This window comes from Microbacterium marmarense, from assembly GCF_037204165.1.
In the GTDB taxonomy this organism is placed as follows: domain Bacteria; phylum Actinomycetota; class Actinomycetes; order Actinomycetales; family Microbacteriaceae; genus Microbacterium; species Microbacterium marmarense.
Genome location: NZ_JBBDGL010000003.1, coordinates 115,344 through 172,340, shown reverse-complemented (window position 1 = coordinate 172,340; position 56,997 = coordinate 115,344). Strand labels below are relative to the sequence as shown.

Annotated in this window: 51 protein-coding genes and 1 tRNA gene (2 of these 52 running past the window's edge); 22 read left to right on the top strand and 30 right to left on the bottom strand. The window is 64.4% G+C overall.

Annotated features, from left to right (window positions below; all coding sequences use genetic code 11):
- Window positions 1–282: the 3' portion of a dihydrolipoyl dehydrogenase family protein gene (locus tag WDU96_RS11115; RefSeq protein WP_337338581.1), read on the top strand. Its footprint begins 1,137 nt before the window's first position; the window shows 282 of its 1,419 coding nt (coding positions 1,138–1,419); its start codon lies off the left edge, out of view; it ends in the stop codon at window positions 280–282.
- Here the strand turns inward: WDU96_RS11115 and WDU96_RS11110 are convergent.
- From WDU96_RS11110 to WDU96_RS11090, 5 genes are all read right to left on the bottom strand, one after another.
- Window positions 279–788 (bottom strand): methylated-DNA--[protein]-cysteine S-methyltransferase, encoded by a 510-nt coding sequence (locus WDU96_RS11110; protein WP_337338580.1) that lies wholly within the window; start codon window positions 786–788, stop codon window positions 279–281. The genes WDU96_RS11115 and WDU96_RS11110 overlap by 4 nt on opposite strands.
- The gene (locus tag WDU96_RS11105; RefSeq protein ID WP_337338682.1) at window positions 785–2,290 is read right to left on the bottom strand and encodes a DNA-3-methyladenine glycosylase 2 family protein; all 1,506 of its coding nucleotides are present in this window, start codon (window positions 2,288–2,290) and stop codon (window positions 785–787) included. Before WDU96_RS11105 ends, WDU96_RS11110 begins: the two co-directional genes overlap by 4 nt.
- A 114-nt stretch (window positions 2,291–2,404) precedes the next feature.
- Complete coding sequence (purH, locus tag WDU96_RS11100; protein ID WP_337338579.1) at window positions 2,405–4,009, bottom strand: bifunctional phosphoribosylaminoimidazolecarboxamide formyltransferase/IMP cyclohydrolase; 1,605 nt, start codon at window positions 4,007–4,009, stop codon at window positions 2,405–2,407.
- A 30-nt stretch (window positions 4,010–4,039) separates the two neighbouring features.
- Window positions 4,040–4,639: a phosphoribosylglycinamide formyltransferase gene (gene purN / locus WDU96_RS11095; RefSeq protein WP_337338578.1), complete on the bottom strand. Its 600-nt coding sequence runs from the start codon at window positions 4,637–4,639 to the stop codon at window positions 4,040–4,042.
- Between the two features lie 4 nt (window positions 4,640–4,643).
- Window positions 4,644–5,921: a cell division protein PerM gene (locus WDU96_RS11090; protein ID WP_337338577.1), complete on the bottom strand. Its 1,278-nt coding sequence runs from the start codon at window positions 5,919–5,921 to the stop codon at window positions 4,644–4,646.
- A gap of 51 nt (window positions 5,922–5,972) precedes the next feature.
- On the opposite strand from WDU96_RS11090, the gene WDU96_RS11085 reads away from it, so the two are divergent.
- Window positions 5,973–7,448: an NCS2 family permease gene (locus WDU96_RS11085; RefSeq protein WP_337338576.1), complete on the top strand. Its 1,476-nt coding sequence runs from the start codon at window positions 5,973–5,975 to the stop codon at window positions 7,446–7,448.
- A 5-nt stretch (window positions 7,449–7,453) separates the two neighbouring features.
- On the opposite strand, the gene WDU96_RS11080 is transcribed toward WDU96_RS11085, so the two are convergent.
- The 3 genes from WDU96_RS11080 to sucC form a co-directional block, all read right to left on the bottom strand.
- A complete protein-coding gene (locus tag WDU96_RS11080; protein ID WP_337338575.1) occupies window positions 7,454–7,894 on the bottom strand; it encodes a nitroreductase family deazaflavin-dependent oxidoreductase in 441 nt (146 codons plus the stop codon).
- 93 nt (window positions 7,895–7,987) lie between these two features.
- Window positions 7,988–8,890 (bottom strand): succinate--CoA ligase subunit alpha, encoded by a 903-nt coding sequence (gene sucD, locus WDU96_RS11075; protein WP_337338574.1) that lies wholly within the window; start codon window positions 8,888–8,890, stop codon window positions 7,988–7,990.
- A 30-nt stretch (window positions 8,891–8,920) separates the two neighbouring features.
- A complete protein-coding gene (sucC, locus tag WDU96_RS11070; RefSeq protein ID WP_337338573.1) occupies window positions 8,921–10,084 on the bottom strand; it encodes an ADP-forming succinate--CoA ligase subunit beta in 1,164 nt (387 codons plus the stop codon).
- Between the two features lie 163 nt (window positions 10,085–10,247).
- Here sucC and WDU96_RS11065 point away from each other — a divergent pair, with 163 nt between their 5' ends.
- The 3 genes from WDU96_RS11065 (at window position 10,248) to WDU96_RS11055 (ending at window position 13,315) form a co-directional block, all read left to right on the top strand.
- Complete coding sequence (locus WDU96_RS11065; RefSeq protein WP_337338572.1) at window positions 10,248–10,922, top strand: TetR family transcriptional regulator; 675 nt, start codon at window positions 10,248–10,250, stop codon at window positions 10,920–10,922.
- Between the two features lie 144 nt (window positions 10,923–11,066).
- A complete protein-coding gene (locus tag WDU96_RS11060; protein ID WP_337338571.1) occupies window positions 11,067–12,101 on the top strand; it encodes a phosphotransferase family protein in 1,035 nt (344 codons plus the stop codon).
- Window positions 12,101–13,315, top strand: a complete 1,215-nt coding sequence (locus tag WDU96_RS11055; RefSeq protein ID WP_337338570.1) for an acyl-CoA dehydrogenase family protein — start codon at window positions 12,101–12,103, stop codon at window positions 13,313–13,315. The genes WDU96_RS11060 and WDU96_RS11055 overlap by 1 nt, the downstream gene beginning before the upstream one ends.
- 44 nt (window positions 13,316–13,359) lie before the next feature.
- Here the strand turns inward: WDU96_RS11055 and WDU96_RS11050 are convergent, their stop codons facing one another.
- Complete coding sequence (locus tag WDU96_RS11050; RefSeq protein ID WP_337338569.1) at window positions 13,360–13,944, bottom strand: TetR/AcrR family transcriptional regulator; 585 nt, start codon at window positions 13,942–13,944, stop codon at window positions 13,360–13,362.
- A 27-nt stretch (window positions 13,945–13,971) separates the two neighbouring features.
- The gene (locus tag WDU96_RS11045) at window positions 13,972–14,742 is read right to left on the bottom strand and encodes an SDR family oxidoreductase (protein ID WP_337338568.1); all 771 of its coding nucleotides are present in this window, start codon (window positions 14,740–14,742) and stop codon (window positions 13,972–13,974) included.
- A gap of 157 nt (window positions 14,743–14,899) precedes the next feature.
- Here WDU96_RS11045 and WDU96_RS11040 point away from each other — a divergent pair, with 157 nt between their 5' ends.
- Both WDU96_RS11040 and WDU96_RS11035 read left to right on the top strand, forming a co-directional pair.
- Entirely contained in the window at window positions 14,900–16,075 is a 1,176-nt protein-coding gene (locus WDU96_RS11040) for an AI-2E family transporter (RefSeq protein ID WP_337338567.1), read from the top strand.
- A gap of 51 nt (window positions 16,076–16,126) precedes the next feature.
- The gene (locus WDU96_RS11035) at window positions 16,127–17,170 is read left to right on the top strand and encodes an ATP-dependent DNA ligase (protein ID WP_337338566.1); all 1,044 of its coding nucleotides are present in this window, start codon (window positions 16,127–16,129) and stop codon (window positions 17,168–17,170) included.
- A 17-nt stretch (window positions 17,171–17,187) separates the two neighbouring features.
- Here the strand turns inward: WDU96_RS11035 and ligD are convergent, their stop codons facing one another.
- The 3 genes from ligD to WDU96_RS11020 all read right to left on the bottom strand — a co-directional run bounded on the left by ligD (window position 17,188) and on the right by WDU96_RS11020 (window position 21,961).
- Window positions 17,188–18,213: a non-homologous end-joining DNA ligase gene (gene ligD / locus WDU96_RS11030; protein ID WP_337338565.1), complete on the bottom strand. Its 1,026-nt coding sequence runs from the start codon at window positions 18,211–18,213 to the stop codon at window positions 17,188–17,190.
- Between the two features lie 47 nt (window positions 18,214–18,260).
- The gene (locus WDU96_RS11025) at window positions 18,261–19,388 is read right to left on the bottom strand and encodes an SseB family protein (protein ID WP_337338564.1); all 1,128 of its coding nucleotides are present in this window, start codon (window positions 19,386–19,388) and stop codon (window positions 18,261–18,263) included.
- Window positions 19,389–19,477: 89 nt separating this feature from the next.
- Window positions 19,478–21,961, bottom strand: coding sequence for an ATP-dependent helicase (locus WDU96_RS11020; protein WP_337338563.1), 2,484 nt, complete (start codon window positions 21,959–21,961; stop codon window positions 19,478–19,480).
- 111 nt (window positions 21,962–22,072) lie between these two features.
- On the opposite strand from WDU96_RS11020, the gene WDU96_RS11015 reads away from it, so the two are divergent.
- Window positions 22,073–22,465: a YccF domain-containing protein gene (locus WDU96_RS11015; protein ID WP_337338562.1), complete on the top strand. Its 393-nt coding sequence runs from the start codon at window positions 22,073–22,075 to the stop codon at window positions 22,463–22,465.
- Here WDU96_RS11015 and WDU96_RS11010 read toward each other — a convergent pair.
- From WDU96_RS11010 to WDU96_RS10990, 5 genes are read right to left on the bottom strand one after another with little or no spacing between them, the layout of a single operon-like run.
- Window positions 22,462–23,532: a peptidase C39 family protein gene (locus WDU96_RS11010; protein ID WP_337338561.1), complete on the bottom strand. Its 1,071-nt coding sequence runs from the start codon at window positions 23,530–23,532 to the stop codon at window positions 22,462–22,464. The genes WDU96_RS11015 and WDU96_RS11010 overlap by 4 nt on opposite strands.
- Entirely contained in the window at window positions 23,525–25,111 is a 1,587-nt protein-coding gene (locus tag WDU96_RS11005; RefSeq protein WP_337338560.1) for an ABC transporter ATP-binding protein, read from the bottom strand. The genes WDU96_RS11010 and WDU96_RS11005 overlap by 8 nt, the downstream gene beginning before the upstream one ends.
- A complete protein-coding gene (locus tag WDU96_RS11000; RefSeq protein WP_337338559.1) occupies window positions 25,108–25,968 on the bottom strand; it encodes an ABC transporter permease in 861 nt (286 codons plus the stop codon). The genes WDU96_RS11005 and WDU96_RS11000 overlap by 4 nt, the downstream gene beginning before the upstream one ends.
- Window positions 25,965–26,957 (bottom strand): ABC transporter permease, encoded by a 993-nt coding sequence (locus tag WDU96_RS10995; RefSeq protein ID WP_337338558.1) that lies wholly within the window; start codon window positions 26,955–26,957, stop codon window positions 25,965–25,967. The genes WDU96_RS11000 and WDU96_RS10995 overlap by 4 nt, the downstream gene beginning before the upstream one ends.
- Entirely contained in the window at window positions 26,957–29,635 is a 2,679-nt protein-coding gene (locus WDU96_RS10990) for an ABC transporter substrate-binding protein (protein ID WP_337338557.1), read from the bottom strand. The genes WDU96_RS10995 and WDU96_RS10990 overlap by 1 nt, the downstream gene beginning before the upstream one ends.
- 248 nt (window positions 29,636–29,883) lie before the next feature.
- Between WDU96_RS10990 and WDU96_RS10985 the strand changes: the two genes are divergently transcribed.
- Window positions 29,884–32,436: a LamG-like jellyroll fold domain-containing protein gene (locus WDU96_RS10985; protein WP_337338556.1), complete on the top strand. Its 2,553-nt coding sequence runs from the start codon at window positions 29,884–29,886 to the stop codon at window positions 32,434–32,436.
- 108 nt (window positions 32,437–32,544) lie between these two features.
- Here WDU96_RS10985 and WDU96_RS10980 read toward each other — a convergent pair whose 3' ends face one another.
- Window positions 32,545–35,568: an MFS transporter gene (locus tag WDU96_RS10980; RefSeq protein ID WP_337338555.1), complete on the bottom strand. Its 3,024-nt coding sequence runs from the start codon at window positions 35,566–35,568 to the stop codon at window positions 32,545–32,547.
- A 137-nt stretch (window positions 35,569–35,705) separates the two neighbouring features.
- Here WDU96_RS10980 and WDU96_RS10975 point away from each other — a divergent pair.
- Window positions 35,706–35,781 (top strand) — tRNA-Met (locus tag WDU96_RS10975).
- A 211-nt stretch (window positions 35,782–35,992) separates the two neighbouring features.
- Here WDU96_RS10975 and WDU96_RS10970 read toward each other — a convergent pair.
- Window positions 35,993–36,904 carry a helix-turn-helix transcriptional regulator gene (locus WDU96_RS10970; protein WP_337338554.1) on the bottom strand — a complete coding sequence of 304 codons (912 nt, stop codon included), beginning with the start codon at window positions 36,902–36,904 and terminating at the stop codon, window positions 35,993–35,995.
- 135 nt (window positions 36,905–37,039) lie between these two features.
- Between WDU96_RS10970 and WDU96_RS10965 the strand changes: the two genes are divergently transcribed.
- From WDU96_RS10965 to WDU96_RS10950, 4 genes are read left to right on the top strand one after another with little or no spacing between them, the layout of a single operon-like run.
- The gene (locus tag WDU96_RS10965) at window positions 37,040–37,921 is read left to right on the top strand and encodes an aldo/keto reductase (RefSeq protein ID WP_337338553.1); all 882 of its coding nucleotides are present in this window, start codon (window positions 37,040–37,042) and stop codon (window positions 37,919–37,921) included.
- A gap of 58 nt (window positions 37,922–37,979) precedes the next feature.
- Window positions 37,980–38,645 carry a flavodoxin gene (locus tag WDU96_RS10960; protein ID WP_337338552.1) on the top strand — a complete coding sequence of 222 codons (666 nt, stop codon included), beginning with the start codon at window positions 37,980–37,982 and terminating at the stop codon, window positions 38,643–38,645.
- Between the two features lie 41 nt (window positions 38,646–38,686).
- Window positions 38,687–39,067: a DUF2255 family protein gene (locus WDU96_RS10955; RefSeq protein ID WP_337338551.1), complete on the top strand. Its 381-nt coding sequence runs from the start codon at window positions 38,687–38,689 to the stop codon at window positions 39,065–39,067.
- 36 nt (window positions 39,068–39,103) lie between these two features.
- On the top strand, window positions 39,104–40,078 hold the full coding sequence (locus tag WDU96_RS10950; protein WP_337338550.1) for an aldo/keto reductase: 975 nt from the start codon (window positions 39,104–39,106) through the stop codon (window positions 40,076–40,078).
- A 75-nt stretch (window positions 40,079–40,153) separates the two neighbouring features.
- On the opposite strand, the gene WDU96_RS10945 is transcribed toward WDU96_RS10950, so the two are convergent.
- Together WDU96_RS10945 and WDU96_RS10940 are read right to left on the bottom strand one after the other, a co-directional pair.
- Window positions 40,154–41,302, bottom strand: a complete 1,149-nt coding sequence (locus WDU96_RS10945; RefSeq protein WP_337338549.1) for a tyrosine-type recombinase/integrase — start codon at window positions 41,300–41,302, stop codon at window positions 40,154–40,156.
- Window positions 41,289–42,035: a hypothetical protein gene (locus tag WDU96_RS10940; protein ID WP_337338548.1), complete on the bottom strand. Its 747-nt coding sequence runs from the start codon at window positions 42,033–42,035 to the stop codon at window positions 41,289–41,291. The genes WDU96_RS10945 and WDU96_RS10940 overlap by 14 nt, the downstream gene beginning before the upstream one ends.
- 95 nt (window positions 42,036–42,130) lie before the next feature.
- Between WDU96_RS10940 and WDU96_RS10935 the strand changes: the two genes are divergently transcribed.
- Window positions 42,131–42,346, top strand: coding sequence for a helix-turn-helix transcriptional regulator (locus WDU96_RS10935; protein ID WP_337338547.1), 216 nt, complete (start codon window positions 42,131–42,133; stop codon window positions 42,344–42,346).
- A 26-nt stretch (window positions 42,347–42,372) separates the two neighbouring features.
- Here WDU96_RS10935 and WDU96_RS10930 read toward each other — a convergent pair whose 3' ends face one another.
- From WDU96_RS10930 to WDU96_RS10915, 4 genes are all read right to left on the bottom strand, one after another.
- Entirely contained in the window at window positions 42,373–43,209 is an 837-nt protein-coding gene (locus tag WDU96_RS10930; RefSeq protein ID WP_337338546.1) for a GSU2403 family nucleotidyltransferase fold protein, read from the bottom strand.
- Window positions 43,206–44,264: a hypothetical protein gene (locus WDU96_RS10925; protein WP_337338545.1), complete on the bottom strand. Its 1,059-nt coding sequence runs from the start codon at window positions 44,262–44,264 to the stop codon at window positions 43,206–43,208. Before WDU96_RS10925 ends, WDU96_RS10930 begins: the two co-directional genes overlap by 4 nt.
- A gap of 52 nt (window positions 44,265–44,316) precedes the next feature.
- Window positions 44,317–47,064 carry an AAA family ATPase gene (locus WDU96_RS10920; protein ID WP_337338544.1) on the bottom strand — a complete coding sequence of 916 codons (2,748 nt, stop codon included), beginning with the start codon at window positions 47,062–47,064 and terminating at the stop codon, window positions 44,317–44,319.
- Between the two features lie 862 nt (window positions 47,065–47,926).
- Entirely contained in the window at window positions 47,927–48,178 is a 252-nt protein-coding gene (locus WDU96_RS10915) for a hypothetical protein (RefSeq protein ID WP_337338543.1), read from the bottom strand.
- A gap of 413 nt (window positions 48,179–48,591) precedes the next feature.
- Here WDU96_RS10915 and cmtR point away from each other — a divergent pair, with 413 nt between their 5' ends.
- Genes cmtR through WDU96_RS10895 form a run of 4 tightly spaced genes read left to right on the top strand, consistent with a single transcriptional unit; the run spans window position 48,592 to window position 52,014 of the window.
- Window positions 48,592–48,951, top strand: coding sequence for a Cd(II)/Pb(II)-sensing metalloregulatory transcriptional regulator CmtR (gene cmtR / locus WDU96_RS10910; protein ID WP_029153952.1), 360 nt, complete (start codon window positions 48,592–48,594; stop codon window positions 48,949–48,951).
- Window positions 48,948–50,873 (top strand): heavy metal translocating P-type ATPase, encoded by a 1,926-nt coding sequence (locus tag WDU96_RS10905; RefSeq protein WP_337338681.1) that lies wholly within the window; start codon window positions 48,948–48,950, stop codon window positions 50,871–50,873. The genes cmtR and WDU96_RS10905 overlap by 4 nt, the downstream gene beginning before the upstream one ends.
- Complete coding sequence (locus WDU96_RS10900) at window positions 50,873–51,484, top strand: cadmium resistance transporter (protein ID WP_337338542.1); 612 nt, start codon at window positions 50,873–50,875, stop codon at window positions 51,482–51,484. The genes WDU96_RS10905 and WDU96_RS10900 overlap by 1 nt, the downstream gene beginning before the upstream one ends.
- Window positions 51,481–52,014 carry a signal peptidase II gene (locus WDU96_RS10895; RefSeq protein WP_029153955.1) on the top strand — a complete coding sequence of 178 codons (534 nt, stop codon included), beginning with the start codon at window positions 51,481–51,483 and terminating at the stop codon, window positions 52,012–52,014. Before WDU96_RS10900 ends, WDU96_RS10895 begins: the two co-directional genes overlap by 4 nt.
- 228 nt (window positions 52,015–52,242) lie before the next feature.
- Here the strand turns inward: WDU96_RS10895 and WDU96_RS10890 are convergent, their stop codons facing one another.
- A complete protein-coding gene (locus tag WDU96_RS10890) occupies window positions 52,243–52,554 on the bottom strand; it encodes a hypothetical protein (protein ID WP_029153956.1) in 312 nt (103 codons plus the stop codon).
- Between the two features lie 275 nt (window positions 52,555–52,829).
- On the opposite strand from WDU96_RS10890, the gene WDU96_RS10885 reads away from it, so the two are divergent.
- Window positions 52,830–53,036 (top strand): hypothetical protein, encoded by a 207-nt coding sequence (locus WDU96_RS10885; RefSeq protein ID WP_337338541.1) that lies wholly within the window; start codon window positions 52,830–52,832, stop codon window positions 53,034–53,036.
- Window positions 53,037–53,137: 101 nt separating this feature from the next.
- On the opposite strand, the gene WDU96_RS10880 is transcribed toward WDU96_RS10885, so the two are convergent.
- From WDU96_RS10880 to WDU96_RS10870, 3 genes are all read right to left on the bottom strand, one after another.
- A complete protein-coding gene (locus WDU96_RS10880) occupies window positions 53,138–53,458 on the bottom strand; it encodes a metal-sensitive transcriptional regulator (RefSeq protein WP_029153943.1) in 321 nt (106 codons plus the stop codon).
- Between the two features lie 21 nt (window positions 53,459–53,479).
- Entirely contained in the window at window positions 53,480–55,690 is a 2,211-nt protein-coding gene (locus WDU96_RS10875; RefSeq protein WP_337338540.1) for a heavy metal translocating P-type ATPase, read from the bottom strand.
- Window positions 55,691–55,761: 71 nt separating this feature from the next.
- The gene (locus tag WDU96_RS10870; protein WP_029153945.1) at window positions 55,762–56,022 is read right to left on the bottom strand and encodes a YHS domain-containing protein; all 261 of its coding nucleotides are present in this window, start codon (window positions 56,020–56,022) and stop codon (window positions 55,762–55,764) included.
- A gap of 168 nt (window positions 56,023–56,190) precedes the next feature.
- Here WDU96_RS10870 and WDU96_RS10865 point away from each other — a divergent pair, with 168 nt between their 5' ends.
- Window positions 56,191–56,634 carry a DUF6153 family protein gene (locus WDU96_RS10865; RefSeq protein ID WP_029153946.1) on the top strand — a complete coding sequence of 148 codons (444 nt, stop codon included), beginning with the start codon at window positions 56,191–56,193 and terminating at the stop codon, window positions 56,632–56,634.
- Window positions 56,635–56,878: 244 nt separating this feature from the next.
- A protein-coding gene (locus WDU96_RS10860; RefSeq protein WP_337338539.1) for a DUF305 domain-containing protein crosses the window boundary here: on the top strand, window positions 56,879–56,997 show its 5' end (the start). The gene runs 337 nt beyond the window's last position; 119 of the gene's 456 nt are visible here — the first part of the coding sequence; it begins with the start codon at window positions 56,879–56,881; the stop codon falls past the right edge of the window.

Here is a 56,997-nt window from a genome sequence, read left to right as displayed (position 1 = left end):
GGGCGCAGCATTCGTGTTCTCGACTACAACCTGGCGTGGGTGGCCGGCGCCAGCACGTACTCCGACAACTACGAGGGGATGGCGCGAGCGATCGTTGACGAAGACCGCGGCGTGATCATCGGCGCAACGTTCGTCGGTGCCGACGTCGCCGAGTTGCTGCACTCCGCAACGGTCGCCATCGTGGGCGAGGTTCCCATCTCTCGCCTGTGGCACGCGGTGCCCGCATATCCGACGATCAGCGAAGTCTGGCTGCGCTGGCTCGAGGCATACGGTCGCCCCTAGCCGACCAGCGAGCGGCCGCTTTCACGATCGAGAAGGGCCTGCTTGACCTGCACACCCCACGCGAACCCGCCGAGCGCTCCCCCGGCGCGAAGCACACGGTGACAGGGCACAAACAGGGCGGGAGCATTCTTGGCACAGATGGATGCTGCCGCTCGCACCGCGCTCGGGCTGCCGAGCGCGGCGGCGAACTCCGCATAGGTCAACGGCTGCCCCGGGGTGATCTCGCGAAGCGCCGCCCAGCCAGCGCGCTGCATATCGGTGCCGGTCTGCGACACCGCAACGGATTCGATGGCAGTGAGGTCACCGCCGTAGTACGCGGCGACGGCCGATGCAGCATCCGTTTCTCCCTCGACCAGCTCCGTTGGTCGAGCCGATGGCGCGAGCCGCGCGAGAAGAGCTTCGATGTCAGCGGTCCAGCCCGAAGCGATGACCGCCGCGTCAGCGTCCGCGATGATCGTGAACGGTCCGTCTGGAGTGTCGATCGTCTGCCGGGTTGCGGTAGTCATGCGGACTCCTTGATCAATTGCGGTTGAAGGTTCAGCTTTTTGCGTGTGGGACGCAGCGGGGCGTTGCGCCAGAGATGCGCGGTCAGATAGCTGCGCCAGGGCGCCGTTCGCGCAGCCCAGGCCTCGAACGGCTTTGGCTCGGCAGGAATGCCACACGCGGCAGCGCCCGCTCGAACAGCAACGTCTCCGGGTAGCGTCACATCGGGATCGCCCAATACGCGCATGCGCACGTAGTCGGCTGTCCACGGTCCGATGCCCGGCATCGCGAGCAACGCTGCGCGCTGGTCAGCGCCGTCATCACCCGTGGTGAGCGTGAGCGTGCCATCGGCGAGTGCCGCCGCCGCCCCGGTGACGGCACGAATCCGGGCCGCCGGCCCGCGCAGCACCTCGTGCCCGTGTTCGGCGATCGCCGCCATCGTGGGAAACAGCCGGGTGTTCTCAAACCCGTCATCGATGCGTTCTCCCAACGCGTCGGTGAGTGCTGTCAACGCGGTGGTTGCGGCAGCCACCGTGATCTGTTGCCCGATCATCGCGCGGATCAGCATCTCGTGCGGATCCGCCGCTCCGGGAACACGAATGCCAGGCACTCGCGAGACCGCGGTAGTGAGTTCGGGATGCTGCGCCAATGCGGCATCAATCGCGATCGGGTCGGCATCCAGGTCGCACAGGCGACGGGCACGCGTGACGATCACCGGCAGATCCTTGAGCTGCGTGACTCTCGCGCGCAGGCGCACTCGCTGCTCTGAATCGACGCGAATCTCAAACCACGCGGGCCCTGACGCAAGCCGCAGCGTGCGTGAGAAGGAAGTGGCCGTTGATGTCTCAACGCCACGCACCGCGCGCGCCGACATCCACGCGAAGATTCCGCTTGAATCGAGCGGCCCCCGGTATGCCAGCGCAAGATCAATGGTGCCGGGCGCCATCTCTTGTGCGGCAGTCTGCCGACGCGAGCGCCGAGCGCGCAACTCGCTGGGCGTCATGCCGAACACCTCACGCACGGTGTCGTTGAACTGGCGCACGCTCGCAAACCCGGCTGAAAATGCCACGTCGGCGGTGGGCAGATCAGTGCCGACCAGCAGCAACCGGGCCGTGTGAGCGCGGTGCGCGCGGGCAAGAGCAAGCGGGCCGGCGCCGAGCTCTGTCGTCAGCAGCCGGGTGAGGTGGCGTGACGAATAGCCGAGGCGGTTTGCGAGACCGGGCACCCCCTCACGCTCCACCACCCCGTCCGCGATGAGCCGCATCGCACGCCCCGCAGTATCGCCTCGCAGATTCCACTGTGGCGAGCCCGGCGCTGCTTCGGGGAGGCAGCGCTTGCAAGCCCGATATCCGGCCTCATGGGCCGCCGCGCTGGTGGGAAAGAACGACACGTTTGACGGCTTCGGCGTGCGCGCCGGACAACTCGGGCGGCAGTAGATGCCGGTCGAACTCACCGCCGTGACGAACTGCCCGTCGAAGCGAGTATCGCGCGCGTCAATCGCGCGGTACCGCTCGTCAAACGTCATGCTCGGGATGCTCACGTGTCTAGCCTGACACGAGCACGCCGCATCCACTAGCGGAAATCGGACATTGCGGTTGCGCGAGTCTGGCGCGCGGCCGCGCAACCGCGCCGTGATGGATCAGTGGAAGAAGTGACGCTCTCCGGTGAAGAACATCGTCACACCGGCTGCCTTCGCGGCGTCCACTACCTCTGCGTCACGAACGGACCCGCCGGGCTGAATGATCGTCTTGATGCCGGCGTCGATGAGCACCTGGGGGCCATCGGCGAAGGGGAAGAAAGCGTCGGATGCTGCGACCGAGCCCGCCGCACGCTCACCCGCTCGCTCGACGGCGAGGCGACACGAGTCGACACGATTCACCTGACCCATGCCGATTCCGACGGTGGCCGAACCGTGGGCGAGCACGATGGCGTTCGACTTGACCGCACGGCACGACTTCCACGCGAAGATGAGGTTGGTCATGTCTTCTTCGGATGGCCGTTCGCCCGAGACGAGCTCCCAGTCTTTGGCAACCGATTCGATGTCGTCGGGAAAGCGGTCTGCGTCTTGCAGCAGCAGGCCACCAGAAACCAGGCGCACATCCATGCGCTCCTGCTGCCAGTCCGTGGGCAGCTGCAACACGCGCAGGTTCTTTTTGAGCTTGAACACCTCGAGCGCTTCAGGCGCGAAGTCGGGCGCGACAATCACCTCGGTGAAGATGTCACGCAGATTCTCTGCCATTTTCAACGTCACCGTTCGGTTCGCCGCGATGACGCCGCCGAAAGCCGATACCGGGTCGCACTCGTGGGCGCGAAGGTGCGCGCTGGCAATCGGGTCGAGAGCGTTCGGGGCCGATACCGCGATGCCACAGGGGTTTGCGTGCTTGATGATCGCGACGGCGGGCTTGACCATGTCGAATGCGGCGCGAAGGGCGGCATCTGCATCGACGTAGTTGTTGTACGACATGCTCTTGCCCTGCAACTGCGTGGCCTGGGCGATGCCGTGGCCACCCACGCGCGAGTAGATCGCGGCGCGCTGGTGAGAGTTTTCGCCGTAGCGAAGGGTCTCGAGACGTTCGGCCTTGATGGTGAGGTGCTGGGGAAGACCTTCGCCTTCGAGCGTCTCTTCTGCGAACCACGTTGAAACGGCACTGTCGTATTCGGCCGTGTGCGAGAAAGCACGCGCTGCAAGGTCGCGGCGCTGAGTGAGCGTGGTGCCACCCGCCGACACGGCGTCGATGATCGCGGGGTACGACTCGGGCGAGACCACGATGGCCACGTTCGCGAAGTTCTTGGCCGAGGCACGCACCATCGCGGGCCCGCCGATGTCAATCTGCTCAACAACGTCGTCGCCCTGCGCGCCCGAGCGCACGGTCTCAACGAACGGGTACAGATTGACGACCACCAGCTCGAACGGCGCGATGCCCAGCTCGTTCAGCTGCGCTTCATGGTCTTCGAGGCGCAGGTCTGCCAGCAGCCCCGCGTGCACAGCCGGGTGCAGTGTCTTCACCCTTCCGCCCAGCGACTCCGGAAAGCCCGTGACACTCGCGACGTCGGTCACGTCGTAGCCAGCCTCGCGAATGGTCGCGGCGGTCGAGCCGGTCGAGACGATCTCTACCCCCGCCTCAGCGAGCGCCTTTGCGAGGGGAAGAAGGTTCGTCTTGTCACTGACCGAGACCAGTGCGCGAGAGATACGCACGGCATCACGGTGGCGGTAAAGGGCTGGGTCGTGGCTCGGGCCGGCCATATAGGTCTCCTCAGGGTTGACGAGTGGAAATCAGGAGTGGTTGGTCGAAGCGGTGGCGAGATCTAGGTCACCGGTGGCCACACGACGAACAACATCAATCAGCAGTCGGCGCTCAACAGGCTTGATGCGTTCGTGCAGCGCGTGCTCATCATCGCCACGAAGAACGGGAACACGTTCCTGCGCGAGAATCGGTCCCGAATCGACGCCGTTGTCAACGACGATCACGCTGGCTCCGGTCTGCGATACTTCCGCTGCCAAGGCATCGCGCACGCCGTGGGCACCGGGAAACTCGGGAAGGTATGCCGGGTGGGTGTTGATGATGCGTGGCGACCACTCATCCACCAACGAAGACGGCAGCAAGCGCATGAGCCCGCTCAGCACAACAAGATCAGGCTGCCAGACCTTGAGCTGCTCACCGAGCTCTCTTCCCCACGCTTCGCGTGAGTCAAACTGCACCCACGGTACGAAGAACGTCGGAATGCCGTACGCCTCGGCATGTGCGAAACCTGGCGCCTCGCGGTCGGCGCCGACAGCAACCACTCTTGCGGGAAAATCGGGGTCGGCGGCTTCATCGAGCAGGGCGCGAAGGTTCGACCCTGTGCCCGAGATAAGAACGGCGACCGTGAGCACGGCTTCAGTCTAGCGGCGCGGTGAGTTGCGCTTCATTCCAGGGCAGGTCATCGGTGGCTTCGCGGCGAGGTGACAACAGCAGAATGCTCACACCCAGCGCGACCTCCAGTCCGATCGCAAGGGCAACGGGCCCGACTTCGGGACCAAGCTGAGCCAGACCGCCCGGCCCGAATGATCCCGACGCCGCCGCCGCCAGTGCTGCGCAGCTAGCCGCCGACAGCACCGCAATACCGCCAGCGATCGCCAACCGCGGGCCCATCTGCTCACGCGAAGATTCCCCCGCATGATTGAAGCTGTCGTGCGCCACGACCAGCCGAGACCGCGCGAGCCATCCGGCAAAGACACCGAACCCGACCGGGATCAGAGCCAGTAGCAGCAGCCAGCCCGAGACCTCGTCGGGCAGCACCCCGAAGAGCGGGACCCCGGGCACGATTCCCGACGTCACTCCCGCTGGCGCGACGACAAAGCCCACGCCGAGGGTGATGCCGGGCCCCGCGATGAAGGCGATCGCCCAGACGATCAGCGTCGGCAGATACGCGAACTGCGCGAGAGTCAGCATGACTGCGCCCAGAGCGTCGACGTTGCTTGACTGGTAAAGGGCGACGATCTCGCCCGCTCGAAGAGTCAGAGCGACTGCGGTCAGCACCGCTCCGGCGCCGACCAAACCCACGATAACGACCGCGGTGCCGCGCACGATCAGGCCGGGAACCTGCGCCCACTCTTCGCCGCCGCGCGCACACGATTCGCGCACTGATGCAATCGCACCGTTGCCGGCGTCGCGCCACTCTGTCGCGATCGCGCCAGCAACAGCGGGCAGCGCGAACAACAGCGTAGGAAAGAGCACTGCCTGCCATACCTCGACACCGGCAGTGTCATTCACCGACGTCAGTGCGATCACGCTGGCGAGCGCGGCGACGGCAACGCTGCCACTGCTGACACCGGTGATCCACGCTTCTGCGTTCGATGCGCGCACTCCCGAGCGGGCAGCGAAGACCACAACGAAGGCGGCAAAGGCGAGCGGTGCAAGCGACAGGGTGAACGAGGCTGCTGCAGCATCGATGCCGGTGGCAGTCAAGTACTCAGCAGGCAGTTGGATGCTGAGCGGTACCAGCATCGCGAACTGCCAGATCGACGCGGTCGCAGGCCAAAGCGCTGCCCAGTCGGCACCCGGTAGGGCCACGACCCACAGCACCGTGAGCGGTGCCAGTATCGCCGCAATGCCAACGGCCACCGCGATGGTGGCATCAACGGCGGCGAGGAGGAGGACGATCAGTCGATTCATGCCTCAACGACCCTACCTCTGCCGCTATGGTCATCTTCGGAGGTCCACACAATGAGCAACACCGCGTCGCCCGTCCCCGTCGAAGAAGTCACACCTGCAAAGGGTGGTCTGGATCGATTCTTTGAGATCAGTGCGCGTGGCTCGCGCGTCTCAAACGAGATGCGCGGCGGGCTGGTCACCTTCGTCGCGATGGCGTACATCGTCGTGCTCAACCCGATAATTCTCTCGGGCAGCCCCGACGTCGACGGCAACAGCCTTGAATTCACCCAGGTGGCCGCAGTCACCGCGTTCACTGCCGGAGCAATGACCATTCTGTTCAGCCTGGTCGCTCGGCTGCCGTTCGCGTTCGCTGCGGGGCTCGGCATCAACTCGTTTCTGGCGGTGTCGGTCGTCGGGCAAGTGACGTGGCCCGAGGCCATGGGGCTGGTTGTCGTCAACGGACTGCTGATCGTGCTCCTCGCGGCTACCGGCCTTCGAACCCTGATCTTCAACGCGGTGCCTATGCAGCTGAAGACAGCCATCACCGTGGGCATTGGCCTGTTCATCGCCTTCATCGGGTTCGTCGATGCGGGCTTCGTGACATCAACCGGCGTGGCCTCTCCCCCGGTCGGACTGGGGATCGACGGGTCGGTCGCTACCATCCCCACCCTGTTGTTCATTGTGACTCTGCTGCTATCCGGGGTGCTCCTTGCCCTCAAGGTGCGAGGAGCGCTGCTAATCGGTCTCGCTACCGGCACCGTGTTGTCGGTGATTGTCGAAGCAATCTGGAACATCGGGCCCAAGTTCGGTGCCGACGGTTCCGTCAACCCCGGCGGCTGGGGTCTCACCGTTCCCGAACTGCCGTCACAGTTGATCGCGCTGCCCGACCTGAGCCTGATCGGTCAGTTCGACATCGTGGGGGCGTTCAGCCGTATCGGCGCGCTCGCGGCGGTCATGCTCGTCTTCACCCTGCTGTTCACGAACTTCTTCGACGCGATGGGCACTTTCACCGGACTCTCACGCGAAGCCGAACTCGCCGATGCAAAGGGCAACTTTCCCCGCCTGCGGGCAGCCCTCATCGTCGAGGGAGTCGGCGCCGTCGCCGGTGGCGCCACCTCATCGAGTTCGAACACCGTGTTCATCGAGTCTGGAGCGGGAATCGGTGAAGGAGCACGTACCGGGCTTGCCAGTCTTGTAACGGGCGGGCTTTTCCTGCTTGCCATGTTCTTCACCCCGTTGACCGCCATGGTGCCCTCAGAGATCGCGGCCGCAGCTCTCGTGCTGGTCGGGGCGATGATGATGAGTCAGATTCGTCACGTCGATCTCACCGACATGACGGTGACCATTCCCGTCTTTCTCACGATTTCTGTGATGCCATTCACCTATTCGATTGCGAACGGCATCGGCGCCGGATTCATCGCCTGGGTGGTCCTGCAGACCTTCGCCGGCAAGGCCAAGCGCGTGCACCCCTTGCTATGGATCGTGGCGGCCGGTTTTGTGGTCTACTTCGCCCGCGGCCCGATCGAATCCGCGATGGGGATCATCTAGACCGACTACGCGTCGCGCGGCTCGAGCACGAAGACAGCAATCTGTCGATCCGTCTTCGCCTGGTACTCGTCGTAGTCAGGCCAGACTGCAGTAGCGCGCTGCCACCACAGCGAACGCTCGTCGCCCTCGAGCTCTCGCGCTGTGTAGTCCCGGCGATCAGCGCCGTCTTGCAGTTCTACATGCGGCTGCTTGCGCATGTTTCCGCCCCATGCCGGCTCTTTGGGCGCCCCGCCCATCGAGGCGACCACGGCGTACTGGCCCTCATGCTCAACGCGCATCAGCGCGGTCTTACGCAGTGCACCGCTCTTGGCACCGACGGTGGTCAGAACGATGATGGGCACACCACGCATGGTGTTGGCTTCTGTGCCACCCGATGCTTCGAATTTCTCGGCCTGGGTGCGAGCCCATTCAGATGTGGACGGCTTGTATTCTCCGGTCAGCGGCATGTCTTCATGTTAGTTGCGACGAGGGTCGCAGCGGCTGCCTCAACGAAAAAGAGGGGCGGATGCCGCAGCATCCACCCCTCTTTCTGTTTGCGGCTAGAGACCCGCGATGATTTCTCGCATGAGGTCGGCGGTCTCAGACGGCGTCTTGCCGACCTTGACGCCCGCAGCTTCCAGCGCTTCTTTCTTCGCCTGCGCCGTTCCCGCTGAGCCAGACACGATGGCGCCAGCGTGGCCCATGGTCTTGCCCTCGGGGGCGGTGAAGCCAGCGACGTAGCCGACGACAGGCTTGGTGACGTTCGCCTTGATGAAGTCAGCGGCACGCTCTTCGGCGTCGCCACCGATCTCACCGATCATGACGATGGCCTTGGTGTCGGGGTCGGCCTCGAACGCAGCGAGTGCGTCGATGTGCGTGGTGCCGATAACCGGATCGCCGCCGATGCCGATTGCGGTCGAGAAGCCGATCTCGCGCAGTTCGTACATCATCTGGTAGGTCAGGGTGCCCGACTTCGACACGAGGCCGATCGGGCCGGTGCCGGCGATGTTGGCCGGGGTGATGCCTACGAGCGACTCACCGGGGGTGATGATGCCGGGGCAGTTCGGCCCGATGATGCGGGTCGTGTTGCCCTTGCTCTGCGCGTACGCCCATGCCTCAGCGGTGTCACCGACGGGAACGCCTTCGGTGATGACCACGAGCAGACCGATCTCGGCGTCAATAGCCTCGACCATCGCGTCTTTGGTGAAGGCCGGGGGCACGAACGCGATCGATACGTCGGCACCTGTCGCCGCCATCGCCTCGGCGACAGAGGCGAACACCGGAAGTTCGACGCTCGAGCCGTCGGCTGCGATGTGCGACACCGTGGTGCCTGCCTTGCGCGCGTTCACTCCGCCGACGACGTTGGTGCCCGCCTTCAGCATGAGTGCCGTGTGCTTGGTGCCTTCGCCGCCGGTGATGCCCTGGACGATGACCTTGGAGTCCTTGTTGAGGAAGATCGACATTTCTCTACAGTCCTTGTTTCTCGCGGGCGATCAGGCGTGGGCCAGTTCGGCGGCCTTGTCGGCACCCTCATCCATGGTCGAAGCCAGGGTGACGAGGGGGTGGTTGGCGTTGCTGAGGATCGCGCGACCCTCTTCAACCTTGTTGCCGTCGAGGCGCACAACCAGGGGCTTCGATGCGGCGTCGCCGAGCGTCTCGAGGGCGCCGACAATACCGTTGGCGACAGCGTCACATGCGGTGATGCCACCGAAGACGTTGACGAAAACGCTCTTTACCTGCGGGTCGCCGAGAATGACGTCAAGACCGGCAGCCATGACTGCCGCCGATGCGCCGCCGCCGATGTCGAGGAAGTTGGCGGGCTTCACGCCGCCGTGCTTCTCGCCGGCATATGCGACAACGTCGAGAGTCGACATCACGAGGCCTGCTCCGTTGCCGATAACTCCGACTTCGCCGTCGAGCTTGACGTAGTTGAGGTCGTTCGCCTTAGCCTTCGCCTCGAGGGGGTCAGCAGCATCTTTGTCTTCGAGGGCTTCGTGCTCGGAGTGCCGGAAGCCAGCGTTCTCGTCGATCGATACCTTGCCGTCGAGTGCGATGACTTCGCCCTCTTCGGTCAGCACGAGCGGGTTGACCTCGACGAGCGTGGCGTCTTCGCCCTTGTAGACGTTGTAGAGCTTGACGAAGACGTCGCTGACCTTGTCAACGAGGTCGCTGTCGAAGCCTGCGGCCTCGGCGATTTCGACGGCCTTCTGCTTGTCGATCCCCGCATTCGGGTTCACCTCGATGCGAGCAAGCGCCTCCGGACGCTCGACGGCGAGAACTTCGATCTCAACGCCGCCCTCGACGCTGCACAGCGACAGGTAAGAGCGGTTCGCTCGATCAAGCAACACCGAGAAGTAGTACTCCTTGGCGATGCGGGCGCCCTGAGCGACCATTACTCGCTTGACGACGTGGCCCTTGATGTCGAGGCCAAAGATCGCTTGTGCGGCTTCATAGGCTTCATCGGGGGTCTTGGCGACCTTCACGCCACCGGCCTTGCCGCGGCCGCCGGCCTTGACCTGCGCCTTGACGACGACAACTCCGCCGATCTTCTCGGCCGCTGCCCGCACCTCCTCCGGCGTATCCGCGACGATACCGGCGAGAACCGGCACCTCGTACTTCTCGAAAAGGTCTCGTGCCTGGTACTCGTACAGATCCACAGTGCATTCCTTCGCTGGGGGCGATGTGGTGGTGGGTGACGCAAAAACGTCTTGATGTCGAGAGAAATCTCAACCGACACCCAAGCCTACTACCGCTGAGGAAGTGCTCATGACGACGGGTGTTGCGCCGCGGTTCGCCACCCGATCGGTAGGCTCAACTGCCATGAGCGAACCATCCACTTCATCTGCCGCACGCACACCCGTTGTCGCGGCGGCACTGGAGTTGTTCGCAACCCAAGGCTTCGACCAGACCTCGGTCGAGCAGATCGCCGCGGCCGCTGGGGTCTCTCGGTCGACCTTCTTCAGACAGTTCGGTGGCAAAGACGACGTGATCTTCGCCGATCACGAGGTGGTTCTCGACCAGTTGCGCGCTTTTCTTGCCGGCAAGCACGACAACCCGTGGGTCGCGGTGCGAGAAGCGTCGCTGCGGGTTTACCAGCATTTCGCCGCCGACCCCGAGCTCGCGCGGCGTCGCTACACAGTAGTGCGAGAAGTGCCGGCACTTCGTGAGCGCGAGATCGTGACGATAGTGCGGTACGAACGGCTGTTCGATCAGTATCTGCGCAATGCGCTGCCGGGAATCGACCCCATTGACGCTGTGGGGTTCGCGGCGCTCGTCACTGCCATTCACAACCACGTGCTGCGCCAGCTTCTTCGCGGCGACAAACATGTGCCGGTGTCGGTGCTGCGCCGAGCACTCGACGACGCCATGCTGCGATTTGGCGTCGCCGACACAGACGCCAGCGCGCCGGATGATCTCGTCGTCGCGACGTTTCCACGCACGATGCCCACGGCCGAGGTCGCACGTCGCCTGCGGGAGCAGCTCGACGCCGAGTAGGGCGTTGCCGTCGGCTTCGCGTTGCCGTCGCGCAGCGCCTGCGCGCTCGTGCGCGACCCGGTCCTCACTCCTGGTTCGCAAACCGACCATCCGGTATGCTTGTGCGGGCACCCAGCGTCGGGATGCGAGAGAGGCAGGTCGCACATGACCGAGGTTCCTGGACTGAACGTGTCGGGGTTTGCCGCGTGGCTGGCCAAAACGCACCCCGACCTCGCGGGCGACGAACTCACCGCCACCGTCATCGCGGGCGGTCGCAGCAATCTCACGTACGCGGTTGAGGGCGCAGCCATCCCCCTGATCGTGCGACGCCCGCCGCTCGGCCACGTGCTCTCGAGCGCTCACGATATGCGCCGCGAACATCGGGTGATCTCTGCCCTCGCCGGCACCGCTGTTCCCGTCCCGACGGCGATCGACGTCGTCGACGACACCGACGAACATCTCGTGACGAGCACCACGTTCTTCGTCATGCAGCGCGCGCCTGGTCGAGTGCTCGCGCACCCCGCACAGAACGCCAACTACTCCCCCGCGGGTCTTCGCTCGCTCAGCATCGAGCTCATCGGTGATCTCGCCGACCTGCACGCTGTCGATCCGACATCTGTCGGCCTCGGCGACTTCGGCCGGCCGGATGGGTACCTTCAGCGTCAGCTTTCGACCTGGCGACGGCAGCTCGCTGCATCCCGATCACGAGGCACCGCCGAGCTCGATGCATTGCAGGCCTCGCTCGCCACCGACATCCCCGTTGCCACCCGCGCGTCGATCGTTCATGGCGACTATCGCCTCGACAACGCCCTCGTCGTCGGCGAGGGTGACGCTCCACGCATCTCAGCCATCCTCGACTGGGAGATGGCCACGCTCGGCGACCCGTTCGTCGATCTGGGCATCTTCGCGCTCTACTGGGAGATTGCCGATCTGCCCGATACCGGCGGCACTGTGCCCAGCGCAGTCGATAGCGCTGCGGGCTACCCCTCGTTCGAGGAGCTCGTCGAGGTCTACGCGGCGCGGGCCGGCATCGGCATTCCCGATCTTCGCTGGTACCGCGCTTTCGCGGCATACAAGCTCGCCGTGATTCTTGAGGGCATCCACTTTCGCTACCAAGCCGGCGACACCGTCGGCGAAGGCTTCGACCGCATCGGCGCGCTCGTGGCACCACTCGCATCCAAAGGACTGGAGGTTCGCTGATGGACTTCGCGCCCGACGCTCTTACCGAAGAGATCACCGCCAGAGCCCGCGCATTCGTCGATCAACACGTGCTCCCCGCCGAGCTGATCCTCAAAGAACAGCTCGCGGCAACCCCACAGGAATGGTCTACCCGCCCGATCGTGCGCGATCTGCAGCAGAAAGCGCGCGCTGAGGGGCTGTGGAACCTGTTCCTGCCGGGCGATCCGGCAGCGACGGGGGCTGCCGGCTTGACCAACCTGCAGTACGCACCGGTTGCAGAGGTGACCGGGTGGAGCCCGCAGCTTTCGCCCGCCGCTTTCAACTGCGCAGCTCCAGACACCGGCAACATGGAAGTGCTGAGCCAGTTCGGCACCGACGCTCAGAAGCAGCAGTGGCTCGCGCCGCTATTGCGCGCCGAGATCCGCTCGTCGTTCTGCATGACCGAGCCCGATGTCGCCTCTTCAGACGCAACGAACATCGACACCCGCATTCGCCGCGACGGCGACTCGTATGTGATCTCGGGCCGCAAATGGTGGTCGACGGGGGCGATGAACCCTGACGCTGCGATCTTCATCGTGATGGGAAAGACAGATCCGGATGCTGACCGCCACCGACAGCAGTCGATGATCCTCGTTCCCAGAGACACACCCGGGGTGCGCATCGTGAGGCCGCTCTCCGTCTTCGGCTACGACGATCGCGATCATGGTGGACACGCCGAGGTGGCGTTCGACGACGTGAGGGTGCCGGCTGGCAACATCATCGGCGAAGAGGGCGGCGGGTTCGCTATCGCACAGGCGCGGCTTGGACCCGGCCGCATCCACCACTGCATGAGGGCGCTTGGCATGGGCGAGCGAGCACTTTCGCTGATGACCCGCCGCGCCAACGAACGGCATGCGTTCGGGCGTTCTCTCGCCGAGCAGGGTGTGGTGCGCGAGTGGGCGGCCGAATCACGCATTCAACTCGAAGCGCTGCGGCTGCTTGTGCTCAAGACTGCGTGGCTCATGGACACCGTCGGCAATCGCAAAGCGATGACCGAGATTCAGTCGATCAAGATCGCTGTTCCCGTCGCTGTGCAGACGATTATCGACCGCGCCATTCAAGTGCACGGTGGAGCGGGCGTCTCTTCAGATACTCCCCTGGCCGAACTGTATGCCGGGATTCGCTCGTTGCGCATCGCTGACGGACCCGACGAGGTGCATCTCGCGAGCCTCGGCCGAAACGAACTGCGCCGCTGAATGCGGTCGCCGATTGCGGACGCCGTCGCCGGGTGTCGAGTGCGCTAGGTCGCAGCCGGACTCAGGCTGGCGAGAAATAGATCTGTCAGCTCGCGCGCGACCCGCGACTTGCTTTCTGCACCATCGGGCGAATACCACTGCGAGAGGTAGTGCACGTCGCTGAAGAAATGGGCCGCGAGCACCGCGAGCGGGATATCGGTGCGGTAGCGCCCCTCTGCCTGGCCACGCTCGATAAGACCGGCGAATTCGTCGTGATACTCGCGTCGGCGCAGCGTGACTTCACGTTGACGCTCGGTCGACAGCATGTGCACGCTGCGAAAGAAGACTGTTGCTTCAGCCAAGTGGTCGATCGAAGACTCGATCACATCGATGCAGACTGCCCGAAGCACGTCTTCAACAAGACCCTCGCGGGCGATGATCTCGTCGAGGCGAGCCTTCTGCATCGAGAGCAGTGAATCGTAGATGCCGAACAGCAGATCATCTTTCGACTCGAAGTAGTGATACATCGCGCCCTTGGTGACGCCGGCGGCCTCGACAATCTGCTGAACGCTCGTGTTCGCATACCCGCGAGTGGAAAAGAGGTCGACGGCGGCGCGCTTGACGTCAACCGCGACATGGGAATCCTTCATACCCTCATCTTTCACCCGTTACGCGGATCACAAGAACGGACGAATGCCCGCGCCGCCGTCAATCGGCAAGGTGTGACCGGTGATCCACGCCGCATCGTCAGAGAGCAGAAACGCCACCGGCCCTGCGACATCGGCGGTCTCGCCCAAGCGAGCCAACGGGTACGCGGCGGATGCCTCTGCTTCTCGACCTTCATAGAGCGCCCGAGCGAAGTCTGTCTTGATGACTGCAGGAGCCACCGCGTTCACGCGAATTGCCGGGGCGAGCTCAAATGCGAGCTGCATAGTCATATTGATGACGGCCGCCTTCGAGATTCCGTAGAACGCAATGCCGGGGCTCGCGCCGAGTCCCGCTACCGAAGCGAGGTTGACCACTGACTTCGAGAGCCCACCGGTCACTGCCGCCCGCGTCCATTCGAGCCCAGCGATGACGTTCACCTCGAGAATCTTGCGGGCAGCCGCAGCATCCACATCGACAATGGGGCCATAGACCGGGTTGATTCCCGCGTTGTTGACGAGGTGGTCGAGCCGACCGTGGTTTTGAGTCACGTGGGCGAAGACATCGGCGCGGTGTTCGGCGTCGTCGGCTCGTCCGGCAATTCCCACAGCGGCGTCGCCGAGCTGTGCGACAGCAGCGTCGAGTGAGTCCTGCTTGCGCCCGGTGATGACCACCGAGCCGCCCTCATCGACCAGCCGTTGTGCGATCGCGAGACCGATGCCACGACTTGCGCCGGTGATCACGCTGACCGTGCCTTCGAACCGGCGAACGGTTTCGAGCCCAGGCTTGGGGGAACTCTGCATAGCGGTGGCGCCTCCTTGCGACATACCGGCTGGTCGGTTTCGTCACTTTAGCATGCGACAGCGCTGGATCGGCAGCAAATGCAGCGCCAGAGTACACGGCTACCCCGACCGCTGACCACACTCTGCAGATCCTCTTCTCGCGCATTACTCTCGCTCTATGGGCCTCTTCCGCCGTACACCAAAGACCGTTCGTCTTGAGACCGACGCACCCCCGGGGGAGTTGGGGGACGTCGAGCCGAAGGCGACGCATGTTCCGTGGAGCCTCTGGACCGACGGTTTCGGTCGGCTCAGCGTTCGCGCGCTGCAGATCATCGTTGTCGTCGTCGTCGTGGCTGCGATTGTGATCGGCTTGCAGCAGGTCACTCTTGTGACCATCCCGCTCGCACTTTCACTGATTCTTGCCAGCGCGTTCGCGCCCCTCATGGCGTTTCTCACTCGACGCGGAATGCCGCGGCTTCCCGCAACGATCTTGACGATGCTGAGCATCGTGATCGTGCTCGGTCTGCTCGGCTGGTTGATCGTCTGGGCCGTGCGCGATCAGTGGGACGAACTCTCTGAGCAGGCTCAGGCGGGCTTCCAAGACGTGCTCGCCTGGGTGCAGACTCTCCCGTTCGAATTCCTCACTGCCGAACAGATCGACGAGTGGACTGCCACTGTGCTCGACTTCGTCACCAGCGCGCAGTTTGGCTCCGGTGCCATCGCGGGCGTGAGCGCGGTGGCGAGCTTCGCCACCGGCTTCATTCTGATGGTGACGATTCTGTTCTTCTTCTTGAAGGACGGCGGCATCATGTGGGAGTTCATCCTTCGTCCATTCCGCGGCACGAACTACCAGCGAGCTCGCCGCATCGGCGACAAGACCGTGACCGTGCTGGGCTCGTACGTGCGAGGCACGGCAACCGTTGCCCTGGCCGACTCCATCGGTATTCTGATCGGCTTGCTCATCTTGCAGGTTCCGCTGGCGCTCCCCCTGGCTGTCTTGGTCTTCGTGCTTGCCTTCATCCCGTTCGTCGGCGCCACACTGGCCGGCACCCTGGCAGCCCTCGTGGCCCTGGTCTCGAACGGCTGGGTCAACGCTCTCTTCGTGATCGGAGTTGTCGTGCTGGTGAACCAGCTCGAAGGCAATTTCTTGCAACCGGTGCTGATGGGCCGCACCATGAAGTTGCACGCCTTCGTGATTCTGGTGGCTCTGACGGTCGGCACCGTGGTCGGCGGCATCCTCGGCGCGATTCTCGCCGTGCCCATCACCGCGGCGGCGTGGGGCGTCGTGCAGGTGTGGGATGGCCCGCATCTTCCGGCACGCTGGGCGCGCAAGAAAGATCGATTAGCCACGTAGGTCGGCGAACCGAACCTGTTGCGCACCGGCATGGAACGACAAGATGGTCTCATGCCATACGACATCCCCGCGCCGATGCTCGCGAAGGCGGTACCGGCTATTCCTGATCCCGCGAAGACCCCCGGCGGGTTGAGCTTCGAGCCGAAGTGGGATGGGTTTCGGGCCCTCATCTCGTGGGACGGCGAGACCGTTGAGATCGCCAGCCGCGGCGCAAAGCCGCTGACGCGCTACTTTCCCGAGCTCGTGGGCGCTCTCTCGCAGATTCTGCCAGAACCGTGTCTGATCGATGGCGAGATCGTCGTGCCGATCGGTGCCGCTGGATCGCAGAAGCTCGATTGGGAGTCGCTGAGTCAGCGCATCCATCCCGCAGCGTCGCGCATCACCAGGTTGAGCGAAGAGACGCCCGCTATGTTCATCGCCTTTGACCTTCTCGCGCGGGGTGACCGCGACCTGCAGAACGAGCCCTTCACCGCGCGCCGAAGCCAGCTTGTGGATCTGCTCGGTGCCGTGCCCCACCCGCTGCATGTCACTCGCACCACCGAAAACCCCGCTATCGCGACGCAGTGGCTTGAGCAGTTCGAGGGCGCAGGCCTTGACGGAGTGATCGCGAAACCACTCACCCTGCCATACGCCCCCGGCAAGCGCACCATGCTGAAAATCAAGCACCACCGCACAGCCGACGTCGTGGCATTCGGCTACCGGGTGCACAAGTCTGGTCGGGGCGTGGGATCGCTGTTGGTGGGCCTCTACGACGAAGACGGCACGCTGGTGCCGGTGGGTGGGGTCTCTGCCTTCAGCGACAAGCGCCGGCTCGAGCTGATCGATGAGCTTGAGCCGTTGGTCGATCGGGATGCTGAGGGTGAGGCAGCGAAAGGAGCAACCGATCGTTCGCGATTCAGTGGCTCGAAAGATGTCACCTTCGTGCAGCTACGGCCGGAGCGAGTGCTCGAAGTGCGCTACGACCAGCTAGAGGGCCACCGGTTCAGGCACACCGCGCAGTTCGAGCGGTGGCGTCCAGATCGCGACGCCCGCTCGTGCACCTACGAGCAGCTGGACCGCGTTGCCGCCTACGATCTGGGCGATGTGCTCTACTGAGCACCGCGTCGCCGCGTTCAGCCGTCAGCTTTCTTTGCTCGGCTAGGTTGCACCCGCGGGGGTTCGCCGGGCATCTTCGGAAACTCCGGGGGAAAGGCCAACTCGCCCAGGCCGTCATCGAGATCGCGCTGCCACCACTCCAGCAGAGTGTCGATGCGCCCAGGGTTTGCTGGCATCGCGGCCCAAGGGTCACCGACCTCTGCGAGACGCGCCGGCACCGAGCGCACGGTGAAGCTCGCCGGGTCGATGTCGAAAAGCTCATCCCAGCTCAACGGTGTTGACACGGTTGCCCCCGCCAGCGCCCGCGGGCTGTATGCGCCCGCCATCGTGCGGTCGCGGTTGGCTTGGTTGAAGTCGACGAAGACTCGCTCGCCTCGCTCTTCTTTCCACCAGTTCATGGTGACTTTGTCGGGCATTCGGCGCTCGAGTTCGCGGCCGGCCGCGATTACCGCGTGGCGAACGTCGAGAAACTCGTGGCTGGGCTCGATGGGGCAGAAAATGTGGATGCCGCGGTTGCCGCTCGTCTTGACGAAGGCATCGAGGCCCGCCTCGGCCAGCACCTCGCGCAGCGCAGGAGCCACCGCTGCCGCATCCGAGAAGTCAGTTCCGGGTTGGGGATCAAGATCGATGCGCAATTCCACCGGGTTGTCGGTGTTCTTAGCCAGCGATGCCCAAGGATGAAAGACAATCGTGTTCATCTGCGCAGCCCAGACGACCGCCGCCGTTTCGGTGAGCACTAACTGCGGGTGCCTTCGGCCGCTGTTGTATTTGACCGTCACCGACTCGATGAAGTCTGGGGCACCCTTGGGAGGATTCTTCGAGTAGAAACGCTCGCCATCGACCCCGCCAGGAAACCGCTCCAACGACACCGGTCGGTTGCCGTTGGAACTGAGGAAGGGCTCGCTGACGACGATGAGATACTCAGCGAGCTCGTGTTTGGTGATGCCGAGTTCGGGCCACAGCACTCGATTCGGGCTCGACAACCCCACTTTGCGGTCACCGTCGGGCCCGGCGATTGTCAACGTCGTTCGCTCGGAAGCCATGTCTCGACTTTAGGGCTGATGCTCGACCGGGTGTGAGTGATATTCGGTCAGTCCTCGACGGTCAGCAACGGCGCGAGCTCATCTCGTGTCACGCGAATCCACGGCCCCGCCGGGTCCACAACGATTCCTGAGAGGCCTTGGTCACCCTGAATCGCTTTGGCCAACTGTGCTGTCGTGATCTTCGCTGACTTGTCTCCACGGCCCACGGCGGCAACCTCGAGCGGGTGCGAGTACACCTCGAGGTAGCGCGAGCCATCCTCAGAACGCCCCTCGGCAACGCCGGGCCGATCGTCTGCCGTCGTGCCGATCGCAACCCACAGCGGCGCTTCGCCGAGCGCTGCCACGACCGCCGCACCCGTCTCGTCGGTGCGCTCAGCGGCCAGCAGAGTCTTGAGTGCGAGCTTGGGGTCCATCTGCGCAGTGACCTTCTCGAGCAGCTCGCGAGGCAGGGTGACACGCGCCTGACCAGAGGCATGGTCGATGATCACACCCGCATAGGTGCCCGACAGCACGTGCCGAATGACGCCCAGCACTGGCTGGCCCATCGCCGACGTCGCGGTGTCGCCATCGGCGCGCACGCTTTCTTGGAGCGCCGCGCCGCTGCTGTATGCGAGGGCGTAGTTCTTCTCACCGATGGTGGCCATTGCGAGCGGCAGCGGCTTGCCTTCAGCGATCAGCGCGCGGGCATCGCCTTTCACACGCAGGTAGAGGTGTCCTTGAAGCATCTGCCGCACGACGTTGAGAACTTCGGTGGCTGTGGCTGGTGCACTGACCTGAGCGAGCGCGGCGCGAACGAGAACATTGTCGCGCAACCCCGGAATCGACTCGTTTGGCGGCGGTGCGGTTTCGGGCGCAGACGGGCGTGGTGCGGCCTGCGGCTGCGCGGCGGCGGCATCTTGTTCAGCAGGCGAGGCAGCCTTGGTAGCACCGAATCCACCAAACGAAGACATAGAAATGCCGACGGAGGCGGTGGGCTCACCGATGTCTGTGCTCACCTCGTCGCCGGAGGCATCGGTGCCAGCGGCGGCTGCCTCTGCACCCGCTTCGGGTGCGTCGGTCGCTGCACCCGTTGCTGGTTCTTCGGCTGAACTATTCGCGTCTTCGACGCCAGTCACTTCGGGTTCAGCATTGGTCTGGTCAGCGGAGTCCTTGGGACGGCGCGAGAAGAGTGCCATAGTTTGAGCCTACGCGCACGACAACGAGTTCGCACTGCGCTTGCGATCCTGACGTCTTCGTGTGACGAGCATGGTGGTGCGGCCGGGCGCTACAGCTTTTCGATTGGTGCGATCTTGATCAGCAGTTTCTTGGGTCCGGCCTTGTCGAATCGCACGTGCGCGACGCGCTTGGCGCCCTCACCCGTGACGGCGTCGACGCGACCCTCACCGAAGTCTTCGTGGCGAATGCGGTCACCCGAGCCGAGCACCATATCGCCGTTGTCTCGCACCTTCGCGGGAATGCGGTTGGCGAACTTCTCGATGCCCGGGCTGGGTGAACGTTTCGGCAACGGCACGAGGTCGTCGCCATAGCGGCCGCCACCGCCGCCCGAACCGCCGATGCCGCCACCGGGGCGACGGGCGTTGAGTGCGCGAGACTGCGTTCCGCCGCGCGAGTTCACGTCGCCTGGTGACTGGCGCCAGTGCAGCAGTTCGGCAGGAATCTCTTGCAGAAAACGGCTTGGCATCGCTACGGTCACTTCACCGAACTGTGCCCTCGTCATCGCGAGCGACAAATACAGACGCTTGCGCGCACGCGTGATGCCGACATAGAAGAGGCGGCGTTCCTCTTGCGGCCCGCCCGGCTCACCTGCCGAGATGCGGTGCGGAATGAGGTCTTCTTCGACCCCCGTGACGAACACGGCGTCGTATTCCAGCCCCTTGGCGGTGTGCAGCGTCATGAGCGACACCGTGCCCGACGCGTCTTCGAGGTCATCGGTGTCGGCGACGAGCGCAACCTCAGAGAGGAAGTCGATCACGGTGCCCTCGGGGTTGTTGCGTGCGAATTCACGCGCCACCGCCACGAGCTCGTCGAGGTTTTCAACACGCGCCTCGTCTTGCGCGTCTTTCGTGGCACGCAGCGCATCGGTATAGCCGCTCTTTGCGAGCAGGAGTTGCAACCCGGCGGCCACTGCCGTCGGCGGGGCAAGTTCGCCCGAGGCGGGAAGCATGAGCGCGGCGGCTTCGACCAGCACCTCGTCGAGATGTGCGATCGCCTTCTGAATCTTCGGTCCTACGCCGAGAGAGGCGGAGTTGGCGAGGGCGTCGCGGAACGTGATCTGCTGTTCTGCCGCGAACCTCGCGATGGTCTCGACCGTGACGTCGCCGATACCGCGCCGAGGTCGGTTGATGATGCGCCGCATCGCCATCTCGTCAGCGGGGTTTGCCACGGCAACCAGATACGCCATCGCGTCTTTGATCTCAGCGCGGTCGTAGAACTTCGTGCCGCCCATGATCTTGTATGGCAACGCCGAACGGATGAAGATCTCTTCAATCGCACGTGACTGCGAATTCGTGCGATAGAACACGGCAATCTCGGAATAGTCCACGCCGGCGCGGTGGATGCGATCGATCTCGTCGGCGATGAACTGCGCCTCGTCATGCTGCGAATAGCCGGTGAAGCCGATGATCTTCTCACCCTCACCGACGTCGGTCCACAGCTTCTTGTCTTTACGGTCGAAGTTGTGGCCGATGACGGCGTTCGCCGCCGAGAGAATGTTCTGGGTGGAGCGATAGTTCTGCTCGAGGAGCACGACCTTGGCGCCCGGGTAGTCACGTTCGAATTCGCTGATGTTGCGAATATCAGCGCCACGGAACGCATAGATCGACTGGTCAGAGTCGCCCACGACAGTGAGCGATGCGCCCGCCGTGTCGGGGCTCGCGGCTGGTTCTGGCTCGAAGATCATCATGCCGCTGGAGTGCTCGGTGGGCGCAGCATCAGAGCCGACCGGTCGCGTCAGCTCGTGAATCAGGGCGTACTGCGCGTGGTTGGTGTCTTGATACTCGTCAACCAGAATGTGCCGAAACCGCCGACGATAGACATCTGCCACGTGCGGAAAAGCGCGAAACAGATAGACAACCTGACCGATGAGATCGTCGAAGTCGAAGGCGTTCGCCTTCTGCAGCTCGCGCTGGTACGCGGCGAAGACCTCGATGAAGATGCGCTCGGCGGGATCGCTCATATTCGCTTGTCGCGCATAAGAATCAGCATCCGCCAATTCATTCTTGAGCTTCGAGATACGCGACTGTGTGGCTGCAGGAGTCAACCCGTAGGCGTCGGCCTCGTGTTCTTTGACCAACCGCTTGAGCAGAGCCCGCGAATCGCCCGAGTCGTAGATCGTGAAGGCCTTCGTGAAACCGAACTGCTCAGCCTCACGGCGCAGAATGCGCACGCATGCCGAGTGGAAGGTCGAAATCCACATGCCACGGGCCGAATCGCCCACCAGCTGTTCGACTCGTTCACGCATCTCGCCAGCGGCCTTATTGGTGAAGGTGATCGCCAGAATCTGGCTGGGCCAGGCCTCACGGCTGTAGAGAAGCGATGCCACCCGGCGCGTGAGCACGCTGGTCTTACCCGAACCGGCACCGGCGACGATCAGCAGGGCAGGCCCGCGATAGGTGACCGCTTCACGCTGAGGATCATTCAGCCCGGCAAGCAAATCGTCGTCTCGACGACCGCCCGAGGCGCCGGCCGAGGGGTCGACAACGACAGGAACAGATGCCGCGCGAGAGGCGGCCGCAGAGGCGTCGGTCATAACCCGACAAGTCTAGGTGCCTCCCCTGACACTGCCCACGCCCGCGGCCTGATGGTTGGCGCTTCCCGCACCGCCACTGAACACACAGGGTTTTCCTGAGAGAATCGACCCGTGCGCACACTCCTCAATGTCATCTGGCTCGTTCTGTCGGGTTTCTGGATGTTCCTCGGCTACATGCTCGCGGGCGTGGTGCTCTGCATTCTGATCCTGACCATTCCGTGGGGCATCGCATCGTTCCGCATCGGCGTGTATGCGCTCTGGCCATTCGGACAGACCGTCGTGTCGAAGCCGACCGCTGGCGTTGGCTCGTTCTTGGGCAATGTGGTGTGGATCATCCTCGCGGGCTGGTGGCTCGCTCTCGGACACATCACCACCGGAATCGCCATGTGCATCACGATCATCGGCATTCCGCTGGGCATCGCGAGCTTCAAGATGGTGCCGGTGTCGCTCGTGCCGCTCGGCAAAGAGATCGTGCCGAGCGATTCGATGCGCGCAGGCTACTAGCCGCCCGCCACGGTAGGTCGCACACCGGTGAAGATCACTCCCCGGTAGTTTTCGTCACTCCAGCGAACGAGTTGCTCGAGTTCGGCGCTGCGCACGGGCATGTCGTGAGTATCGACCCAGGTTTCACCCGCGGCCACGGTCACCCACGGGTCCTGCAGCAGAACGACACCGTCCGCTGCTGCGTGAGCCGTGATCCAGTGCGGCCCTGTTTCGCCATGCATCGGTGCTTCATCGATGAGCAGCAGGGCGAACTCGCCTGTTTCAACCCGGTGGAGGATCTCGTCAATGCTGACGCGGTCGCGGCGAACGGGCACACCCAGCGCCGCAGCCTGACGCCACGACTCTGCCTGCAGCTCAGCGCGGAAGTCGTAGTCGAACCCCGACATGTCTTCCAGCAACACCGGCGCATCGTGGTCGAGCGCGACCTCAACGGGTGCATCACCAAGGTGCTCACGCAGCGCGACTGCCAGCCCGACCGGTTCACAGGAGGGGTAGTTGCTTGCGCGACGCCAGAACTCGATCTCACGCTCGCGGTCGCCGGCGCGGCCCGAGAGCGCTCCCCGCCCGAAAGCATCAGCGGCGATGAGCGCAGCGACCGCGCCGCAGGTGAACAGCGTCGTCTGTGCGTAATAGCCCGGTTCGGTGTGCGGAATATCGTGCAGCCAGAGCACGAGCCCACGCACGTTTTCGGTGCCAACGGCCGCCCACGGCTCTCGCATGGGGGTGAAGGCTGCCGCGAATGGCGCAACCGCGACGCCCTCAGCAACTTCCCATTTGACGGCAACGTCATGTCGTGACCGGGCAGTGTCGACGACGGCGTCGAGCAGCGCTTCTCCGGCGAGGGCATCAACGAACCAAAGATCCACGATCTTGGTCGCCGCTGTCGCGGGCCGCGCGGTGGTCAGCACTGCTGCGAGGGGCACTCCCTCACCATCTCGAACCACACCGAGCTCTGGGCGATAGAGCGAACGATCGATGCGCCAGCGGTCTGCGCGCGGGCCTGAGATGAGGTCGGCGATCTCGTCGAGCATCGGCTTGTCGGCCGGTGCGAGCAGTGCGTCAAACATGTGGTTCGTTTCCATGGTGGGCGGTGTTCTCACGGTGGGCTGCTGCTACCAGCAGTGCGGTGTATTCGTGACGGGGGGCGCTCAACACCTGATCGCACGTGCCCGATTCGACGACTCGACCGTTCCAAAGCACTGTGACGCTATCGGCGAGCATCCGTACAACGGCGAGATCGTGCGAGATGAACAGCACTGCGATGCCAAGCTCTTCTCTAAGACGCATGATCAGCGCGAGAATCTGCGCTTGCACTGATACGTCCAACGCAGAAACTGACTCGTCGCAGATCAGCAGTTGCGGCTGCGGAGCGAGTGCCCGCGCGATTGCAATGCGCTGACGCTGGCCGCCAGACAGCTCAGCGGGCCGTTTGCGTGCGAATTCTGCCGGCAGTCCCACTGTCTCAAGCAGCACGGGCACTTCGTTCGACGATCGCCCCGCGACACCGAGCGCTTCACGCAGGATCGCGCCAATCGACATCATCGGATTGAGCGACGAATACGGGTCTTGGAACACGATCTGCATCTGGCTCGGCGTGCGAGACCCTCGGCCCGGTTCAAGTTCAGTCCCCGCGAAGGTGATGACACCACCATCTTCGCGCTCAAGGCCCGCGATACAGCGCGCGAGGGTTGACTTTCCTGAACCCGACTCCCCCACAACCCCAGCGATTTCGCCGGGCGCGATGTGCAGTGACACGTCGTCGAGCACAGTGCGGTCGCCGAAGTGCTTCGTAATGCCGACGGCGCTGACCGTCAGCGGTGTGCGTTCACCGCGCACAGACCGCTCTGCTGACTCTGCCGGAGCGATGGGGCCGACCGCGAGAACCGGATCCGCTTCGAAAAGCGCCTTCGTGTAGGGATGCTGCGGATCGGCCAGCACCGAAGACGTCGCCCCGCGCTCAACCACTTCGCCGTGACGCATCACCAGTACATCGTCGGTGCGACCGCGCACCAGTCCCAGATCATGCGAGATCAGGATCACGCACAGGTCGCGTTCTCGTTGGATCGTGCGGAGCAGATCAAGGATCTCTGCCTGATTGGATGCATCAAGCGCTGTGGTTGGTTCGTCAGCGATCAACAGCAGGGGGTTGGCAGCGAGCGCTGCTGCAATCGCAACGCGCTGGCGCATCCCTCCCGAGAGCTGATGAGGATAGGCGCGAGCGACCTCAGCCGGCAGCTTCACCTCAGCCAAACGGGCCGCGACTGCGGCCTCCTTCTCACCGCGCGGAAGTTTGCGCGCCTCGGCGGCTTCAATCGTCCAGGCGATCTGCGCGCCGCAGCGGTGCACAGGCGACAGACTCGTGAACGGATCTTGCAGCAGCAACGCGACGGTGCGGCCACGCACCCCGCGCCAGGCTGACGCCGCAGCATCCAAACCGATCTTCGAGCCGCCGATCGTCGCCGTTCCCGAGGCATGGAACCCCCGGGGAAGCAGACCGACCAGCGACTTGGCGGTGAGTGTCTTGCCCGAACCGGATTCACCGATGATGGCCAGTGTTCGCCCTGGTTCGATGACCAAGTCGATCGGCGCCACCATGGGGGTGTCTTGCCTCAACACAGTGAGGCCTTCGATCGTGACGCCGCTCATGCCGGATCTCCGACCTGTGCGAGACGCTGCCCCGCCCAGTCACCCACGAGGTTGACCGCAGATGCAACGAGAATGATCAGGAGTGCGGGCACAAGCACCGCCGCAGGGTTGTCGAACATGATGGCTCGGCTATCTGTGAGTTGGCGGCCCCAGTCAGCAGTGCCCGGAGGCACCCCCACTCCGAGAAACGACAGCGATGAGAAGGCGACCAGCGCGAATGCCACGTTGAGCATGACGTTGGTCAGCACCAGCGTTGACACGTTCGGCAGAATGTGGCGGAACATCACGCGCCATCGAGACAACGACAGCATGCGCGCAGCCTCGATGTAGGGGCGCGCCGTCTGTTCGAGCACGCCGGCACGCACGATGCGAATGTCAGAAGGTGAGAACAACAGAATCAGCAGGATCACCGTGATCCAGTATCCGCCGCCGAGCACACCCGAAACGACAATCGCCGCGAGCAGCACCGGCAGCGCGAGAAGCAGGTCGGTCCATCTGCTCACCGCGAAGTCAAGCCAGCCGCGCTCGTAGCCCGCCAGGGTTCCCAAGATCACACCGAGGATCATTGAGCCGATCGCGACGCACACGGGCCCGGCGAGCGCCGAAGCGGCGCCAGCGACGGTCATCGCGAGAATGTCGCGCCCGAGTTCGTCGGTGCCAAGCGGATAGCCGGCCGTTCCCGCTGGCAAGAGCCCTGACAAGATGTCTTGCTTCATCGCATCGGGGTAAAGCAGGTTGCCAAAGAGCGCGGCAAGCACCGCGAGAACCAGAATGGCGACAGACAGCACGACCATCACCGGCAGTGCCCGACGGCGTCGCGGGTTAGGCGCATGCGTCAGCTGAATCGCGGCGGTCACCTGGGGCCTCCCGCCTGGCGAATGCGAGGGTCGAGCAGCATGTAGGCGAGGTCGGCGAGCAGCGCGATCACCGCGATGATGACCGCGACGAGCAGAGTGAGCGACTGCACAACAGCGATGTCTTTGAACAGCACCGAGCCTTGCAGCAGCGTGCCAAGGCCTGGCAGCGCGTAGGTGGTTTCGGCAAGCACAGTGCCTCCGACAAGAAAGGTCAGCACGAGAGAGGCACCCGTGACGATGGGGATGGCCGCGTTTCGCAGCGCGATGCGCTGCACACTCGCTGGCGAAAGCCCGCGGGCACGAGCAGAAGTGACATAGTCGGTCTCAAGCTCGCGGATCATCGCCGTGCGTGTGAGCTTGAGCACGATTGCGCCGAGCCCGAGGGCGAGAGTCACAGCTGGTAGCACCAGATGCCACAGCGTGTCGAAGCCGCCAGAGCCAGCGCCGTACACCGGGAAAATCGGCAAGTAGTAGGCGAAGACATAGAGCAGCAGCAACCCGACAGCGAAGGTGGGGGCACTCAGACCGACGATCGCCAGCCCGTTCGCGGAGCGGTCGGCGAGACCGCCGGCTCGCACAGCGCTCTTCACACCGAGCGGCACTGCCACCGCGATAGCGATAGCGAAAGCCAGCAGACAGAGGGTGAGCGTCAGCGGAACACGCTGGGCAATTGCGTCGGCCACCGGCACCTGCAGGCGAATCGACTCACCAAGGTCGCCCGTGACGAACCCGCCCAACCAATGCAGATACTGCGCATAGAGCGGATCGTCAAGCCGGTACTGCTCGCGGATCGCCGCAACCGCCTCGGGAGAGGTCGGTCGATTGCCGAGCAGGTTCTTCACGATGTCGCCCGGCGCCAGATACATCAGCGAGAAGATCAACATCGACAGCACAAGAAGCACAGCGATGGTGCCGAGCACGCGCACCAGCAGCATCCGGCCCATAGACCGGTTGCGTGATGCGCGTGCTCGAGCGGGGGAGATCGTCATCAGCCGGCGCGGTACAACTGGGTCGGCCACGACGAGATAAACGCGAACGAGCTGTAGTCGTTCATGCCGAGGTCATTCGCGAATGCAGTGGCGGATTGCCCCCACCACAGCGGGATGTTGATGGCATCTTCGGCCTGCAGCGACTCTGCTTGCACGAGCAGGTCGATGCGCGCCGCGGGATCAGACTCGGCACCGGCCTGCGCGAGCAGATCGACGATCTCGGCGTTGTCGTAGGCCGCAGGGTTGTCTGTGCCGATCAGGTAGCTCGGAACTTCTGCCGGGTCTCCCAGGGTCGAGAAGTACCACATGAAGTTCACGCCGTAGTCGCTCGACACATCGAGGCTCGCGAGCCATTCTTCGATGGGAACTTCGCGAACGTTGACGGTGATGCCTACCTCCGCAAGGTTCTGAGCGAGCGCCTGGGCCGCAGTACCGAGCTGCGGACCCGTGTTGGGGCTGAGCAGGTCAACTTCGAAGCCTTCGGGAACCGTGGAATCGGCGAGCGCAGCCTTGGCCGCTTCGAGGTCGAAATCCCACTGCGGAATCTCGCTCAGCACATCGCGTGCTTCGTCGGCGTCATAGACCTTGCCCAGCGACTCGGGCGTCATGATCGCGGTTGCGGCTTCGCCATGACCGCGCAACAGTTTGTCTACGTACGCCTCGCGGTCGACCGCGTGCGCGAAGGCCTCGCGCACCTTCGGGTCGTCGAACGGGGCGACAGCCGTGTTGAAGTACAAGCCGACGTATGACAGGTCGTTGACGTAGTCAACGCGCATGGTGTCGAGGCCTTCCCACTGCTGCGATTGCGCGAGCGGAACGTTGAACGCGACGTCAACATCGCCGGCTTGTGCGGCGAGAAGTCGCGTTGATTCGTCAGGAACGAAGTTGATCACGATCTCTTTCACCGTGGGCAGCTCGCCCCACCACGTGTCGACGCGCTCGAACGTGACGTGCGAGTCGGGTGCGAACTCGGTCACCTCGTAGGGGCCGCTGCCGAGCAGCAGAGCGTCAGGGGTGCCGACGTTGCCGTCATTGGCCTCCCAGAAGGCTTTCGATGTGATGAACGCTGCCCCACCGGTGCTCATGTTGCCTGCGAAAGCGGCGTCGGGGGCGGTGAGCGTGACGGTCACTTCGGAATCGCCGGTCTGTTCTACCGTGTCGACATTGCTGAGGTAGTACGACAGTCCAGGCGAGCTCGTCTCGTCGCGTGCTTGCTCGAGGCTGAAGACCACGTCTTCGGCGGTTACGGGTGTGCCGTCTTGGAACACCGCGTCATCGCGCAGTTCATACACGTATGTCACATCGTCTGTCTGTTCCCACGATTCGGCCAATCCGGGTTGAATGGCTCCTTGGGCGTCGATTGAGACGAGCCCTTCCTGGGCGATCGAGGCGATGTAGTAGTTGAGGATGCCGGACTCTTGGCCGACGTAGAGGTTTGACAGCGACCCGGGCATAGCCACGGTGATGCTGTCGATGTCGGCGCCAGTGTCGACACCGGTTGTAGCGGTGGATTCTGTTGGGGAGCTAGCGCAGGCTGCGAGCAGGAGTGCGCTCGCAGTTGCGACGGCGCCCGCTTTCGCGAGGCGACTCGCGGATGGGAACGGCATGATGATGTTCTCCTCAGAGGTGGGGGCGATGGGTGGAGCAGGAAACGCCGCGTGAAACCTCGCGCGGTGGTTGGCGTTGCGTCGACGGAAGCTGATGGCCGAATCGAACTCAACAACGGGGTTGCGTGTGGCAAGAAGACGAAGTGCCGCAGCGACAGCAGGGATCGCTGCAGCCTCGACCAGGGTGACCGCAGAGGTGCGGCAAACGAATGACGGGGCGAGGCGGTGTACGACAAGCCCGGGCGGCAGGGCGAGCGACGCCAGGGTCGTTTCGGTCACGAATGCCGTCGCCAGGCCGTTTGCCACGAGCGCGGCGGCAGCGGCTGGTTGCGTCACTATCGAGTCGGCGTCGAGTTCTGCGCGTTCAATCATGGCCGCGATGATGTCGCTCGAGGTACCGCTCCCCCGCACCCACGGCTGCTCGACGAGGGCGACAGGGTCAATGCGCCCGTCGCTGTCGGGCGTCAGTTGGGAATCGATCGCCGCGGGAACCAGCGCGACGAGCTCTTCAGCGAACAGAAAGTGCGAGCGCATACCGCGATGCCGGGGAGCCGCGCGACGAATGCCACTCGCCCGAAATGATGTCGTCAGCGCGATGTCGGCACGTCCGGTGCGTACGAGCTCGAGCGCACTGGTGTCGCTGTCGACTTCGAGCACCGACGGCTCGACACCCGCGACCGCGTCAACGAGCTGGCGCATCGTCGGCGCGACGATTGCCGACACTGAGTCCGCCGATGCGGCAAAGCGCACCATTCCCGCACGGTGACCAAGCGCTCGGGCAAGCTCCGTCGCTGCCGCCGTGAGACTCGCATCGATACGGGGGGCGTGCTGAGCGAGGAGAGTCCCGACCGGGGTCAGGCGAGCGGAGCGGGCGCTTCGTGCCACCAGGCTGGTGCCGAGTTTTGCTTCGAGACGTTGCACGTGCTGCGTGATTGTCGGCTGCGAATAGCCCAATGCACGTGCCGCGGCACTGATCGAACCATGTTGGTCGATGGCCGCAAGGATGCGCAAGGAGTGCACGTCGAGCACTCGGGTGAGAGCGTCGATCTCTTCGTAAACTGAACCATCCATAGGCTCATGCTATGCAAGTTCATGTTTCGATGGTGTAACGGTATTTAACGAACATTCACCCCCGGTTCACAATGCCCGGGCCAAAAGGGCGTTCCGCCGCGTGACGAGGTGTGCACGTGCGGGCGAAAAGAGACATCACCTCCGCGCAAGCTGTCCGCAACCTGCCGTACACGCGTCTCAGCGACAGTCTCCGAGTCAGCCTCAGGAGCTCGACGCCTCCCCTTCCACAGCTAACCAAGGAGTAATTGGTGCGCCCTCGACACACCCGACCAGGCCGCCGCGCAATCGCAGCGGCGGCCGCTCTCAGCCTCGCAGGCGGTCTTGTGACCGCCGCAAGCATTCCTGCACACGCCGAAGAAACCGAAGATCTCGCGTCGCGCTTCACTCTCGCCGTGCTACCCGACACGCAGTTCTACTCGCGATACACCGCGGACCAGTTCATGCCGCGATATGGCAACAACCCATTCGCGGTGCAGACAGAGTGGCTCGCCGAAAACAGCGACGCCCTCAACATTCCCTTCGTGACTCATCTGGGCGATGTTGTCGATCGCGCGACGGTTGCCGACGAGTGGCACGTTGCAGATAACGCAATGCAAACCCTCGAAGACGCCAACCTGCCGTACTCGATATTGGCTGGCAACCACGACGTGTTGAATAGCAACGATCAACTAGACGACACCGACTACAACCTCGAAAACGAACCCTTTCTTCAGTGGTTCAGTCCCGAGCGCGCCGCAGAGCAGTCGACGTTTGGGGGCAGCGACCCCACTGGCATGAGTCAGTACCACGTGTTCGAAGCAGAGGGGCAACAGTTCATGGTGCTCGCGCTGTCTTGGCGTGTGTCAGAAGATACCCAGGCGTGGGCAGAGAGCGTCATTCAAGCGAACCCGACGGTTCCGGTTATCCTCACCACGCACTCGCTTCTCAGCGTCGAGTCCGACCAGGTCACCCCGCTTGAAACGGCATACGGGCTCGAACTGTGGGAGAACCTGATCCGCGAGAACGACCAGATCTTTCTGACAATGAACGGTCACTTTCACGGCGCGACCCGACTCGAGAAGTCGAACGACTACGGTCACACGGTTACCGAGATACTCATCGACTATCAGATGGCCTATGACGGCGGCAACGGATATCTGGGCCTATACGAGTTCGATCTCACGAACAACAAGATAAACGTGCAGACTGCCTCACCTTGGGTAGTTTCCAAGGCGCCTGAGCTTCTCACCAGCTACGACCAGCCGTTCCTCGAAGGTGCGCAACAGCAATTTACGATTGAGATCGACTTCGCGGAACGCTTCGCCGGTTTCAACCCAACCTTTACCGCGGGGACCGCGGACGAGGCCTCGCTATCCGCAGCAGCACGAACGCTCTTGTTGACGGGATTCGACGCGCCCGACGCGATTACGACGGAGCTTCCGGGCGACGCACGAGACTTTGTCGAGGTTGAGGGAACGCTGGCGCATTGGCGTTTCAACGACAACGAAGGTGTCGTTGACGCCAACATGGTCATCGAAGATGTCGCGGGAGACAACGACCTCCATCGGGCAGATCCGACGGCAACTGGTGCGACCGGTGCAACGTGGGAAGACGCTTTCATCGAAACGGAGTCCGTGCCCGCCTTCTCTGCTGATGGTGCCGCCGTGTGCTTCGCGAACGCAGACCGGAACGAGAATCGTTTCAGCTACCTGACGACCGAGGCTGGTGCCCCAATCACCAATGCTGACCTCTCTAACGGGTACACCATTGAAACGTTCGTCAAGATGGACCCAGACTGGACGGCAGAAGCAAACCAATGGTCGAAGTTCATCACTCGCACAGGCAACCGCTCAACGATCGAAGGCGTGCCGTGGTCGCGGTGGGATTACACCTCGTCACCAACCGCGCTTGGTATCTCGAACTTGCGCGAGTTCCAGTTCACCAGCATCCCGGCCGACACCCCTAAGGGCGACAAAACCAACTGGTCGGGCGAGATCCTTACCGGTTCATGGGCACACGTGGCGCTCGTGAATGACCCAGCGACGATGTCCACGACGATGTACGTCGACGGCGCACCTGTGCTGCGCAACGCCACCGGCACCGCGGGCATGGCATTCAACTCAGACATGCCGTGGATTCTCGGTGCGGACTGGGTCGATGATGCGGCCACCGGTGGCTGGAACGGATGTATCGGCGAGACTCGCATCATCGATCGCCCGACGACTCCTGAGGAATGGCTGACACAGCGCGCTGACCTTAGCGACCTGACCGTCGGCACTGCTCCAGAAGGCATGCTTCAGGCGGACGTTGACTCAGTGCTCTTTGCGGGAACGGGTTTCCCGGGAGCCGACGTGACAGTCGCCGAATTGGTGGTGAGTTCGGGAATGTCAGTACGGTCAGCGGGCGATCTCAGCGGTGCTTCGACCGTGGTTGAGGCCGATGGCAGCTGGCAGATTGAAGTGACTTCCGGTCTGACCGCTGGCGAACACTCTGTCACGCTCACCCAGTCGTTGGGAAGCCGAGCGGCGCTTCCGACGATCGTGAACTTCGCGATCGCAGAACCAGCGACTGAGCCTGTCGATCCGGAGGCTCCGGTCGACCCGAGCGAACCGGTCACACCGACCGATCCTTCGGATCCTGCCGATGCTGGCGAGTCGCCAGATGACGCAGCCCAGGCCGACCCAGCCGCCGACAGCTCAGACGACCTCGCTGTCACGGGTACAGACGCCACAGTCTTCTGGACCATCGCCGCAATGGCAATGTCAGTGATCATTGCCGGTGCTGTTCTGTTGACTGTGATGCGCCGCCGAGCGCAGGTGTAGGCAGCCAAGTGGTGTGTCCCGACGCGATGGCATCGGGGCACACCACTTTCCTACGCCGCTGGAGGTCCGAAAACGTCACTTCGAGCTTGCTTCGGCTCGACCCGCGCGCTATCTACTAGGCGTCTGGCGCCCTTCACCGCGATGAATCGACAGCAGCAACCCGACGGCGAACAATCCCGCGCCGATTCCGGCGACCCACCATGCGGAGTCGAGAGGGATCTCAAGGAACGTTGTGATGCCGAGAATGCGAGACAGCGCCCAGGGCAGCAGCCCAAGTTCGTCGTTCCAGACGGTCAATGCCGTCTCGACGCCGACGAAGGCAACCACCGACGCGGGAATCATCAGTCCGGCACCCATGGCGGCTACGACTGCGCCGGTGGCACGACGTGCTCCGATCTGAGCGACCAGCGCCCAGCCGCCAGCGATGAATACCCAGCCGAACAGCGCGAACGCGATGCAGATGTACACGGTGCGCAACGTGGGATCGGTCCAGAATGTGAACCAGTAGCCACCGGGCCCGCTGAATGACAGCGCGAACAGCGTGAGCGCGCAGCGGAACACGATCGCGCCGCCGACGGCCGCCATCACCGGCCACGGTGAACGCCTGCCGACGAGAATCCGCACCACCAGCGCAAAAACCAGCCACGCGCCGAGCACGATCGCGGGGTGCGTCCACGACAGGAACGAGGTCTGCACCAGACGCGTGGCCACGAGCAGTGCGGCCGGAACCCCGATCATCAGCCAGCGGTCAAGCGGCAACATGCCGAGGGTCGACTCACGCGCTCGCCAGGGCCTGGTCGACGCCAGCCACGAGGCACGAGCCGCCGCCGCTCCGGGGCGCCGAACAAGCCGCGTGCGAGCGGCAAGAATGCCGATGAATACCCAAAGCAACGCGAGCAGAAGCAGGATGCGCGCAGTCCACGCCATAGCCGGGTCACGCTCGCCGCGCTCGACACCGAGTTGCGCGGGCGTCACGTTGTAAGACGGGTAGTCGATGTTTCCCTCGTACAGGGCGAGGTGCTGATCGGCGAGCGCGGTGAACTGAGCGCGATCGCTGACCCAGGCGTCGTACGACTCTTGAGAGAGAGTATCGTGCCACTCGGCCTGATGCAGGAACATAGCGCGATATGCCGCGAGCATCTGGAGCGTGTTGCTCTCATAGTCGAGGGTGTCGACAAGGTCAGAGTGCATGGCAGGGTCATGCCAAGAAGCAGGATCCGTGGCGGCCACGATCTCGCGCATCTGCTCGACAGCGAGAACTGCTTGCTCGCCGAGCACGATCGCTCCATCGATTCCGACTTCGCTGTCGCGCACGATGGAGTACATGACGTCGAGCACCGCGGTGTCACCGGTGAGGATGTCCCACTCGAAGATCCACATCATGGGTGGGGGCTCGAGGCCGATGGCGAAGCCTCGCTGGTCGGCGAACGGCTCAATGTAGAGCCCCTGCTCGATGGCATCTCGCGAATGTGTCATCGCTTCGCTGATCGCTGTGATGGTCGCGGGATCATGGCTGAAGTACTCATACGCCCAGTCCGCGGTGACCTCAGCGACGTCAGTGCCAGGGTCGCGAGCGATCGCCGCGCCCAGCAGCGTATTGAGCTCATACAGTTCCCAGAAGCCCGCCTTGCCGTAGAGCGTCATCGGGCCCGCGCGCAGCGGACCGCCACCCTGCGCCCAGACCCACACGCCCTCGATCTTCGGGTTGGCTTCGAGCAGCTGTTGCATCGCCCATTGAAACTGCGGCCCGAGGTCGTTTGGGAATGCGCCGTAGTTTTCGAACTCGCGACGGCTCTGAAACTCGACGATGCGGCGTTGCTCGCCCTGCTCAAGCGTGTTGTTGAGCGGCAGCCAGCTGTAGAAGTCGCCGAGCACGTACTTGGTCGACACGATCAGCGCCGGCGAATCGAGGCCACCGAGTAGCTTCTCGTACGAGTCGACATCGGTGTGCATATCGCCGACTTCGCCGATGCCGACGGACCAGGTGCGAAAGATCACTTCTTTACCGCGCGTCTCTGCGTGGTCGGTGAAGGCGGTGAGCATCGTGCGCGCTTCGTCGACGTTCGTCACGCCGAGCTCGGAATAGTAGTCCCAGCCCTCGGCGTCATAGATCGCGCCCGCCTCACCGATGCGAATGAGCACGCCTTCGAGGGCGGGCACCGCTTGGTACATCTCGTCGAGTGCAGCGGTGTACACATCCCACATGGCTGGGTTCTCGGCGTCGGTGCCGCCGTAGTGCTCATCGAAGTAGTCGGCCAGCTCGGGTGTCAACGAAAGCATGTCGGTCGAGAGGAATAGCTTCACGCCGAGCTCTTCGGCACGTTCCCAGAACGGGGTGAAAGCCTCACGCAGCGCGAGAGCACGCTCGACGTGTGAATCGTCATCGTCATATACCGGGCCATACGGAGCAGTCTGCATAGTGACGTACTCGATGAAACGCCCCCACGTCATGCCGTTGTAGCCAAGAGCCACGACGTGTCTCAGGTGTGCATCCCACTCGGCGAAATACTCGTCGAGCAGGTCTTGGTCGACATATGGCGCTTCGGGAATAAGCGCGTCTTGATATGAGCCGCCCACGTGGGAATAGTTGGTGCCAGATTCCCACTCTTCCGGGCTGGCCTCAATGCCCACTGAGCCGGAATCGACCATGCGCAACGGAAGCCGCCACGTCATCTCTTCGCCGAGGGTGGCGGTGATCGACTTGCCGGTTCGCACCGCCGCCGCCATGTCATAAAGACCGCGCGCGGCTCCCGCGGGGCTCGCTGCATCGATGGTCAGCTCCGTGTCCGACCCGGTCAGCGTGTAAGAGTCGTCATCGAGGTCACCATTGTCGACAACATCGAAGGCGACGGATGCTGATCCCTCGGTTTCGACGGCTGCCGTAGCATCCATCAAATAGGCAGTAGCAGCGGCAACGCGCGACGAATCCGGCGCATTGACGAGGGTCAACTTCGGCGGGTCGACAGGCTCAGCTGCGGTCGCCACAACCGGAGCGGCAGGTTGCATCTGCGCGGACGGCTCGGTGCGAATCCCCAGTTCATCAGCGACAACGCTGCTCACTCCAAGACCTAGAACGAGAAGAACGACGACTGCGACCGCGGCGAAGATCCCGCGTCTTGTCGCCGTTGCCATGGATGAAGCATAACGGTCTGTGTCAGGCCGACTTGCGCACCCATTCGCGGCGCGAGACGACGTCACAGATCGTCGCATTCCGAAATCCCACGTCATTCATCCCCACGGCGGCGCGTTCCGTCGTAGCGTGGACCTATCGCGGCGATCCGGGTGGTCCCGGGCTCCGGTTCATACCCGGAAGCGGTGCGGGTTCGACTCCCGCCGTCGCGTCCACTTCTGACGGCCCGCGGTCCCATTGTTTGCAAGGGATCGCGGCCCTTCGACCTCCCGGCGAAAGTGGTTTTGCCCACATTTTGCCCACACTTTGCGGCGAAGATGGCGGGAGCAAACTGCCACTGATGCACCACTCCACACAGACAGGGCGTCTCATTCAGCGACCGGCCCAGAGGGCGACGCGATGACGGCCACGCGGCTACGCGTGGAATCAGGCGCGGTCGGGATCCTTCGGCGGGGCGGATGGTTCAGCGGCACGGCTGAGCGGGTCTGCGGGGACCGGATCGGCTGTCCAACTGCGGAGGAGATCCAACGCGTCGGCGGATGGGCTGCCGATCTCGGCGAGATACGTGGCGAGCCGGACGTTCGGGGCGGACTGCGTCGTCAGAGTCTGGTAGCTGAGCGCCATGTCGCCGACCACTGGATGTGTGATGCGTTTGGTGCCGGTGGTGTGGGTGCGGACGGTGTGGCTGCCCCACCAGGTGCGGAACTCGGTGCTGCGGGTAGCCAGTTCGCCGACGAGCGCGGCCAGTTGACGGTCGCTTGGGTCGTGGCCGGCGAGGAGCCGCATCGCCGAGACTGACTCACGAGCGACGGTATCCCACTCCGGGTAGAAGTCTCGGGACCGGGGGTCGAGGAACAGATAGCGTGCGGTGTTGAGCGGTGCGGCATCGGCGGGGAAGAGGTGAGGGAACAGCGCGCGGCCGAGGGTGTTGGAGCCGAGCGGGTCTCCAAGTTTGGACAGTGCGACGGCGGGTACGTCGCGCATGGTTTCCATCAACTGCGTGATCTGGGGGGAAAGTCGGGTGTCTGGCTTGGTGCGGGTGGGTCGGCGTGTGCCGGTCGCCGCTCTGGCGAGGTCGAACAGGTGCTGCGACTCCGCGTCGGTCAGCTGCAACGCGTTCACCAGCGCGTACAGGACGCTCTCGGAGACCCCGCCGAGATCTCCTCGTTCCATCCGGGTGTAGTACGCGGTGCTGACCCCGGCGAGCTGTGCGACTTCTTCGCGGCGAAGCCCGGGAACACGACGTTCTCCACCGAAGACGGTCAGACCGGCCTTCTCGGGGGTGATGCGGCCGCGGAGAGCGGTGAGGAACTCCTGTACCTCGTGCCTGGTGTCCATACATCCGACGTTAGTCCCGCCTGTGCCACGGGTGAGAGTCCCTGCTGTTCACCCCCAACGGGGAGTGTCGTGGCGGGCCTGGGGGTGAATGCTGGGGACTCTCACCCCTCGAGGGGGCGTGCGTACCGTTGCAGTATGACTACTCCGAACCTCACCCTGAACAACGGCGTCGAGATCCCCGCGATCGGCCTCGGCGTCTTCCAGACCCCGCCCGACGAGACCGTGGCTGCGGTGGCCGCGGCGTTGCGGGCCGGGTACCGACACATCGACACGGCCGCCGCGTACGGCAACGAGCGGGAGGTCGGTCAGGGCATTCGCGAGTCTGGAGTCGATCGTGCCGACATCTTCATTGAGACGAAGGTGTGGATCAGCGATTACGGCTATGAGGAGACCCTGCACGCGTTCGACAAGAGCGCCGGCAAGCTCGGCCTCGACCAGATTGACCTGCTCATCCTCCACCAGGCGCTGCCGTCGGCGTTCGAGAAGACCATCGGCGCGTACACGGCGCTGGAGAAGCTTCTCGCCGATGGAAAGGTCCGTGCGATCGGTGTCAGCAACTTCATGCCCGACCACCTCACGCAGCTGCTCGAGCAGACCAAGATCGTGCCGGCGGTGAACCAGATCGAGCTGCACCCGTACTTCCAGCAGAAGGAGCTCGTCGCGCTGCACAAGGAGCACGGCATCACCACGCAGGCGTGGTCCCCGATCGGGGGCATCACGTCCTACCGCGATTCCGCGAAGCGCAGCTTCGATGAGCCCGTCATCCTCGCCATCGGTGAGAAGTACGGCAAATCTGCCGCGCAGGTGATGCTGCGCTGGCATATCCAGAACGGCGTCCAGGTGATCCCGAAGTCCACCAAGGCGGAGCGGATCGCGGAGAACTTCGACGTCTTCGACTTCGAACTCTCCGCTGACGAGATCGCACAGATCGATGCCCTCGACACCGGCGTCCGCGGCGGGCCCGAGCCCGAGGTCGTCACCCTCGAAGCGTTTGGCCGCGACATCCCCGAAGCGTGACCGCAAGGGTGCGGGCATCACGCCCGCACCCTTCCTCCGCACCGCTCAAGGAGATTCCGTGGACCGGCGCCAGTTCCTCGTCCGCTCACTGTCGGTCGTCAGCGTCGCAGCGGTCGGCGTTCTCGCCGCCTGTACTCCCACCCGAGAGGACTCCATGCCTTCCGAAACTGAGACCCCGGCCGCAGCACCCACCACCCCGGCCCAACCCCGTCGGGTGCTCGTGGCATACTTCTCTCGGCCTGGGGAGAACTACTACTACGGGGGCCGCGTCACCCTCGAGACGGGCAACACCGAAGTCGTGGCCGACATGATCGCCGCCGCGGCATCCGTCGACGTCTACCGGATCGAGGCGGCGGACCCGTACCCGGAGGACTACGAAGAAACCGTCGCCCGCAACGTGCGCGAAGAGGACTCCGACGCACGTCCCGCCATCGCTGGCACGCTTCCTGGCGTCGGCCAGTACGACACGATCCTGCTCGGTAGCCCGGTGTGGAACGTCCAGACCCCGATGATCATGCGCACCTTTGTGGAGAGTGTCGACCTGGCGGGTAAGACGGTGCACCCGTTCGTGACCTACGCCGTCAGCGGCATCGGCCGTGTCGAGGACGACTACACGCGCCTCTGCCCGGACTCCACCCTCGGCGAGAGCCTCGCCGTGCAGGGCGAGGAAGCCACCCAAGCCGGCCCCGACGTTGAAGCCTGGCTGAAACGCATCGGACTTTGACGGCCCGCGCCCGTCACCATGACCCTGAGAGGAACGAAGCCATGACCGCCTGGACCGACGACGAACTGGCCGCGATCGACAATGCCACCGAGCTGCTCATCTCGACACGGCGACCTGACGGCACACTCCGTCCCCGCATCCCGATCTGGCACACCGCCATCGGCGACATCCTCTACATCCGCTCCGCCCGCGGACCGGAGAACGGCTGGTTCCGGCGCGCGGTGCAGACCGGGCTCGGCCAAGTGTCCGCCGGCGGCATCACCAAAGATGTGAGCTTCGCCCTTGCCGACCCCGCCGTCCGGGACGCGCTGGACGAGAAACTGCACCGCAAGTACGACCGTTTCGGGGCCGCGCCCATCGCCGCCATCACCGGACCCGACGTGCTGCAGACCACCCTCCGCGTCTTCCCCGCCGACCACTGAACAAACTCCACCCCTCATCCCGCGAAAAGGCATCCCATGGAATACACCCGCCTCGGCCGCTCCGGCCTCCGCGTCAGCCGCATTGCGCTCGGCTGCATGAGCTTCGGCGACCCCGCCACAGGGTTCCAGAAGTGGACCCTCCCACAAGACGAAGCGCTGCCGTACTTTCGGCAAGCGCTCGACTTAGGCATCACGTTCTGGGACACGGCCAACGTGTACTCGTACGGCGACTCCGAGCGCATTGTCGGTGAAGCGCTCCGGCGCTTCACACACCGCGACGAAATCGTCCTCGCCACCAAGCTGTTCATCAAAGTCGGCGAGGGTCCCGGCGACAGTGGCCTGTCGCGCAAAGCGATCATGCAGCAGGTCGACGCGTCCCTCAGCCGGCTCGGAACCGACTACATCGACCTGTACCAGATCCACCGCTTCGACCCGAACACCCCCGTGGAAGAGACCATGGAAGCCCTCCACGACCTGGTGAAGGCCGGGAAGGTCCGCTACATCGGCGCATCCGCCATGTGGGCATGGCAATTCGCCAAGATGCAGACCGCAGCCGACGTCCATGGTTGGACACGATTCATCTCCATGCAGGACCAGTACTCGCTGCTCTACCGTGAAGAAGAACGCGAGATGTTCGGGCTCCTCGCAGACCAAGGCGTCGGCAGCATCCCGTACAGTCCGCTCGCCAAGGGACGTGTCGCCCGACCCTCCGGCGAGCAGACGAAGCGATCCTCTGACGACCCCGTCGGCAACGCCTTCTTCGCTGACACCGAACGTGACCGCCCTGTGATCGACGCCGTCGAGCAGGTCGCGACCGCGCGAGACGTGCCGATGGCGCAGGTCGCTCTCGCCTGGGTGCTCACCAACCCGGTCGTAGCGGCACCCATCATCGGCGCGACCAAGCCCCACCATCTGGTAGATGCCGCGGTTGCCGCGGAGCTCACCCTCACGCCTGAGGAGCTCACCGCACTCGAGGAGCACTACACCGTTCGTGTGGCTGGGGGCTTCTGAACGCGAGGAACTCTTGCCTCGACTCGGAGTACCGGACGACTCGAAAGGCGCCGGCTGCGCTGCGCAGTCTCGTGCTCAGCGCGCGATCGCAGCATTTCGGGCGTCGTTCAACGAAACCGAGACAGTGTCGAGGTCGTCGTCGAAGAGGTCGGCGTACACGTCGAGGGTCATCGCGGCGGACGCGTGCCCCAGCATCCGCTGCACCGCCTTCACGTTCGCGCCCGAGCTGATCGCGAGGGATGCCGCCGTGTGGCGCAGGTCGTGGATCGTCATGCGTTCGAGGCCGGCATCTTCGAGCGCCGTCATGAACCAGGAGCGTGATGCTTCTGAGGATCGCGGGCGCCCGAAGTAGACGCTCCCGTCTCCGAACAGGAGCATCTCGCGCGTCTTGCCCTCGCAGAGCTTGGCGATCGGCAACTCGAGGAACTCGGGGTATGGCACCGAGCGCACCTCGTGCGTCTTCGGCGACCCGACGTGGATGTTCGCCCCGACGCGGACGGCGTTCTCGTTCACGGCGAGGCGCCGGCGCAAGGCATCCACGTCACGCACCCGCAGTGCCGTCAGCTCGCCCCAGCGCAAACCGGTGTAGGCGGCGACGTACACGAGTGTCGAATTCTCGCCAGCAGCCACGGCTAGCCGCTCGATCTCTTCGTGACTGAGGTATCGGTGAGCCTTGCGATGCTTGCGCGGGAGGTTGTCGACGCCGCGCGCGGGATTGTGTGGAATGCGACGATCTTTCACCGCGATGTCGAGCACGGATGCGAGCACCCCGTGGGCACGGATCACAACGGTCGCGCTTTTCGACCGAACGCCCTGACCGCGCGTTCGAATGTGGTCGCGCCTGTTCGTCTTGGCGGTGCCGGCGGCGAGCTGTGACACCCATGTGCGCACGTCGCTGTGGGTGATCGCCGATACCGGAGTCGACCCCCACCGCGGCATGACGTAGACCCGCCAGGCATCATCGAGGGCACGGTAGCTCGAAGGCTTCAGCCGCGATCGCTTGGCCTCGAGCCACCCGGGGCCGAGCTCCGCAACTGTCGTGCGCGCACGTGCCGGCTCGATGTACTCCCCCGTGGCCTTCGAGACCTCGACGGTGGCGAGGAAGAGATCGGCGTCGCGCTTGGTTCGGAAGCCGCGCTTGTCGGTCTGTCGGTGGTCGGGCGTGCGATACCGCACCCGGTAGCGCTTGCCACGGGCAGTCTCGTACGCCTCAATCGTTCCCACGTGACTTCTCCCGCTCGATCGCTTCGGCCACCGCGGCGTCCTCGCGTTCGATGAGCGCTTGAATGTCGTCCGCGGTGATGTTGTTGCGAGCGTTGAAGTCGTCCATCTCCTCGCTGAGGTATTGGCTCTGAAGGGGCGCGATCGCTGTGGCGAGCCGGCGCGCAGCGGCGCCGTGCTCGGTGCTTGTCATGTATCCCGCGGCCCGGGCGCGCGCGATCCAGTTCGTCGCCGTGCGTTGCTTCAACCCGATCGAATCCGCGACGGCTTGGGCCGGGTTCTCGCCGGATATCTCTGCGATCCGGTAGATCAATGCCGTCAGGAGCATCTCGTCAGCGTCCGACAGCGCGAACTCGGGAAAGCTCTTCAGCCCACCGCGACTGCGAAGGCTCCACAGCCAGGTGAGATTGATCGCCCACGATGGCACCGCTGCAGGGATCGCCTGCTTCGCGATGGCATGCACCTGCACCGTGCGGAAGAAGGCGCCTGAAACCTCGATCGGATGCTCCGCGCGCTCGAGGCCGAATGCTGCGACTTCGAACCGTCCGGTGGCAGCCGCGTACTCGACCCGGAGTGTGGCGATCACCTCGTGACCGTCTTCGAGGGCAGAGATCTGGTCTGCGCGGACACGAGCCCAGCCCTTCACGATCGGTCGCAGCGGGATCCCAGGCGGGACGATGACGCTCGGGCCCGACGGGCTGAACTGCGCCGCTTGGTTCGATGGATGTTTCGTCATGCATGCATGATGCCACATCATGCGCTCCATTGACATGGGTGCGCAATCATCCTATCGTGTGCGTATCGATGACATCATGACGCAAGGAGAGTGAGATGGATGCCGATGACAACGATTGGCTGACGCTGACCCAGGCGGCAACCCTCATGCGGATGACGAAGGCCGCGATCGCGCAACTGCGCTATCGCGGTGTCGGTCCGAAGTTCTACCGCCTGTCCGCGAAGACGATTCTGTACAAGCGGTCCGAGGTGATCGCCTGGATGGAGAGTCGCGCGTGCACGCGGACGGATGACGTGCTCGCAAGCAACTGAGGTCGCTCTACGAAGCCGTCGGGCGACTACAAGTCGCCACGTGCGCTGTATGCACCGAGCATGCGCCCGGTCAGTGTCCGGATCGCTACAGAGACTTGAGCGGGGTCTTCGACGCCGGCGCGGTCGTCGATCGCGAGCTGTGTCAGCGGTGAGCTCTCGGTGAGTTGACCGTCAAGCCAGTCAAGCGCGGCCGTCACGATTGGCAGGATCTCAGCCCGCTCGCTGGTCAGATCCCGCAGCGAGCGGCCGATCGCTTCAGCGGGGACGTTCCGCAGCAGGCGCAGGAGATCGCCGGCATCCTTCGACGACAGCCGGTCACGTCGGTCAGCGTCGACACGCTCCTGTATCTTGATCGCCTTCGCGACTACGAGCGCTGCGGGGCCAGCTACCCGCACGGGGATTACCCGTGGGTCGCTCGGCTCCAGCGCCGCCAGCGCCAGGGGCACGTTGTCGAAGAGGGCGACCTCGAGCCCGCGAGTTCGGCGCGCGACTCGGGAGCCGTGACCGCGGAGCGGAGCCGTCCGCCGCGAACTGGGGCTCATCGCTCCCTGCGGCACCATCAGATCGACCACGATCCCATCGGCTGACATCCAGCTGCCCGGGTTTCCTGAAGCCGAAGGGGTGAACCCGGAGTCGACGAGCGACTGCGCGATGTCGGGATGGGTGGCGAGCAGTTGGGGGTCGAGCGCCAGATCGGCATCGGTCGTGTAGGTCGGCCGCGGGTCTCCGAGGGGCGCGTGGAGGTACACGGCCTGCGCGCCGACGAGCACGATCGCGTCGAGGTGCGGCCGGAGCGACTCGAGCGCGTCGAGCAGCACCCGACGCGCAGCGACGTACTCGGGGCTGGCATTCTCCGGGATCACTCGGCAGCCTCCCCGGCACGGAGGACGGCGAGCTCCTCACCTATGGCGGTCATCCGACCCCCGGCAGCCAATAGATCTCCGATGATCCGCCACGAACGCGCGATCGGCGGATCGGTGTCCTGCGCGCCTTCCCGCCCCTCACCGAGAAACTCACTGTCCGCGACCAATATGTTTCCGCGTCTATCGGGCGCAAGGTCCATGACACGTTCCACGCCTCCGACGTCATCGGAGTAGAGCCACACGCCTGTGGCAGGCAACGGCGCCACACGGCTTCTCAGGCCGAATTCGGCGGATGCCGCGCGGCTGCCTGTGACCGCGAACCGAAGGCCAGACCGGCCCAGACGATTCAGGGCGATATCTTCCCCGAGTAGCGAGACGTATCGCTCGGGCTTGAAGGTGCGTTCGAATCCGTAGTCCTGCGCCCATCGTCGAGCGAGTGCGACACGGTCGGGCACGTGGATCTCTCCGGAGCCCACCTCGACGACCTCGTCGGCACGCAGAAGCTCTATCACTCGACTGACCGTCGCCACACCCGCGCCGGTGTTGCGCGCGAGTTCCCGCACGGATGCGGCATTCCCCGTGCTCAGCAGCCGGACAACGACCTCTGAAGCCGCCTTTCCCTTGAGCGACCGCAGGCGCTGCGCTCCCACGCTCACGCCAGGGTCGGGGTTGCGCGACGCGCCCGCACGGTCGATCCACACCACGGGCTCGGTGCTCCGGATGCGCATGTTGCCGGTCGCATCCCAGTACGACCAGCCGCAACGCTCGAGCTCGTCCCGCACCGGCGGCGACAAGAACGGAGCGACGAGAACATTGACGACGCCCGTCCCTGCCACCGGCCGCCGGCGCACGTCGGCGCGGGATCGCGGCGGGTTCAGCTTCACCTCGACACCGAGGGCGATTGATGCCGCCCCGATCTGCGCAGTCACGACCGTGGCGACACCTCCGCGACCGGAGGAACGGTCGACCGATGTCGTGCGCACGCCTGTCACCTCCAGAGCTTCGATAAAGCCGTGAAGGAGATCTTCCGTTCCATAAATGGCGGCGTTCCGCATAACGTGGAACATATCGCTTTCTGGAACGGCTAGCAACTCGCATTCCGTGCGATCAGACTCCGATTCCTCCACGGCTCACCACGGGCTGCACCACCGGCCCCGTCGCAGCGGGCGCCACGACCCGCCTCGCAGCTCGATGAAGATCGATCTGGGCAGCGCGCCGCGAGTCCTCGATCGTCGGCTCGGGCACTCCGCGTCGCATCGAGTCGGCCACTTCGTCGCGGGCAGCATCCGCCGAACCGGCGACCACGATCACTTCATTCCATCGCCGCCCCCGGGTGAGCCCGACATACAGACCTGCGGCGTCGACGCCCGGCCCGACGATCGACGCATCCACCGTCTCACCCTGGATGCCGTGCACCGTCGAGGCGTACGCGAGGTGGGCGTGCTCGGCCGCGTACTCGGCAGAAATCCACCTCCGTTCGGTCGAATCGGCGAGGTTCGTGAGCGAGATCCGATCGACCGAGATACCCGAGACGACCCAGGTCGCTCGGTTCTGCACGTCAGCGGCGCGATCGTTGCGCCTGGTCTGGATGACATCGCCGACCAGCATCCGTTGTCCGCCACGGCCGAGGGCCACAGCATCCGTCGACAGCCCACCCGCATCGAGCCGCCGCTGCTGAATCGCCTCGCTGATCGCGGTCGCGTCGTCGTTGGTCGCAACGACGAGAGCGACCCGATCGCCACGGCCACCCCGCTCGAACCATGCGTCGACCATCGCGTCGTGCGCGGCATCCGGACCGCTGACGCGAACGACATGCCCGGCGGCCTCCAACTCAGCCGCGACCGTCGTCGCCTCGCTCGCGGTCGACACCTGCCGCAGCCCCAGCGTGAGCTCGCCATAGACAGGGTCCGCGAAGCGGTGCACCGAGCGGAGCTCGACGATCTGGTCGGCATATCGCGTGAGCAGCGCCATCGCGCCCGCGTGACCCACGGGCGCCGCTTGGCGAGGGTCGCCGATCATCGCGATTCCCGCGCCGGTTTCCTCGAGCACCGCTGCGAGAGCGTCGGCGCTCTGCAGGTCGACCATTCCGGCCTCGTCGACGATGACCCGATCACCGCGCCGCAACGCGAACCGCTGCGGGCCGAGATAGCGTCCGCCCGTCGTTTCGTCGACCTGCCCGACGCGCACGCGAGACCAGCGCTGACCGCCCGCCGGGTTGGCATCCCACCGCCATCCGTAGTCGGCGAGCAGCGCATGCAGGCTCGCTGCCCTGACACCGACCTCGCGTTCGGCGACGACCGCGGCCTTTTTCGTGGGCGCAACGAGAACGACGGCGCGTCGCTGCAGAGCGAGGGCATCCCGCGCGACGCGGAGGAGCGTCGTCTTCCCTGACCCTGCGGGCCCGGTGATCGAGACGAGGCGGCTCGCGCCGGCGATCGCGGATGCCGCCGCCACCTGCGTCTCGTCGAGCGCTCCCTGCTCGCCCGCGTGCCGACGCGCGACCTCGTGCATCTGATCGTGTCGCGGCAGCGCGCCGGGCGCGGCCAGTCCGGCGAACCTGTTGCCCACTCGGATCTTGAGCAGCACGGTCTCGGATGCCATCAGCGCCTTGATGTGCGCGGGCTTGGTCGCGTCGTCGGGCACGAGGTCGAGGGTGCCGTCGAGCGCTCGCGCGACGACATCGTCGATCAGCTCGTCGAGAGTCGCGCGGTCGGCCGTCACTCCACTGCGCGAGACGGCCCGGATCGCCCCCGCGCGCACGTCCCATGGCGAGAATCGGCCGCTGCTCGCGACCGACCGGGTGTCGGCATCCACAATCGCCATCTGCGCGAGAAGGTCGCGGTCGAGGTCGGCGATCGCGACCGGCTCGAACCGTGCGGGGTGGCGGTGCCAACGCAGGAGCGGGTCGATCTCGGCGAGTTCGGTGAGCGCCCGATCCTCCCACTCCCCCTCGTCGATGTGAGTCGGCTTGCCCGGGCGACCCTGCGCCCACGCGAGCGCATCGATGTGTTTCAGGTCGTCGGCGCCCGGCTCTCGACCCGGATGCCCGCTCCGCCACTCTTCGACAAGCCGTGTGCGGTTGCGCTCGATCGTGTTCGAGCGCCGCGACAGTGGACGCACCACATGGGCGAGTTGCGCGATCTCGCCGTGCTCGTCGATCGTGTACCCGTGGGCGGCGAGGGTCTCGATCCACCGCGGATCGGTGCGAGCGGCGAGCTCACCCTCGGCGTTGATCACGGTGTGCAGCTTCATCGCGACCCGCGAGTCAAGGCTCGACCACTTGCCGTCGACGCCCTGCACCTTCATGTTCAGCCAGAGGTGGCGATGGATGTGCGGGTCCAGTGCCCGCGAACGCCGGTGTTGAAGCTCAACGACCTCGAGTCTGGCGATGTTTTCGCGGATGCTGCCGCCATGCCCGCGGCGTGCGTTGAGATCCCGCTGCCAGAGCGTGATGGTCAGGTCGCGCATCCGGTCCTGCAGTGCCTCGAACTCGGCGGCGAGCGCCGGATCGAGCAGGGCCGCGATGCTGTACGACTTCGGAAAGTTGATTGTGCCGTCGAGAAGGAGGTCGGCGTTGTCGAAGCAGTGCGGCCTGCCGCGCTGCGCCCCCGTCTGAGGGTCCGCACCTTCGATCCAGTGCCGCAGCTGCTCAGGGTCGAGTTTGTCGCGAGCGATCGACCCGTTGACGACCGTGAATCGCGAGACGTTCTGTTCGCCGCTGTAGCTCAGCGCCGAAGTCGCGCCGGCGGGCGCGGCGACGTGGGCATCGCACGTTCCGTCGAAGGCGTAAGAGATGGCGTTGCGGACGCCGCGGCCAGCCACTCCCCGCTTCCAGCTTCGCAAGCCACCTCTCATGTCGACAGGATACATGCGCAGCCGTGTCACCACCAGGCATGGTGCCTACGTGCATTGCTGTTTGTCTTGGAGTTGGCGACTCGCGCTCGTTTGTCGGAGAGTCCCCGTCGCTCGGTTCGATTGAGCTCAGCTCATCGGGCATTGTGGCGTGCCGGTCTTGTGCGCCGGAGGGATGCGTGGGTGAGCGATCGTGTCGGTCACCCACGCGACTTGCCGGACCGGTGATGATTCGAGGATCGCGCCGCCGGAGTTCCTACTCGGCCAGACCGCTCACCCAGGCGAGGTGAGTCGAGTTCCCCTCTCGGATGATGTCGAAGGATTCACCATCGACAACAAAGCGGACAGGTTCGGTCACGTCGCCATACTCTCATTTCGAGGAGCGCCACTGGCGCGCTGGAGGAGCCGGCTTACGGGCTTCCCTCGGCGGTTGCTTGGGCGCGTCAGAACGTAGCAGCCGCTCCACCGAGATGGATACGTAGCGTTGCGAGCTTATTCATTTACGTTCGCTACCTCATCGGTCGAAGGCTCCGCGTCGAATAGCTCGTTCTCGTGCGCGGCCCTCCATGTGGTCGTCGTTCTACCACTTCTCCTGTCCCCATGGCGTACGCGCCATCTCGACCCCGTCGAGAACGAGAAAAGGCACTCGTTGAGCGGAAACCGGGCGTCGCGCCCACTTGCGATGCATTTCGCGTCCGCGGAAGACGAGAAACTCGCGGCGAAATGACTCAGCCAAATCCATCGCAGTCTGTACGTGCTCATCTGGAATGTGATCAGAGAGACCCTGCGAAGTGCGTGCCGTGGAACTTGTCTAGAAACTCGAAGATCAGGAGGTAGTTCTCTCGCACTTCCTCCGCGATCACCTCTACCTCATAGTGCGTGATGTTGTCCCCGATCGGATCGCGGTCTCGATTGCATGGATGTCTGCGGCATCGATGCCGACGCGGACTGACAGAAGACGAGGCATTGCCCGCTCGAGTCCCACCGCGAGTTTGCCAGGTCGATCGACGTCCTGCCAGATGAGCAACTCTTGCTCTTTGAGCAGTCTCTGCTTGAGGACGAGCTCCACCGCGTGCACGATATTCAGCACCACGAATTTCAGCGCGACGCGCTTCACGCCAACGTTCTGTGGTGTCCCATAACTAATGGTGAGTACTCGGATCCAAGCGGCAACTTATGAAACATAGTTGTGGGACTCACCGACGTTGAGAAGGCCGCGGCGCGCGTTACGACCCCGCCGCTATGGTTTGGGACGTCCTGAAACTCTAGCGTTGTGCGACACCTCAACGCACACGCACCGCCCAACGCTTTGGCGGAAATTAGCAACGGTTAGAGCACACCGAAAACGATCGTTTGCGGCGCGGTGAGTGAAGGCACACCAGATCGAATGCCAGAAACGTGCGCCGTAAGCGGGTTTCGGTAGGCGTATTCGGTGGGGTGTGAGCCGGATGTACTTACACCCAGTCCCCAGAGATGTGGCCTGGGGTGAAGCCGTTCCAATAGGTCATCAGTCACTGTATAGTTCAGTGTGTGCTGACTATTTCCTCACGCCTCGATGTCATGAACCGGCTCGGCCGGGCCATGGCCGATCCCACGCGTTCCCGAATCCTAATGTCTCTGCTCGGTGGACCGAGCTACCCGGCTGTGCTCTCTCGTGAGCTGGAGCTGACGCGTTCGAACGTGTCGAACCATCTCACCTGCCTGCGTGACTGCGGGATTGTCGTTGCCGAGCCGGAGGGTCGCCAGACCCGTTACGAGATCGCCGACCCGCATCTTGCGGCTGCGCTCGTCGCGCTCGTGGACGTGACGCTGGCGGTCGATGAGCACGCGCCGTGCGTGGACTCTGCGTGCACGGTGGCTGGCTGCTGTGGGACGGGGGCGGACGCGTGAGCGCGGCGTGTGGCTGCGAGCACGAGCCTGCCCAGCCTGCCACTGCGGCGGAGGATGAGACCGAAGAGGTGGAGCGGCCCTGGTGGAGGGACCGTGGGGTCATGGTGCCGGTCTTCTCCGGTGTCGCATTCCTGGCCGGTCTGATCCTTGAATGGTCCGGCCTCGAGATCCCGGCGCTGGTGTTGTTCTGGGCCGGTCTGCTCCTGGGCGCGTCGACGTTCACGCCCGGCGCGATCCGGAAACTGTTCAAGGGCAAGCTCGGTATCGGGCTGCTGATGACGATCAGCGCGATCGGTGCGGTCATCCTCGGCTACGTGGAGGAGGCTGCAGCTCTGGCGTTCTTGTACTCGATTGCTGAGGCGCTCGAGGACAAGGCGATGGACCGTGCCCGGGGCGGGCTGAGGGCGCTGCTGAAGCTCGTGCCGGAGACAGCGACCGTGCTGCAGGGCGGTGTCTCTGCGCAGGTGCCGGCGAGAGAGTTGACGGTCGGCCAGGTCATGGTGGTCCGCCCGGGTGAGCGGATCGCGACCGACGGGATCGTTCGTTCTGGTCGCTCCAGCCTGGACACCTCGGCGATCACCGGGGAGTCGATCCCGGTCGAGGTCGAGCCCGGCGATGCGGTGTCGGCCGGTGCGATCAACAGCGCCGGCGTGCTGGAGGTCGAGGCGACTGCTGCGGGCACCGATAACTCGCTCACGACGATCGTGGAGCTGGTGGAGAAGGCGCAGACCGAGAAGGGCGAGCGTGCGCGTCTCGCGGACAGGATCGCCCGCCCGCTCGTACCCGGCGTTCTGATCCTCGCAGCGCTCGTTGCGATCATCGGGTCGCTGCTGGGCGATCCAGAGGTGTGGATCACCCGCGCGCTTGTCGTGCTGGTCGCCGCTTCTCCGTGTGCGCTGGCGATCTCGGTGCCGCTGACGGTCGTCGCCGCGATCGGCGCAGCAAGCAAGTTCGGCGTGATCATCAAGTCCGGCGCCGTTTTCGAGCGCTTCGGCGCGGTCCGCCACGTCGCGGTCGACAAGACCGGCACCCTCACCCGCAACGAACCTGCGGTCACCGCGGTGCTCACTGCGAACGGCGTGACCGAGACGCAGGCGCTGGCCTGGGCGGCCGCACTGGAGCAGCACAGCACGCATCCCCTTGCCTCTGCGATCACCGCCGCGGCCCCGGGCACACCGGCAGCTGCAGATGTGACCGAGCAGGCCGGGCACGGCATCGACGGCACTGTCGGCGGATCGAGAATCACCGTCGGCAGTCCTCGCTGGCTGGACGCGGGCGACCTCGGGCAGCAGGTCGCGGAGTTGGAGGAGCAGGGCATGACCGTCGTGATCGTCCACCGCGACGGAACCCCCGTCGCCGCGATCGGCGTCCGCGACGAACTGCGCCCTGAAGTCCCCGAGGTAGTCCGGACGCTCACCAACCAAGGCGTCGGCGTGACGATGCTCACCGGAGACAACGCCCGCACCGCTCGTGCACTGGCCGCGCAGGCCGGGATCAGCGACGTGCGCGCGGAACTGCGTCCCGAGGATAAGGCAACCGCGATCGGCGAGCTGTCAAAGGCGGGGCCGGTCGCGATGATCGGCGACGGAATCAACGACGCACCGGCCCTCGCTGGCGCAGACATCGGTATCGCGATGGGCGCCACCGGCTCCGACGCGGCAATCGAATCCGCCGACGTGGCCTTCACCGGCCATGATCTGCGCCTCATCTCGCGAGCGTTCGATCACGCCCGCCGCGGTCGACGGATCATCAACCAGAACATCATCCTGTCGCTGCTGATCATCACTGCACTGCTCCCGCTCGCGCTCTTCGGCGTCCTGGGGCTCGCGGCCGTCGTCCTGGTCCACGAGGTCGCGGAGGTCATCGTGATCCTCAACGGTCTGCGCGCCGCACGCACCCGCACGCCGCGACTGGAAAGCTGATGCTCGCAACTATCGGTTCAGCGATCGGCCTGTTCGCGGCAACCAACATCGACGACATTGTCGTGCTCACCGTGCTGTTCCTGGCTTCCAGTCGAGGGAAGCCCCGGCCGTGGCAGATCGTCGCGGGCCAGTATCTCGGGTTCATCACCCTCGTCGTGATCAGCGTGATCGCCGCTCTCGGTCTCACCATCGTTCCGGACGAATGGGTCGGTTTCCTGGGTCTGATCCCGCTCGGCATCGGCATCTGGACGCTCATTCGCGGCCTGCGCCGTAACGGCGATGACGATGATGATGATGACTCCAAGATCACCGCGGTCGGACTATGGGGCGTCGCAGGGATCACGATCGCCAACGGGGCCGACAACATCTCCCTCTACACGCCGCTCTTTCGCACCAGCGCCCCCAGCGACGTCGCGATCATGATCGTCGTGTTCCTGATCCTCGTCGCGGTCTGGTGCGCGGCCGGTCGGCTGATCGGTACCAACAAGGCTGTTACCGAGGGGCTGGAGCGCGTCGAGCACTGGCTCGTACCGGCCGTGTTCATCGGCCTTGGCCTGTTCATCCTGATCGAATCTGGGGTCATGGTCCGTCTGATCGAGGTGCTTGCATGACCTCCTCCCAGTCAGAGGCTCATCCGCCCGCTGCGCGCAAGCTGTCGTCGGCGCGGCGGCGGCAGCTCACTGGTGGAGCGCTCTTGATCGCCGTGGTCGTCGTGCTGATTGATCAGGGAACGAAGGTGTGGGCCGAAGCGACCCTCACCGAGCGTGAGCGCATCCCGCTGATCGGTGACCTGCTGGGTTTGCAGCTCGCCTATAACCCCGGAGCGGCATTCTCCTTCGGGGAAGGCTTCACCTGGGTGTTCGCGCTGCTCGCTGTCGCCGCCACGGTCACAGGGATTGTGTTCGCGTTCCGAGTGCAACGCGTGGGATGGGCGATCGTCATCGGCGCGCTCGGCGGCGCTGCCGCCTCACACGCAGGCGACCGCCTTTTCCGCGACCCCGGATTCGCCCGGGGTCACGTCGTGGACTTCCTCGCCTACGGAAACTGGTTCATCGGCAACATCGCCGACATCGTAATCTTCGCCGCAGCGATCACCGGAGCAGTTTTCATGATCCGCGCCGGGGATGAGAGCACCGAGTGAGATCCGTTGTGCGGTGGTGGGACACCCATCAACTCGCCCTCTACATCGGCGCGATCGCCGTGGGCAGCCGTTGAGTGAGTTCACGCTTAGGCAGGCGGGCGGTCGCGATGTAGGCGCAGAGCCACCCACCAGCCGCATCGTCGACAGATGAAAGCGCGATCGTCTCCGAGTGCGTGCAGCTTCTTGCGTGGCAGATGTCGCCCGCAGCACGTGCACGCAACGTCCTCGTCAGTCGCCATGAGCGGAGAGCGCCTCTCGAATCTGTTCAACCGTTGGCATCCCGGCCAGCCCAGCAGGGGTGCTGTAAATACGGCAGGCGAGGTCATTGCTTCGCCCCGACCCCGGAAAGAGATCGTTGCCATCCAGGGTGATCGTGGGGGAGCCCGCGAACGAGACTGCGCCCGCGTCCTCCTCCGTCCGGATGAGTCGGTAGTGAACCTCCGATTCGTCGTGGCCTGTTTCTCGTAGCGCCTCAGAAACACGACGGCCAGCCTCAACCCAGCTGGGGCAACCGGCGATATAAAGCAGCTCAATCTCCACGACTCAATCATCCTCGACTTCGCTGTTGATGTCGTGCCCGGGCTACCACCGAAAACGATCGTTTTCGGCTATCTAGCTCACGAATCCGGGATTCGGTTTCCAGAAACGTGCGCCGTAACGATCTTTCGGCAGGCGTATTCGGCGAGAGCCGGGGGGATTCGACCCTCGGCGCTAGCGGCCTGTCGCCTCATCGAGGGCGTCGGTCAAGTCGCTGAGCTGGGTGAGCTCGAGTAGTGGTTTCGCGGTGCCTGGACGCATGCGAGCACTCGAATGCCGTGGTCATCATCCCGGTCGACAGTGACGTGGACGAGCCCGTATGGATTGGCGGTGCCAACGTCGACGAGACGACGGCGGATGTCGTCACGTGGCTCAGTGACGACACGAACCCTGCACGTCGGCCGGCGCTCGTCGACATCCGGCAGTTCTCGCCGACCCGACTAAACCGACACGAGCTGGAAGAAGAGGTCGAGCGGGGGCGGTGACGCGTCGCATGCAGGCCGACACAGCTGGCGCGAGTGCATGCGCACGAGGAATCGAACTGCTTGCGCTTCACCGGTCCGGGCACTTTCGAATCTGCCGCGAGTCAGCGCACGAGGCGGGCGATCGCCTGAGACGCTTCCCGGACCTTCTCTTCGGCGATGTCGCTGCCGGCGCGAGCTGCATCTGCCACACAGTGGCGCAGGTGGTCTTCGAGGAGCCCGACGGCAACGCTCTGCAGGGCGCTGGTCAGTGCGGAGATCTGAGTGAGGATGTCAATGCAGTACTTCTCGTCCTCGACCATGCGGTGGATGCCGCGTGATTGTCCTTCGATGCGCTTGAGGCGAGCAAGGTAGCGGGCTTTGTCCGTGATGTACCCGTGCTCTGTGTGGTTGCAGGACGTTGTAGGGACGGTGGTATCAGCCATCTGGATCTCCGGCGGTTGTGGTCAGCGGTTCAGGATGACGCGGGTCGTGGTGTCGGGGCGGAGGTCGAGTCGGCGCAGCAGTTGTGCGTTGAGGGCGACGACGATGGTGGATAGTGACATGAGGATCGCTCCGACCGACATCGGGAGCACGAATCCGATGGGGGCGAGGACGCCGGCGGCGAGAGGGACGGAGATGATGTTGTATCCGGCAGCCCACCAGAGATTCTGCTTCATCTTCCGGTAAGAAGCCCGTGACAGTTCGATCACGGAGAGCACCGAGCGGGGATCGTCGCTTGCGAGGATGACACCAGCAGAGGCGATCGCGACATCTGTGCCCGCACCGATCGCCAGCCCAACGTCGGCCTGCGCGAGGGCAGGGGCGTCGTTGACGCCGTCGCCGACCATTGCGACCTTACGGCCCTCGTTCTGGAGTTGTTGGACCTTGGCGGCCTTGTCCTCCGGGCGTACTCCGGCGAAGACGCGGTCGATGCCGAGGTCTTGGGCGACGGCCTGCGCCACGGCTTCCGCGTCGCCGGTAATCATCACCACTTGCACGTCGAGTGCGTGGAGGGCGTCGACGGCTTCCCGGGATTCCGAGCGCACCTCGTCGGCGAGTTTCAACGCGCCGACGACGCGGCCGTCCTGGATGACGTGGAGGATGATCGCGCCATCCGTCCGCCACTGATCGGCGACCGGGAGCTCGTCGGCGTTCTCCTCGGTGAGCAGGTGCGGTCCACCGACTCGGATGATCTTCCCGTCGACGGTCGCTGTGACGCCCACAGCGGGTGAGGAAGTGAAGTCGCCGTTGCGCGGGATGGTGAGCTGCTTGTCGGCGGCTGCGCGCACGATGGCCTTCGCGAGCGGGTGCTCACTATCAGTTTCTGCGGCGGCGGCCAGTGCGAGGATCTGGTCGGGGTCGGTGCCGTCGACGACGGAAATCTCGGAGACGACGGGCTCGCCCTTGGTGAGGGTGCCGGTCTTGTCGAACAGGACCGTGTCGATGGTGCGCATGCTTTCGAGCGCGAGCCGGTCTTTGACGAGAACGCCGCCCCGGGCGGCGCGTTCGGTGGCGATTGAGACGACCAGCGGGATGGCCAGGCCCAGCGCGTGCGGGCAGGCGATGACGAGGACGGTGATGGTGCGGATGACAGCCGCGTCAGGCAAGCCGACCAACGTCCAGACGATCGCGGTGATCGCCGCAGCACCCAGGGCGAACCAGAACAGCCATCCGGCGGCGGTGTCCGCGAGCCGCTGTGCGCGGGACGAGGAGCTTTGCGCTTGGGTGACGAGACGTTGGATGCCGGCGAGGGTCGTGTCGTCGCCGGTCGCGGTGATCTCGACGCGAAGCCCGGAATCGGTGGCAACGGTGCCGGCTGTGACGTGGTCGCCGCTGCCGCGTTCCACGGTGCGGGACTCGCCCGTGACCATGGACTCGTCCATCGAGGCCCGTCCGTCGACGATGCGCCCGTCGGCGGGGACGCTGCCACCCGGCCGTACGATGACGACGTCGCCGACGACGAGATCGGTCGGTGAGACCGTGACGACCTGGTCATTCTCGACGCGCTCTGCCTCATCGGGGAGAAGAGCGGCGAGTGAGTCCAGGGCGGAAGTCGTCTGGGCGAGGGAGCGCATCTCGATCCAGTGCCCGAGAAGCATGATGACGATGAGGAGGGCGAGCTCCCACCAGAAGTCGAGTTCGTGATGGAGCACGCCGAGCGTCGCGCCCCAGGAGGCGGCGAACGCGACGGTGATCGCGAGGCCAATGAGCAGCATCATGCCGGGCTTGCGAGCGCGGAGCTCGCTGACTGCACCGACGAGGAACGGCTTTCCACCCCACGCGTACATGACAGTGCCCAGCACCGGGGATACCCAGGACAGACCCGGAATATCGGGGAGGGTGTAGCCGAGGATCATCGAGAACATGCCCGACAACGCGACCGTGGGGACGGCGAGGACGAGCATAATCCAGAACAGGCGACGGAACTGCCCGACGTGGTCGCCATGGCCTGCATGACCGCCGTGTCCAGCGTGGGTGTTGTGACCGGAGGGCGCGTTGTCGCTTCCGTGGTCTCTGTGACTGTGCGCGGCCGCGTCTGACTGCGGTGCATGCGGCATTGCTTGATGTCCCGCGTGCGCATCGTGGTCAGTTTCGGTCGTCACTGCGGGGGTCGACGCCGCGTGGTCGTGGTGGGCGTGGGTGTGCTCCGCGCCGTCGTTACGCGAGTGGCTCATGGGCCTATCCTCCTCGGAATTGAGAACCGTGGGGCTGACTTGTCTGGCGTGCCCCGCACCGTGAAACGGTGTCAGGCAGCAGCGGTGGCGTACTTAGCCGGGTCGGCGTCGAACGCGGGCCCGCATCCAGCGCAGCAGAAGTAGTACCGGGTGCCGTCGTAATCGCGGTACAGGCCAGCAGCTTCTGCATCCGCCTTGATGACGGTGCTGCCTACCATCACAGGACATTCGGCGAGATCTTCCGCGGGCGGGGTGAGGAGATCCTTGCGTCCTTCGGCGTCGACGGAACCGTGGCTGTTGCGGCTGCAGCAGGATCCAGTGGAGTCTGACATGTTTTGTTCCTCTTTCTCTCAAACACCGGAGTGCGGCGTCGGTATGCCTAACGATATACCCCCTGTGGGTATTCCGCACTAGGATATACATGGCGGCGCTGAAGGATCAGGGCGGGCGGCGCATAGATCGTGGTGTTAGCATCCTGCACGGAATGGAGGAGGCCGAGTATGCACGTCGCAGTTCGTGGCGCACGTCCGCAGTTGTCGTTGCGCGCGTTGTTGATGCTCGGCGGGGCCACGCTGATGGTTATCGTCGGCTTGCTGGCGATGCACACCTTCACCTCCGAACCTGCGGGACACGGATCCGTCGGACTCACCCACTCCGCAGCCGGGGAGGAGCACGCCACCGTAGCGGCGTCAACCGTCGCGAGCGAGTCCACCGCGTGTGAGGGTGCGTGTCATGTGAACACCGGACATGGGCAGGGTCACAACGAGATGCTGATTGCGTGCGTGCTGGCGTTGCTTGCCGGTCTGCTTCTCCTCCTCCCTCCGATATTGATTCAGCGTCACCGGCTGCCCCCTCACCGTGCTGTAAGCCTGGTGAGGTGGGAAGCGATCGGGATCCTTCCCCGGGCACCCTCGCTGACGTTCCTTTCGATAAGTCGCACCTGAGTAGTCGCCGCCGACCCTGATGGGTCGGATTCCTGGCGCCGTCTGGCGCCATCATTTGCGAACCCTCACACGACGTATCGAAGGAACAACCATGAATAAGAAGATTCCCGTTGCTGTCAGTACGGGTGTACTGACCCTTGCACTGGTTCTCACCGGCTGCGCTGACAACAGCACGGCACCGTCCAGCGAATCCACCTCCCCGTCTCAGTCGTCGTCGACTTCGGCAGCGAACGAGGCTGACGAGATGTTCGTCACGATGATGATCCCTCATCACGAGCAGGCGATCGAGATGGCCGACATGCTGCTAGCTAAAGACGGTGCCGACGCACGCGTGGTGGAACTTGCCGAGCAGATCAAGGCGGC

What these genes read in the sequence shown, in the direction of transcription:
- WDU96_RS11110 (WP_337338580.1), bottom strand. Translation starts at nt 788, where the DNA reads ATGACTACCGCAACCCGGCAGACGATCGACACTCCAGACGGACCGTTC.
- WDU96_RS11105 (WP_337338682.1), bottom strand. Translation starts at nt 2,290, where the DNA reads ATGACGTTTGACGAGCGGTACCGCGCGATTGACGCGCGCGATACTCGC.
- purH (WP_337338579.1), bottom strand. Translation starts at nt 4,009, where the DNA reads ATGGCCGGCCCGAGCCACGACCCAGCCCTTTACCGCCACCGTGATGCC.
- WDU96_RS11090 (WP_337338577.1), bottom strand. Translation starts at nt 5,921, where the DNA reads ATGAATCGACTGATCGTCCTCCTCCTCGCCGCCGTTGATGCCACCATC.
- WDU96_RS11085 (WP_337338576.1), top strand. Translation starts at nt 5,973, where the DNA reads ATGAGCAACACCGCGTCGCCCGTCCCCGTCGAAGAAGTCACACCTGCA.
- WDU96_RS11080 (WP_337338575.1), bottom strand. Translation starts at nt 7,894, where the DNA reads ATGCCGCTGACCGGAGAATACAAGCCGTCCACATCTGAATGGGCTCGC.
- sucD (WP_337338574.1), bottom strand. Translation starts at nt 8,890, where the DNA reads ATGTCGATCTTCCTCAACAAGGACTCCAAGGTCATCGTCCAGGGCATC.
- WDU96_RS11065 (WP_337338572.1), top strand. Translation starts at nt 10,248, where the DNA reads ATGAGCGAACCATCCACTTCATCTGCCGCACGCACACCCGTTGTCGCG.
- WDU96_RS11060 (WP_337338571.1), top strand. Translation starts at nt 11,067, where the DNA reads ATGACCGAGGTTCCTGGACTGAACGTGTCGGGGTTTGCCGCGTGGCTG.
- WDU96_RS11055 (WP_337338570.1), top strand. Translation starts at nt 12,101, where the DNA reads ATGGACTTCGCGCCCGACGCTCTTACCGAAGAGATCACCGCCAGAGCC.
- WDU96_RS11050 (WP_337338569.1), bottom strand. Translation starts at nt 13,944, where the DNA reads ATGAAGGATTCCCATGTCGCGGTTGACGTCAAGCGCGCCGCCGTCGAC.
- WDU96_RS11045 (WP_337338568.1), bottom strand. Translation starts at nt 14,742, where the DNA reads ATGCAGAGTTCCCCCAAGCCTGGGCTCGAAACCGTTCGCCGGTTCGAA.
- WDU96_RS11040 (WP_337338567.1), top strand. Translation starts at nt 14,900, where the DNA reads ATGGGCCTCTTCCGCCGTACACCAAAGACCGTTCGTCTTGAGACCGAC.
- WDU96_RS11035 (WP_337338566.1), top strand. Translation starts at nt 16,127, where the DNA reads ATGCCATACGACATCCCCGCGCCGATGCTCGCGAAGGCGGTACCGGCT.
- ligD (WP_337338565.1), bottom strand. Translation starts at nt 18,213, where the DNA reads ATGGCTTCCGAGCGAACGACGTTGACAATCGCCGGGCCCGACGGTGAC.
- WDU96_RS11025 (WP_337338564.1), bottom strand. Translation starts at nt 19,388, where the DNA reads ATGGCACTCTTCTCGCGCCGTCCCAAGGACTCCGCTGACCAGACCAAT.
- WDU96_RS11020 (WP_337338563.1), bottom strand. Translation starts at nt 21,961, where the DNA reads ATGACCGACGCCTCTGCGGCCGCCTCTCGCGCGGCATCTGTTCCTGTC.
- WDU96_RS11010 (WP_337338561.1), bottom strand. Translation starts at nt 23,532, where the DNA reads ATGTTTGACGCACTGCTCGCACCGGCCGACAAGCCGATGCTCGACGAG.
- WDU96_RS11005 (WP_337338560.1), bottom strand. Translation starts at nt 25,111, where the DNA reads ATGAGCGGCGTCACGATCGAAGGCCTCACTGTGTTGAGGCAAGACACC.
- WDU96_RS10995 (WP_337338558.1), bottom strand. Translation starts at nt 26,957, where the DNA reads ATGACGATCTCCCCCGCTCGAGCACGCGCATCACGCAACCGGTCTATG.
- WDU96_RS10990 (WP_337338557.1), bottom strand. Translation starts at nt 29,635, where the DNA reads ATGGATGGTTCAGTTTACGAAGAGATCGACGCTCTCACCCGAGTGCTC.
- WDU96_RS10980 (WP_337338555.1), bottom strand. Translation starts at nt 35,568, where the DNA reads ATGGCAACGGCGACAAGACGCGGGATCTTCGCCGCGGTCGCAGTCGTC.
- WDU96_RS10970 (WP_337338554.1), bottom strand. Translation starts at nt 36,904, where the DNA reads ATGGACACCAGGCACGAGGTACAGGAGTTCCTCACCGCTCTCCGCGGC.
- WDU96_RS10965 (WP_337338553.1), top strand. Translation starts at nt 37,040, where the DNA reads ATGACTACTCCGAACCTCACCCTGAACAACGGCGTCGAGATCCCCGCG.
- WDU96_RS10955 (WP_337338551.1), top strand. Translation starts at nt 38,687, where the DNA reads ATGACCGCCTGGACCGACGACGAACTGGCCGCGATCGACAATGCCACC.
- WDU96_RS10950 (WP_337338550.1), top strand. Translation starts at nt 39,104, where the DNA reads ATGGAATACACCCGCCTCGGCCGCTCCGGCCTCCGCGTCAGCCGCATT.
- WDU96_RS10940 (WP_337338548.1), bottom strand. Translation starts at nt 42,035, where the DNA reads ATGACGAAACATCCATCGAACCAAGCGGCGCAGTTCAGCCCGTCGGGC.
- WDU96_RS10935 (WP_337338547.1), top strand. Translation starts at nt 42,131, where the DNA reads ATGGATGCCGATGACAACGATTGGCTGACGCTGACCCAGGCGGCAACC.
- WDU96_RS10925 (WP_337338545.1), bottom strand. Translation starts at nt 44,264, where the DNA reads ATGCGGAACGCCGCCATTTATGGAACGGAAGATCTCCTTCACGGCTTT.
- WDU96_RS10920 (WP_337338544.1), bottom strand. Translation starts at nt 47,064, where the DNA reads ATGAGAGGTGGCTTGCGAAGCTGGAAGCGGGGAGTGGCTGGCCGCGGC.
- WDU96_RS10900 (WP_337338542.1), top strand. Translation starts at nt 50,873, where the DNA reads ATGCTCGCAACTATCGGTTCAGCGATCGGCCTGTTCGCGGCAACCAAC.
- WDU96_RS10895 (WP_029153955.1), top strand. Translation starts at nt 51,481, where the DNA reads ATGACCTCCTCCCAGTCAGAGGCTCATCCGCCCGCTGCGCGCAAGCTG.
- WDU96_RS10880 (WP_029153943.1), bottom strand. Translation starts at nt 53,458, where the DNA reads ATGGCTGATACCACCGTCCCTACAACGTCCTGCAACCACACAGAGCAC.
- WDU96_RS10875 (WP_337338540.1), bottom strand. Translation starts at nt 55,690, where the DNA reads ATGAGCCACTCGCGTAACGACGGCGCGGAGCACACCCACGCCCACCAC.
- WDU96_RS10870 (WP_029153945.1), bottom strand. Translation starts at nt 56,022, where the DNA reads ATGTCAGACTCCACTGGATCCTGCTGCAGCCGCAACAGCCACGGTTCC.
- WDU96_RS10865 (WP_029153946.1), top strand. Translation starts at nt 56,191, where the DNA reads ATGCACGTCGCAGTTCGTGGCGCACGTCCGCAGTTGTCGTTGCGCGCG.